This is a genomic window from Microbacterium jejuense, assembly GCF_019511665.1.
Taxonomy (GTDB): domain Bacteria; phylum Actinomycetota; class Actinomycetes; order Actinomycetales; family Microbacteriaceae; genus Microbacterium; species Microbacterium jejuense_A.
The window spans coordinates 171,922-228,778 of sequence record NZ_JAEUAW010000002.1; the positions used below are offsets into that span (position 1 = coordinate 171,922).

A 56,857-nucleotide genomic window follows, 5' to 3' on the forward strand; every position below is an offset into this window, starting at 1 on the left:
CGTCGGGGCGTCGGCGAGGATCTGCGAGATGCTCGACGTGCCGGCGGCGACGACCAGCATCACCACGCCGATCAGCATCACGAGACCGCCGAGCGTCGTCACCAGCAGCGCCTGAAGGGCCGCACGACGGCTGGCCGCGCGCTTGTTGTAGTACCCGATGAGCAGGTACGACAGGACGCTCGTGATCTCCCAGAACATCACGAGCACGACGAGGTCGTCGGTGAGCACGAGGCCGTACATCGCCCCGGCGAACGCCAGCAGCACGGCGGCGAACTGGCCGAGGCTCTCGCGCTTGCCCCGGAAGTACCAGCGGCAGTAGATCATCACGAGCGCGCCGACGCCGGTGACGATGAGGGTCATGAGCCACGACAGCGTGTCCATGCGCATCGACAGGTCGATGCCGAGCGACGGGATCCAGGCGTATGTCTCGAACGGAATGTCACCGGCGAGCACCGCCGGTGTCAGCACCGCCGCGTGCACGAACCCCGCGATCGGGAGGATCGCCGCGAGGTAGAAGGCCCGCGCCCCGACGAGCGACACAAACCACGGGAGCAAGAGCGGAATGACCGCGAACGCGCCGAGCACGAGGAGCATCCAAGGCCTCCTCGGGGTCGTCGGCCGGCGGGCGTCCGGGCAGGACGGCGGACCAGGGCGATCGGGGTGTCTTCGTCCATTCTACGGGCGACGAGCATTCGCGGCGGCGCATGCACGTGCGAGAGTGTCAGGGTGAGCGCCGGCGAGACCCCACGACGCCGCACGCCGCCGCGGTGGGTGCGCGAGCTGCTCGGCTGGGTCGTGGGGGCGGCGATCGCGATCGCGGTCGTGGCAGCCGTCGCGTCGTCGCCCCGGTCGGAGCTCGTGTTCCGCGACGGCGACTCGATGGTGACGACGCTCGTGGTGCATTCCCTCGCGATCGGTCAGCCGCAGGACTGGGCCATGTCGTCCGTGCTGTTCCTACCCGAGATCGCTGCCCTGTGGCTGCTGTCGCTGCTGGGTCTCGGGGTCGACGGCACTCTGGCCCTCGCCGGGGCCGTCAACGTCCTCGCGCTCTACGGCGCGCTGCGGGTCGCGGCAGGGTCGGCGGCGCGGGCGCGGGCGCCGATCTCGGGGGCGCTGCTGGCACTCGCGGCATTCGGACTGCTCGCGGCTTCGGAATGGTCGCCCTCGCGCGACGCGCTGGAGCTCGCGTCGCTGCTCGTCACCACGACGTACTACAGCGCGACCGTCGTCGCGGTCGTCGTGGCGGTGGGCCTCGCCCGGCGCGCGCTCGACCGCGCCGGCGCTTCACGTGGAACACGGCAGTGGGCGGTCGCATCGGTCGGGCTGGGGCTGGTGGCCGCGGCATCCGTCCTCACCAATCCGCTGTTCGCCGCGTGGGCGACCGTGCCACTGAGCATCGTGCTCGCCGTGGTGGGAGTTCGTCGCCGCCGGGCGTGGTGGCTCGCGGGTGCTCTGGTCGCGGGGTCCGTCGCCGGCTTCGTCGCGCGCCTGCCCCTCGCGCATCTCATCGCCAACACCGGCGCCGGCTATGTCGATCCCACGCAGTGGGCCGCGTCGCTGGAGTACTACGGCGCGCTGCTCGCCGAGCGCTGGGCGGCGCCCTGGGGTGCGGCATCCCTCCTCGCCGTCACGCTGCTGTGGGCGTGGAGTCTCGTCGCCACGGTGCTGCTCGCGCGCCGCGCAAAGGTCGGAGCCGCGGTCGTCGCCGCGTGCGGCTGGGTGCTGCCGCTGGTGGTGACGCTCGGCGCGATCGCGCTCGGCACGCACGCGGCGCGCTACCTGCAGCCCACGGTCTTCGCGCCGCTCCTCGGGCTCGTGGTGCTTCCGTCGCTGCTGCCGGCACGGATCCCGGCCGCGACCGCGAGCGCCGCGACCCTGGCGCTCGTCGTGGCCTTGGGGCTCGGCATCCCGCCCCTCATCGCGGCGTCGACCGCACCCGACCGAGATCTGGACTGCGTCGTGCAGTGGGCAGAGGGCTCCGGCCGCGTCGGCGGCGGGCAGTTCTGGACGGTCCGGCTGCCCAAGACGCATCTCTCCGACCCGCGCGGTCTGGTGCAGCTCGACCATCAGCTGCGCGGCTACGCGTGGCTCGTCAACCGCGACGACTTCGCGGTCGGCGGAGTGTCGTTCCTCGTGACCGACGCGCAATCGCCCGCGTTCGAGCTGCCCGCCGGAGTGACGATGACGGATGCCGCAACCATCGACTGCGGGCGGTACACGATCCACGACTTCGGCGACCGCACGCTGCCCATCGGGCCGCTGCGCTCCTGAGGCGCGCCGCGCGATCCCGTGCACGGGCGCGTTTCGTCTGCGGGCGCCAGAGCGCCCTCCGCTCAACGACCGGCACGCCACCGGCCGTTGAGCGAGCGACGAAGGAGCGAGACGGAACGCCACCACCGCACAGACGGCCCGGGCCACCCCGTCTCGTCTACTGGCGCCAGAGCGCCCTCCGCTCAACGACCGAAACGCCACCGGCCGTTGAGCGAGCGACGAAGGAGCGAGACGAAACGCCACCACCACACGGACGGCCCCGGCCACCCCGTCTCGTCTACTGGCGCCAGAGCGCCCTCCGCTCAACGACCGAACCACACCGGCCGTTGAGCGAGCGACGAAGGAGCGAGACGAAACGCCACGACCGCACGGACGGCCCCGGCCACGCCCTGTCTCGTCTGCGGGCGCCGGAGCGCCCTCCGCTCAACGACCGGAACCACACCGGCCGTTGAGCGAGCGACGAAGGAGCGAGACGAAACGCCACGACCGCACGGACGGCCCGGGCCACGCCGGTCTCGTCTGCGGGCGCCAGAGCGCCCTCCGCTCAACGAGCGGCGGAACCCGGCGCGGGGCCGGTGGTATTCCCCTCGCGGAATGTGCACGTGAAGCGGATGGATGCCGCGGGCCGGCCCTCCATCATCGCGGCGACGGCCGCGCCCGCGGCGCGGCCTTTGTCGGCCGCGGGCTGCACGGCGGTCGTGAGCTCGTAGGGCGCGAGGCCATCGACCACGATGCCGTCGAAGCCGGTGACGCTGACGTCCTCGGGCACGCGCAGCCCCGCCTCTTCGGCGGCGCGCACGACGCCCGCGGCGAGCAGGTCGCTCTGTGCGATGACGGCGGTCGGGCGGCGGTCGGGGTCGGCGAAGATCTCGCGCCCGGCCGCCAGGCCCTCGTCGATGAAGCTGCCGGCAGCGGCGTAGGCCGGGGCGTCGGGAAAGACATCGAGTGCGCCGGCCAGTCGATCCCGCGTCACGTCCACCGTGATCGCGGTGTCGTCGCCGATCCAGCCGCGCTCCCAGTCCACCCGCACGGGCAGCGTGACCACTGCGGCCCTGCGGTGGCCGAGCGCCCGCAGGTGGCTGGCGAGCTGGCGCTGCGCCTCACGGTTGTCGAGGTCGATGCGCGGCACGTCGCCACCGGCGTCGCCCTCGATCACCACCACCGGGATGCCGCGTGCCTTCACCGTCTCGAGCGATTCGCGCAGCATGCCGCTGCAGCCGATGAGCACCGCGGCGTCGAGGGGCGCCGTGGTGAGCGACGGGCCGGCCGCCTGCGCCGCGTCGCTGCCGGCGGGCTCGTGGTCGCGCAGCAGCAGCAGTCCCGCGCCGAGCGGGCCCACGGCGTCGGCCAGGCCGTCCATCATCAGCGTCTTCACGGGATCGAGGAACGCCTGACCGAGGTGCTCCTCGAAGACCACGCCCACGATGCCCGAGCGGCCGCGGCGGAGTGAGGCGGCGCGGGGGTCGGGGCCCGTGTAACCGAGCGCGGCGGCGGCGTCGAGCACCCGGCGGCGCGTCGCGTCCGACACCGGTGTCTTGCCGCTGAACACGACCGACGCGGTCGACGGCGAGACGCCGGCCTCGCGGGCGACGTCCGAGATCGTGGCACGGCGCGTGCCGGGGTCGTGACGGCTCATGTCGTCCTGATCGTAGCCCGTGCCCGGCATCCTTCCGAATCGATTCGGGAAACTCCGAATCGATTCGGTAGCCTGTGCGGATGGACACCGCGCTCACCCGTACCCAGCTCGTGCGCTGGCGTGCCGCGATCTTCACGATCTTCTTCGTCACCGGCCTCGGCTTCGCGTCATGGGCGTCGCGTCTTCCGGCCGTCAAGCAGGACCTCGGCATCAACGATCTGCAGCTGGGCGTGCTGCTGTTCGTCAGCGGCGCGGCGTCGATCGTCGGCCTGTCGCTGGCCAACGTCATCGTGGCGCGCTGGGGCGCCCGGCGCGGCATGTTCGCGACGATCATCACGTTCGCCGCCGGCGGCCTGGTCGCCGGGCTGGGCGTCCAGTTCCTGCAGTCCTACGCAGTCGTGTGCGTGGCGATGGTGCTGATGGGCGTCGGCATGAGCGCCACCGACGTAATGATGAACGTCGAGGCGGCCGCCGTGGAGCAGTCGTTCGAGAAGACGCTCATGCCGCTCTTCCACGCGTTCTTCAGCCTCGGCACCGTCGCCGGCGCCGGCATCGGCATCGCGATGGCGGCCTGGAACGTCGGCGTCGCCTGGCACCTGTGGGGTGCTGCCGCCCTTGTGCTCATCGCCGGGCTCTTCTCGCTGACGGCCGTGCCGACGCGCGAGATCGTGCACGACGACCCGACCACGAAGGTCTCGCGCCGCGACCGGTTCGCCGAGCTGCTGTCGGTGTGGCGCGACCCGCGCACCTACGCGATCGGCGCCATCATGCTCGGCATGGCGTTCGCCGAGGGCAGCGCGAACGACTGGCTGACGATCGCGATGGTCGACGGCCACGGCCAGACCGAGGCCGTCGGCGCGATCGCCCTCACGGTGTTCTCGGTGGCGATGACCGTCTTCCGCATCCTCGGCGGCCCGCTCGTCGATCGCATCGGCCGGGTCTGGACGCTGCGCGTCCTGTCGATCGCTGCGGGCGTCGGCCTGGTCATGTTCATCCTCGCCCCGAACCTGCCGGTGGCGTTCGTCGGCATCGCGCTGTGGGGCGCCGGCGCATCGCTCGGCTTCCCGCTCGGCATGTCGGCGGCCGCGGACGACCCGAAGAAGGCCGCGGCGTCGGTCTCGGCGGCGGCGACGATCGGCTACCTCGCGTTCCTGTGCGGCCCACCGGTGCTCGGCTGGATCAGCCACCAGATCGGCATCCTCGCGACGCTGTGGATCATCGTCGCCCTCATCGCGATGTCGGGCCTCGCCTCGGGCGCGGCCAAGCCGATCGCAGGGTCGAAGGTCGGCGCCGGCCACCACTGACCCGGACGCCCGGATCGACGGGATGCCGGGCCACCGGCATCGCGAGACCAGGGATTCAGACGGCGCGCGCCGCCGGGGTCAGAGCCGGTCGGCCACCGTCGCCGCGACCGTGAGCCACGCGTCGCGGGTCTCGGGCGCGAGCGCGTCGAAGTCGATGGGGCCGCCGTCGACCAGCGAGGGGTCGAACGGCGCCTTCACGACCGCCGACGTGACCTGCTCGAAGTGCTGAGCCAGTCGCGCCTCGAGGGCGCGGTCGGGCCGCGAGGAGGGAGCGGTGAGCACCGTGACGGCCTCGTCGATCTTGCGGCCGAAGCCCTTCTCGCGAAGGCCGTCGAGCAGCCACGCGGCGCTGGCGGCGGTGTCTTCGCGGACGGTCGACACGATGACGAGCTGGTCGGCGGCGGCGACGGCGGCGACCCAGTTCGAGGCGCGCATGTTGTTGCCGGTGTCGACGATCATGAGGCGGTAGTAGCGGCGCAGCAGCGCGTGCAGCCGGTCGAAAGCGGCCGAGTCGATCGTCGACGAGGCGGCGGCGTCCTCGTCGGACGCGAGGACGTCGAAGCGGGCGTCGACCTGCGTGCGCACGTAGTGGTCGAGGGCCGCGAGGCTCGAGCCGCGGAAGTTCGAGGACTCGTCGAGCTCTTCGAGCAGGTCGACGGCGGTGCGGTGGTGGGGCGCGTTCTGCGCGCGCCAGCCCAGCGTGCCGCGGGTCTCGTTGTTGTCCCACGCGAGGGTGGCACCGCCGCGCAGCGTGCCGAACGTCGCGGCCAGCAGCAGGGTGCTGGTCGTCTTGTGCGCACCGCCCTTCGGGTTCAGCACGACGATCGTGCGGGGCGCGTCGAGGCGGCGCTGGACCCGCTTCTCGCGGTCGAGCCGCGAGCGCTCGGCACGACCCGGCGCCGGCGAGATCAGCCCGCCGGTCGCACGCCGCACGGCCGCCTGCCAGCCCTCGGTCGCCCGCGGGCGCGCGCTGGCCGCGCGTGACTCGAGCAGGTCCTGCACGGTGGGCCGCGCCTCGGGAGCCGGCGCCGGGGGCGCCGTCTCCGGCGACACGGCGGCGGCTGCGGCAGAGACGGGCGTGGGTGCGGTGACGGATGCCGTCGACACGGGCGCGACGCCGGCGTCGTCGGTGGTGACGGCGGCGGCCTCGAGCTCTTCGGCGAACGTCCCGTCGGGGTGGACCACCAGGGGCCAGCGCGAGGAGCCCTCGACGAGGGTGGCGTGCGCGGGCTCTCCGGCGGATGCCGCGAGCTGGCGGATCTCTTCGACCACGCGGTCGCGCAGGGCGAGGGTGTCGGGGGCGACGACCTCCGCCACTTCGCTGCCGACGTGGACTTGGGCGACGGTGCTGGACAGGATGTGCACGGTCGCGTCGGGCAGACGTGAGTTCATCGGTTCTCTCCGGGCGATGGGGCATAGGAGCCGGGTACTGGGGCCCGCGGCAGAGAGCGGGCGGTGACGGGCACCGGACCCGTCAGGATCGCAGCGTCGACCGTCGTCGCGCATGCGACACGAGTTCACGCTAACCGACGAGCCTGCAGGCAAGCTGAGGCGCGGCCGACAGACGCCAGGCCGCCGGCAGCGCCGGGGCGCGGGCTAGGCTCTTCGGGTGCGTCTCGTCATCGCCCGCTGCTCCGTCGACTACACCGGGCGGCTCAACGCCCACCTGCCCCTCGCGACCCGCCTGCTGGTGCACAAGGGCGACGGCTCGCTGCTGGTGCACTCCGACGGGGGCTCGTACAAGCCGCTCAACTGGATGAGCCCGCCGTGCCGGCTCGACGTCGAGATCCCCGACGAGGAGTCCGCGTCGGCCGGCGTCGTCGAGCACTGGCGCGTGACCCACGCCAAGACCGGCGATGCGCTGCTCGTGCGCATCTACGAGGTGCTGCACGACTCGTCGCACGAGCTCGGTCTCGATCCCGGCCTGCAGAAGGACGGCGTCGAAGCCGACCTGCAGCGCCTGCTCGCGGAGCAGGTCGACGTGATCGGCGAGAACCTGACGCTCGTGCGCCGCGAGTTCCCGACCGCGATCGGCCCGGTCGACCTGCTGCTGCGCGACCCGGCGGGCGGCACGATCGCCGTCGAGGTCAAGCGCCGCGGCGACATCGACGGCGTCGAGCAGCTCACCCGCTACCTCGAGCTCCTCGGACGCGACCCGCACCTGGCCCCGGTGACCGGCGTGTTCGCCGCACAGGAGATCAAGCCGCAGGCGAAGGTGCTGGCCGCCGACCGCGGCATCCGCTGCGTCACGCTCGACTACGAGGGCATGAAGGGCATCGAGTCCGGGGCGCCGCGCCTGTTCTGACGTCCCTCACCCGACGATCTGGTACGCGCCGTCGGCCGGGTCGACGATGACGCGGAACGTCTCTCCGAGCGCGGCGATGCGGCTCTCGGTGCTGCGGTGGGTCATCTCGAACTCCGGCACGTCCGGCCCACTGACCCGCACCGTCACCTCGACGCCGGTCTCTTCGCCGATGGCGGCGGGCCGGGCGGCGATCACCTCCGCCGTCGCGGGCCGCCCGTTGCGCGCAAGACGGTGCACGCGCCGTTGCATGCGCGCGGTCGACACCATCGAGAGGACGCCGAAACCGCCCGAGATCACGAGGATCGCGATGCCGCCGATGAGGGTCGGAAGCTCGAAGGCACCCGCGAGCGCCACCACGACGATCAGCGCCGGCCCGAGCAGCAGCAGGACGACTCCCCCGACGTAGCTGCCGGCGCGGGCGACGGGTCCCTTCGGGATCACCTGCTGGAAGTTGCCGTCCTGGGCCATCCAGAGCTCATCGGGCTTCATTCCGCTCACGCTACTCCTGGGCGGGCTCCCGGCGCCCAACCTCTTGACGGCATGCACTCACAGGTGCATTATTGCACTTGTCAGTGCAATAATGGCGTTCGAGAGGAGCTCCCCATGGACGACGCGACGCAGCCCGGCCAGGGCGCTGTCCCCCAGGCCGACCTGAAGACGCTCGACAGGCTCGTCGGCACCTGGTCGGTGTCGGGCGAGGCCGAAGGAACCGTGAGGTACGAGTGGGCGGAGGGCGGGTTCTTCCTCTTCCAGCACGTCGACCTCGGCGGCAACCGGGGGCTGGAGATCATCGGGCACGAGCAGAAGTACGGCGAGCAGCCGAGCGTCGACATCCGGTCGCGCTACTACGGCTTCTCCGAGGGCGAGACGCTCGAGTACACGTACGAGATCGCGGGCGACACCCTCACCATATGGAGCGGCGGCCGGGGCTCGCCCGCGTACTACGAGGGCACGTTCAGCGCGGACGGCGACACCCTGACGGGGGCGTGGCACTACCCCGGCGGAGGCGGCTACTCCACCGTGTCCCGGCGAATCAGCGACTGATCCGCGACGACCTCTCTTGTGTCCTGTCCTGCTGACAGTACATACTGTCGCCAAGACGGTTCTTGAGAGGATGCCGCGCAATGACGCTCGACGACTTCCGGCGTGAGATCGCCGACCCCGCGATCGAATTCCGTCCCGAGCTGCGCTGGTGGCTCGCGGAGGGCCTGCACACCGACGCGACGCTGCGTCGCGAGATCGACGACGCGCACCGGCTGGGCTTCGGCGGGATGGAGTTCCTTGCGATGGACGAGGGGGCCATCGACCACGCGCGGTACGGCTGGGGTGCCGAGGAATGGGTCCACGACTCGCAGGTGGTCGTCGAAGAGACCACGCGCCGCGGCATGTCGGTGAGCTTCACGTCGGGCACCAACTGGTCCAACGCGAACCTTCCGACGATCGACCCCGACCAGCGTGCCGCAGCACAGGAGCTCGACGTCGTGCACGAGACGCTGGCCGCCGGGCAGTCGCGCTCCGGCGCCCTCCCCCGCATCGACCTCGACGCGCCCATCGCCGAGACGACGCTCCCGGGTCATCGCGGCACCGTCCGCGACCAGCACCTCGCGGCCGTCGTCGCCGCACGCGTCTCCGGCGAGGGGCTGCTGGATGCGGCATCCCTCACGGATCTCACCGCGCGCGTCGACGGCGAGACCCTCGAGTGGACCGCGCCCGCCGACCCCGAGGGCGGCGAGTGGCGCCTGTTCACCTACTGGGTGCACGGCACCGGGCAGACGGCATCCCCGTCGGCGAGCGTCAACTACACCGTCAACTACCTCGATCGCGACGGAGTGGACGCCGTCATCGCCTACTGGGACGAGGTCGTCCTCACCCCCGCGCTGCGGGAGCAGATCGCGCAGAACCCGCGCACGCAGATGTACATGGACTCGCTCGAGCTGTCGACGTACGGCGCGGGCGGCATGTTCTGGGGCTTCACCGTGGCCGACGAGTTCCGCGCACGCCGTGGCTACGACATCGTGCCGTGGCTGCCGTTCCTCACGCGCCAGGCGCCGTTCATGGCGGTCTCGACCGTCTACGACCACCAGCCGGCCGACGAGGGCGACGGCGTCACGGTCGACAAGGTGCGCTTCGACTACGTGCGCACGCTCACCGACCTCTACATCGAGAACATGCTGCGCCCGTTCGCCGCGTTCCTGCACGAGGTGGGCATGACCCTGCGCGCCGAGATCAGCTACGGCCTGCCGTTCGAGCTGACCCGTCCGGGTCCGGAGGTCGACGGCATCGAGACGGAGTCGCTCGAGTTCGGCGCTCAGATCGACGCGTACCGGCTGATGGCGGGCCCCGCGCACCTGTTCGGCAAGCAGTACTCGTCCGAGACCGGGGCGACCACGCGCAACCACATGCTCGACCACCGCTTCTACGACCAGATCATCGCGACGCAGCTCGCGGCCGGCATCACGAAGACCGTGCTGCACGGCTGGGCGAGTCCCGCCGGGGCCGAGGGCGTCACCGAGTGGCCCGGCCACGAGGGCATGTGGCCGATGTTCTCGGAGCGATTCGACACGCGCCAGCCGGGGTCGCAGTTCTACCCGCTGTGGACGGCGGCGATCGGCCGCCTGCAGTACGCCCTGCGCCGTGGGCGTCCGCGCATCGACGTCGGGATCCTGCGCACCGACCACTTCACCGACAACCTCATCGGCATGGCCCTGATCGGCCCCGACGGCGAGCGCATCCCCGACGAGGTCGCCTACGGCACGATGTGGATGCGCGACCGCCAGAACCACTGGTGGCAGGACCTCGGCATGCAGGACGCCGGGATCACCTACGAGTTCTTCGACGGCTCCCTGCTGCTGCGTGACGACGTGTCGTTCGACGGTGACGAGGTGCAGCCCTCCGGGCCCGGTTACCGCGCCCTCCTCGTGTACCAGAGCACGCTCGACGCCGATGTCGCCGCGCACCTGCTCGCGTGGGCCCGGCGCGGACTGCGGCTCGTGATCGTCGACGGCGCACGCGAGCTCGAGTCGCTGCTGGCCGGGCGGTTCCGCACGCACGAGGTGGCGGCATCCACCACTCCCGGTCTCGACGGCCGCGACGACGAGCTCGCCGCGATCATGACGGAACTGCGGGGAATGCCGGGCGTCCGCGTCGCAGCGCCGTCCGGCGTGGTCGCCGCCCTGGACGACCTCGGCGCCGGCGGTCGTGCACGGTTCGTCGACGACGACCCGCATGTGCTCACGCACCTGCGCGAGGACGCCGGGCTGGCCGTGCTCTACGCCTACCACTTCCTCTACGAGACCACCGAGCCCACGACCGTCCGGATCGCGCTCGACGGCACCGGGTCGGCCCACCGCCTCGACCCGTGGACGGGCGCCCTGCGCCCGCACCGCGGCGCGACGACAGCGGGCGACCGCACCGTCATCGAGCTGACGCTCGCCCCGGGCGAGGTCGCGGTGGTCGTGCTGGACCGTTCGGCGGCACCGCAGGACTCCGCCGCTTCGGCGCCGGTCGAGGTTGCGCGCGCCGAGGTGTGGCGCCTCGCGGTCGAGAGCTGGGACGCCGGCGAGCCCGAGGTGCTGACCGAGGATCGCGGCCTCGGCTACGAGACGCGCGAGGTGCGTCCGACCACCGCGGTCACCCGCATCGACGCCGGAGAGGTCACCCTGAAGCCCTGGTCGCTCCTCGACGCCGTCGGCCCCGACGTGTCGGGCGTCGGTGAATACAGGGCGAGCCTCACCGTCCCCGAGCTCGCGGCCGGAGCGCGCTACGTCCTCGACCTCGGCTCGACCGGCGGCGGCCTCGGCTCGGTGCGCATCGGCGACGGACCCGAGCGCGGCTTCGACACGGCGCATCCCGTGGTCGACGTGACCGCCGATCTGCGCGCGGGCGGCAACGACGTCGTCGTGCGCGTCTCGAGCTCGCTCAACAACCGCCTGCGCGCCCGCGGCTACTATGAGCGCGTCCCCGACATCGGGGCGCAGCTGACAGGCGAGGAGCGCATGCAGCACGCGATCGTGCGCGAGTACGGCCTCCTCGGCCCGGTCCGGCTGCTGCGCGAGGACTGAGCGCACCAGGACCGCCGACAGGAACGAGAGCACGATGGCCCGAGGCGACCTCGACACCGACGCCTCCGCCGACCTGAGCCCGGTGATCGCCCCTGACCCGCTCGACCTGCGGCTGTCGCTCGCGTCGATCGTGCACTGGGCCGACAGCACGGCGGTTCGGCGCGACGTCATGGCGAGGGTCGCGTTCCCGGTCGACGACATGGGGATGTTCCTCGTCGTCAACCAGCTGTCGTACAACGGCGCCATGCGGCCGGTCGAGCTGTCGCTCGCGCTGGGCATGACGGCCACCAACATGAGCAAGATCGTCGGCCGGCTGGTGCAGGCGGGGCTCGTCGTGCGGGTGCCGGCACCCGACGACGACCGTGGTGTGCTGGTGGCGCTGTCGGACGACGGACGGATCATCGGCGGGCGCATCATGGCGGTCGCCGAGGCGAACCTGCGCGTCGTGCTCGCCGACTGGTCGCCCGCCGAGGTCGATGAGCTCAGGCGCACGATGGCGCGGCTCGCCCGCGTGCACCGCTCCGTCTCGGAGCGGCGGGCCGGCGCGCCGTAGGCTGGAAGGCATGCCGAGCCGATCGCCGTGGACATGCATCCTGTGGGACGTCGACGGCACGATCGTCGACGCGTCAGAGGGGATCCTCCGCCGCCTCACGATCGCGCTCGAGCACTTCGGCAAGCGTCCTCCGACGCGTGCCGAGCTGGTCCACTGGATCGGCCCGCCCATGTTCGAGTCGTTCCAGGTGAACGTCGGCATGACGCCCGAGCAGGCGGCCGAGGCCGTCACCTTCTACCGGGGCCTCAACAAGTCCGAAGGGTATTCCGCGGGCGCCAGGCTCTTCCCGGGCATCGGCGAGTTGATCCGGGATGCCGCGGCCGCCGGCATCCCGCAGGCCACCGCCAGTTCGAAGCCCGAGGTGCAGGTCGTGGCGCTCATGGATCACTTCGACCTGTCGACCTCGTTCATCTCCATCGTCGGCGCGACGCCCGACGAGAGGACCCTCAGCAGCAAGTCCGATGTCGTGGCCGAGGCTCTCCGCCGTCTGCAGGCGGCCGGCGTCGACACGGGCCGCCCGGTGCTCGTCGGCGACCGGCACCACGACGTCGAGGGGGCCGCCGAGCACGGCGTGCCCGTGATCTTCGTGCGCTGGGGATTCAGCTGGCCCCACGAGTCCGAGGGCGCTCAGGCGGTCGTCGACGACGTGGACCAGCTGCGCGCACTGCTGCTGTTCGGCGATGCCGCCGACCCGCACGAGGGCGCGGATGACTGAGCCCCTTGCCGCCTTCCTCGGCTGGCTGGTGCCGGCCGTGGTCGTGTTCGGTGTGGCGGCGATCGCCGTCGCCGCGCTCGTGTGGGGCGTGCGCCGGGCGCGTCGCTCCCCCCGCGCCCGCGCCGCGGCCGAACGGGCGCGCGTCCACGCCGGCACGACGCTCGTGCGCCTGGACGACGAGGTCGGCGAGCTCGACCTCGAGGTCGGGCTGTCGGGCGCGCTGTACGGCGGGGACGCCCCCGCGTCGCTGCGCCGCGCACGACTGACCGCCCAGCACGTGCGCGACGACGCCTTCGAGGAGTACCGAGCGATCAGCGCCCCCGGAGTGGCACCCGCAGAGATCAGCCGCATCGCCGCCCGCATCGACCGCCGCGCCGGCGAAGCCCTGAGCCTGGTCGCGAGCGCGCGCGCCGAGCACGGCGCCTGGGTGCGCGCGAACGTGTCGGCCGCCGGGCAGATCGAGGCCGCGCGGCGCCGGCTCGCCGAGCTGCGCGCGACGATGGGCGATCCGGCCGCGCTGGTGGCCGAGCTGTCGTCGCGATTCGCCGAGGAGGAATGGCGGGATGCCTCGAACGCGGCGCACGCGGCGGTGGCGGAGGTCGCCGAGGCCGGGCGCCTGCTCGACGCCGCCGGCGCGCGCGCCGCGGATCCCTCGCTGAGCGCCCTCCCCGACCTCGCGGCGGCCGAGCGCGCGCTGCGCCGCGCCGAGAACGACGCGCGCAACCTCGAAGAGACGCACCGGCTCGTGCTGCAGGCCGCGCAGGCGGTGCCCGATGAGATCGCCGCGGCACGCGCCGCGCTGGCGTCGGCGTCCCACACGAGGCAGAACCTCGAACCCGCCGATGCCGAGCGGCTCGGCGCCGAGCTGCACGCCGTCGAGGCGGAGCTCACGCGCGTCGAGACGGATGCCGCCCGCCGGCCCACCCGCACCGTCGACGCCATCGCCCGCCTGCGCGGCCGCCTCGACCTCGCGCTCGGCGACGCCCGCACCGCGCAGCAGCGCCTGCGCGGTGCCCGCACCGCCCTGCCCGGCACCCTCGCGGCCGCGCGCGGCGCGATCGCCCAGGCCGAGGCATCCATCGCACACTCGCGCGCGGGAGCCGACGCGCGTTCGAGGCTGCTCTCGGCGCAGCACGAGCTGGCCCAGGCACGTCAGGCCGCCGACCCCGTCGCGGCGATCGACGCCGCCCGCCGCGCGCTGCGCGACGCCGAGGACGCGAAGGCCCTCGCCGACTACGCCCGCCTGACGCCGGGCCGCTGACGCGGATTCCGCTGCGCCCCGGGCGTTTCGTCTGCGCGCGCCAGAGCGCGCTCCGCTCAACGACCGGCCCCGGGTGCGCCCCCGCTCGTTGAGCGAGCGACGAAGGAGCGAGACGAAACGCCCACCGTGCACGGTCGGCCTCGGCCGGCGGCATCCCCCACCCCCACACGCGGTCGTTGAGCGAGCGACGAAGGAGCGAGACGAAACGCCCACCGTGCACGATCGGCCTCGGCCGGCGGCATCCCCCACCCCCACACCCGGTCGTTGAGCGAGCGACGAAGGAGCGAGACGAAACGCCCGCCGCGCACGGTCGGCCTCGGCCGGCGGCATCCCCCTCGCTAACCTGAGCACGTGACCGAGACCGAGACCGAGACCCGCGCGCCGAACCGCGTCTTCGCGGTCGTCGCGAAGATCCCCGGCACGCTCGCGATGATCGGCGTCATCCTCGTGGTCGGAGTCGTCTGGCAGGGACTGTGGCGGCCCTTCGAGAACTCGTCCCTCTTCGAGGCGGTGGCCTACGGGCTGCCCGCCTTCGAAGCGGGGCGGTGGTGGACGCCCGTCACGGGCACGTTCTTCGTGAACCAGCCGTGGGTGTACGCCTTCACCCTCACGAGCTTCGTGGGCATGGCCTACCTCGAGTGGCGCCGCGGCACGCGCGTCGCTCTGGCCTACTACTGGGTCGGGCAGCTCTTCGCGATCTGCGCGACGGCTCTGCTCGTGTGGCTTCTCGCCCTGCTGCCGTGGGCCTGGGCCACGACGGAGGCCGCCGCCCTCGATGTCGGGGCGTCAGGCGGCACCTTCGCCTGCATCGCCGCCGCGATCGGACTGTTCCGCAGCCCGTGGCGTGTGCGGGCGTGGCTCGTGCTGCTCGGGTACGTGTTCGTCACGATGCTGTTCTGGGGTGCGCTGGCCGACCTCGAGCACCTCCTCGGCGTGCTGCTCATCCTCTTCGTCGACCGCTCGCTGCGCATCCAGCGCACCACCATCCGCGAGCAGCGGCTCATCGCCTTCGTGGCCGTGCTCGTCCTGGGGGCCGTCGAGATCGTCACCCTGGTCGTGCCGACCGACGGCCCGTTCGGCCCGACCGAGCCCGCGTCGGGCGGATTCTGGGACGTCGCCCTCGACGCGGTCGTCATCCTCCTCGTGGCCAACGGGCTGCGGCGCGGCAGGCGGTGGTCGTGGATCGTCGCGATCGTGCTGGCGGTGCTCAACATGCTCACGGCCGCACTGGTGGTCGTGCTCATCGTCGTGACGAGCGAACGGCAGCTGGAGTCCGCGATCGACGGCGAGACCGAGCTGTCGCTCGCGAGCGGCGTGCTGTGGCTGCTGATGTTCGTCTACCTGATCTGGGTGCGCGGCGCGTTCCGCGCGCGGCGCCGCTCACGGATCGGGCGCCAGCCGTCGCCCGGAGTCGACGACGTGATCGCCATGCTGCGCGCGGACGGCGGCGGCACGCTCTCGTGGATGACGACGTGGGAGGGCAACGCGTACGCGCGCACCGCCGACGGCATCGTGGCGTACCAGCGCCGCGCCGGGGTCGCCCTGGCCCTCGCCGATCCGCTCGGACCCGAGGCCTCGCGTGCCGCGTCGGTCGCCGAGTTCATCCACGACGCCGAGCGTGCCGGGCTTGTCCCCTGCTTCTTCAGCGCGAACGAGGCCACGCGGGCCGCCGTGCCGTCGACGTGGCGCAGCCTGGTGGTCGCCGACGACACCATCGTCGACCTCGAGGGGCTGGAGTTCACCGGCAAGCGATGGAACTCGGTGCGCTCGTCGCTCAACCGCGCCGGGCGCGAAGAGATGACGTTCCGCATGACGCGGCTGAAGGACGAGCCGTGGGGCGTGCAGGCGCAGCTGCGTGCCATCTCAGAGATGTGGGTCGGCGAGAAGGACCTGCCCGAGATGGGCTTCACGCTCGGCACGCTCGTCGAGGCCGAGAGTCCCGAGGTGCGGCTGGCCCTCGCGATCGCGCCGAACGGCGACATCGACGGGTTCCTGTCGTGGCTGCCCGTCTTCGGCGGCCACGGCCGCATCCGCGGCTGGACGCTCGACCTCATGCGCCGGCGCGACGGCGGATTCGGACCCGTGATGGAGTTCCTCATCGGCTCGTCGGCGAAGCTCTTCTCCGACGAGGGCGCCGAGATCATGTCGCTCTCGGGCGCGCCGCTCGCGCACGACTACCCGCCGGACGCGGGCATGATCGCGGCGCTCAGCGATCGGCTGGCCGACGCGCTCGAGCCGGTGTACGGCTTCCGCTCGCTGCACCGCTTCAAAGAGAAGTTCCATCCGCGCTACGAGACCCTGTACCTGCTGTATCGCGACGAGGCCGACCTCACGCGCATCGGCGGGGCGCTCACGCGCGCGTTCCTCCCTGACGCGACCCTGCGTCAGTTCGCCGGCGCCGGCCTCGAACTCGTGCGCGGCGATGGCAGCGACGGCCGCTGACGACGTGCCGCTGCGACCCGGGCCGTACGCGCGCTGAAGCCGCGGCATCCGCCCTCATGAGAGGGGGATGCCGCGGCCCACTGATCGCCGAGGCGATCAGTCCGCTCGACTCAGAGCGGGCGGATGTTCTCCGCCTGAAGACCCTTGGGGCCCTGGGCGATCTCGAACTCGACTCGCTGGTTCTCCTCGAGCGAGCGGTAGCCGCTCGACTCGATGGCGCTGTAGTGCGCGAAGACGTCTGCGCCGCCTTCATCGGGAGCGATGAAGCCGAATCCCTTCTCGGAGTTGAACCACTTGACGGTGCCCTGCGTTGCCATTACTTGCCGTTCTTCGTTGATCTCGTCGCGATTGCGGCGATTCACTCCAACGTAGTGAAGTCGCGGGCGCACGGCGAGACCCTCGTCGGATGGTGACACAAACGTTGCACGCGACGATGAGGGTTCGGGTACGCCCATCGTACGCCCGGGCTGAGCAGTGCTCGAAGCCCGGGCGTCGACGGATCCCCCCGGATAGGCCACGCCGAAGCGTGGACATGCACATCGTACCGATATATCAGCGCCAGGGCGAGGGGCGGATTCCGCGGAATCCCGCGGCGAAAACGGGTCTATGCAGATGAATCCTCCGGCGTACACTGGTGCCACCCATGACTGCTCCCTTCGTTCCGCTCGTCCCGCGCGGCGCCTTCCTCGGAGACGAGGTCTACACGCGCCTGGGTGAGGCGATCCTCGACGGCCGGCTCGCCCCCGGCGAGCGGCTGCGCGACCAGGAGCTCGCGGAGTGGCTGGGCGTGTCGCGGACGCCCGTGCGCGAGGCGCTTCAGCGGCTCGAGCGCATCGGGCTGGTCGAGGTGTCGCCGCACCGGTACACGCGGGTGTCGCAGCCCAATCGGCAGACCGACACCGCCGAGCTCGTCGCCTTCAACATGGGGCTTGCGGTGCGCATGGCCGCCGCGCGCGCCGAGGACGACGAGCTGCAGCTGGCCCTGGAGCGCCTCGATGAGGTCATCGCCGCCTCCCGCGCCGACGACGCCGTCGCCCTCGCCGACGCGAGTCACGCCTTCTTCGCCGTGATCACCAGAGCCGCCGGCAACTTCGCGCTCCTGCAGTTCGTGCGCGAGTACGAGTTCGCGATCCGCCGCGACATGGTCGGCTGGCAGCCCTTCCTGGAGTGCCCGGTCGGCCGCACCGCCGCCTACGAGCAGTTCCGCGAGGCCTTCGTGGCGCGCGACGGCGACCGCGCCGAGGCGCTGCTGCGCGGCATCCACGGACTCCCCTGATCCGCCACGTCGGCGGCCGCTCTTTTCGACGTCGGATGCCGCGGCTAGCGTGATCCGCGTGCACCACATCGACCTGCGACCGATCGACGACGACGACCTCGACGCGATCTTCGAGATGATGCGCGACCGCGAGTCGATCGAGATGGCCGCGTTCACCGCCTCGGACCCCGACGACCGCGAGGCGTTCGACGCGTGGATCGCGCGCCAGCGCGAGAGCGACGACGTGCTCAGCCTGGTCGTCACCGAGGACGGCGGATTCGCCGGCACCGCCGCCGCCTTCACGGTCGACGGCGACCGCGAGGTGAGCTTCTGGATCGCCCGGCACGCGCAGGGCCGGGGCGTCGCGACCGCCGCGCTGCGCCTGCTGATCTCGCACGAGCCGGTGCGCCCGCTCTACGCCCGCGCGGCCGCGCACAACGCCGGATCGATCGCGGTGCTGCGCAAGGTCGGCTTCACCGAGGTGTCGCGCAACGTCGACTTCGCGCCCGGGCTCGGGCGTGAGGTGGAAGAGATCGTGTTCACGCTTCCGCCGGCGCTCGACGGCGCCTGACCGTCAGACCAGGAGCCCGGCGCTTCCCATCAGCCGCGTCGGGACGAGGTGGATCGCCACCCGCTGCGGGTTCTCGCGCGGCTGCCGGTATCTCTCGGCGTAGAGTGCGACCGCGCGCGCGACGTCTGCGAGGTCGTCGTGGACCGAGGCTGTGCCCTGGAAGGCGATCCACCGCGCGCCTTCCACCGCACTGACCGTGGCGGTCCCGTTTCGCAGGACGTTGTGCACCTTCTGCGAGGAGCGGGACGTGATGATCCGGACGATGCCGTCGTGAAACGTGAAGCCGACCGGCACGGCATGGATGGCGCCCTGCCTCGAGATCGTGGAGAGGGTGCCGAGATGGCGCTCCCGGACGAATTCGACACCGGCCGCCGTCAACTCCCGCACGGTCCCACGCTATCGACTGTCTGCACGGCGCGTGCCCGGCCCCCGGCATCCATTCATCGCCTCTGCGCTGCCCAAATCGTCATCCGCGCCCGGAACTTTCAGCAGCGGATGCGGGTTTCGACAGCGCGAAGGATGTGCGCCCCGCAGGACCAGCAGCGGATGCCGGTTTCGACAGCGCGAGTGCTTGCTCCGGGTGCCGCGCGTGCTCACATCGCGGGGAGGGATGCCGCCGACCGCGCTGCCTCCACGGTCCGAGCCGCGCGGCTCTGCGCCGCAAACGCCGAAGGCCCCGGAGATCCGGGGCCTTCGTTCTGTGCGCGAGGGGGGAGTTGAACCCCCACGCCCTTTCGGGCACTGGCACCTGAAGCCAGCGCGTCTGCCTATTCCGCCACTCGCGCGAGCCGCGGATCCGAGGACCCGCGAAACTCAACTTCCCGAGGATATCACGCCGATCCCGTGACACCGAACTCGCCTCATCCGCCAGACGATCCATGACGGGTACAGCCTGTGCAATTAGCATGTAGCAACCGGCACCCCCCTCAAGAGGAGCTCCGTGGGACTACTTGACAGCTTCGAGAAAGGTCTCGAACGCGCTGTGAACAGCGCGTTCGCGAAGACCTTCCGCAGCGGCATCCAGCCTGTCGAGATCGCGTCCGCCCTGCGCAGCGAACTCGACAAGAAGGCCGCTGTGGTCAGCCGCGACCGCATCCTCGCCCCCAACACGTTCACGGTGCGCCTGTCGGCCGCCGACGACGAGCGGATGTCGGCACTCGGCGACGCCCTCACGCATGAGCTGGACACGCTCGTCCACAAGCACGCCAAGGCGCAGGGCTACTCGTTCGCGGGGCCCGTCACGATCGACCTCCGCCGCGACGACCAGCTCGGCACCGGCACGCTGCGCGTCGAGTCGACGACCGCCCAGGGCGGCCGCGTCGCCTGGCGCGGCGTCGTCGACGTCGAGGGACGCCGCATCCCGCTCACCAAGTCCCGGACTGTCATCGGGCGCGGCAGCGACGCCGACATCACGGTGGCCGACTCGGGCACGAGCCGCAAGCACGTCGAGATTCTGTGGGACGGCGAGCGCGCGATGGTGCGCGACATGAACTCCACGAACGGCACGATGCTCGACGGCCGCAAGATCACCGAGGCGGCGCTGCCGCCCGACTCGACGGTGCGCATCGGACGCACCGACATCGTGTTCCGCGTCGTCGCGCAGGCCGCCGCACCGCGGCCGCCGGCATCCGTCGACGACTCCACGCGGCGATTCGACCTCAGCGAAGGCGGTCCGCTGGCATGAGCGAGCTCACCCTCCTGCTGCTGCGCATCGGCTTCCTCGTGCTGATGTGGGCCTTCGTGTTCGCGGTGGTCTACTCGCTGCGGGCCGACCTGTTCGGCGTGAAGGTACGGAGGATGCCGGATGCCGCCGCTGCCGGCGCCGCAGCGCCCGCGGCCGGGGCGCCCGCGTCGGCGGTCACGGCTCCCGTGGCCGCCCCGGCCTCGCCCGCACCGCACGTGGACGGGGGTCCTGCCACCACCTCGACGGTGTCGCGCATCGTCATCACGAGCGGCCCCAAGGCCGGGCTCGAGCTGCCGCTGGGCAACGAGCCGCTGACGATCGGGCGCTCGAGCGAGTCGGGCCTCGTCGTCCGCGACGACTACACGTCGAGTCACCACGCGCGCCTCGTGCTGTGGGGCGAGCAGTGGATGATCCAGGATCTCGACTCCACGAACGGCACGTGGCACGACGGCGCCCGCGTGGCCTCGCCCGTTCCGATCAAGGTGGGCGCCCCGATCAAGGTGGGCGCGACGACCTTCGAGCTGCGGAAGTAGCGGGCGGACCCCGCGCACATGGTCTTCCAGGGCTCGAGCACTGCGATCTCGCATACCGGCAAGGTCCGCTCCAACAACCAGGACTCCGGGTACGCCGGCTCCAACCTGTTCGTCGTCGCCGACGGCATGGGGGGGCACGCGGGCGGCGATGTCGCGTCGAGCCTCGCGATCAGCCGCCTGGAACCGCTCGACAAGCCCTACGACACGACGGCCGCAGCCGAGAAGGCGCTGCGCGACGCGATCTCGGAAGCGGCGGTCGACCTGATCGACACGGTGCACGTTCGGCCCGAGCTGGCCGGCATGGGCACGACCGTCAGCGCGCTCATCATGGTCGACGACTACGCGGTCATCGCGCACATCGGCGACTCGCGCATCTACCTGTACCGCGACGACACGCTCACCCAGATCACCACCGACCACACGTTCGTGCAGCGGCTCGTGGACTCGGGCCGCATCACGCCCGAAGAGGCCCGCTACCACCCGCGGCGGTCGGTGCTCATGCGCGTGCTCGGCGACATGGACCCCGATCCTGAACTCGACACGTTCATCATGCCCACGCAGCCGGGCGACCGCTGGCTGCTGTGCTCGGACGGCCTGTCGGGCGTCGTCGACGACGCCCACACCGCCAAGGCGCTCGGCATGGGGCTGGCACCGGGCCGCACCGCCGACATCCTGCTGAAGCAGGCGCTCGACGGCGGCGCGCCCGACAACGTCACGATGGTGATCGTCGACGTGGGCGGGCAGCACCCGGTGTTCTCGGGGACCGCGACGATCGTCGGCTCGGCCTCCAATCCCGCGGGCGTCGAGGTGCCGGCGGCCGCGCCGCGCCGCGCCAGCTGGCTGCATCCCAACCGCCAGGCGGCGAACGAGCCCACGCACTTCGAGCCGGCGCCCGAGTTCCTCGAAGAGCTCATCGAAGAGGATCGCCGCCGCTCCCGCCGCCGCCGCATCGGCTGGATCGCCGGCGTGGCACTCGTGCTCGTGCTCATCGCGGGCGCCGTGTGGATCGGCTACCAGTGGACCCAGACGCGGTTCTTCGTCGGCGCCGACGAGGACACCGTCGTCATCTACCAGGGCGTGCAGCAGAACCTGGGACCCATCTCGCTGTCGACCAAGTACGAAGACACCGAGATCCCGCTCGATTCGCTGTCGGACTTCGCCCGTGCGACGGTGGTGGGGACGATCTCGGCCAGCTCTCTCGAAGATGCGCGCCGTATCGTCGCCGACATCAGTGATCTGGCGGGAGGAAGCGGATGAGTGCGCCTGTGACGACGCCCTCCGACGCGGTGTCGGCCGACACGGCCGTGATCCGCGCGCTGCGGCGCATCCGCGTGCCGCAGACGCACCGCAACCGCGAACTGGCGCTGCTGATCTTCGCGTTCGTGATCAACGGCTCGGCGGTGGCCCTCGTGCAGCTCGGCGCGCTGGGCGCGATCGACTGGACGTTCCTGGTCTACTGCGGCGGCCTCACGGCGCTCGTGATCGCGCTGCACATCCTGCTGCGCCTGAGGGCGAGGGATGCCGACCCCTTCGTCGTGCCGATCGCCACGCTGCTGACCGGCATCGGCCTCGCGATGATCTACCGCATCGACATCGCGCGCGAGCGCCACGGCTGGGACGCGTTCTCGACGCGGCAGCTGGCATGGGCGGCGATCGCGCTGGTCGCCGCGATCCTCGTGGTGATGTTCCTGCGCAACTACCGCGTGCTGTTCCGCTACACGTACATCTTCGGCCTGGTCGGCATCGTGCTGCTGATCCTCCCGGTGATCCCCGGGCTCGGCACGGACGCGAACGCCGACGTGTGGGTGTCGCTCGGCTTCTTCTCGTTCCAGCCGGGCGAGCTGGCCAAGATCGCGCTCGGCATCTTCTTCGCCGGGTACCTCGTGCGCACGCGCGAGAGCCTCACGTCGACGGGCACGCGCTTCCTGGGCCTGACCTGGCCCCGCGCGCGCGAGCTCGGCCCGCTGCTCGTGATCTGGCTCGTCTCGCTCGGCATCATCGTGATGCAGCGCGACCTCGGCACGGGCCTCCTCATCTTCGGCATGTTCGTGGCGATGCTCTATGTGGCGACCGGCAAGACGAGCTGGGTGCTCATCGGCGTCGTGCTGGCCGCGGGCGGCGCGTGGGTGGCATCCCGATTCCTTCCGTATGTGGGCAACCGCTTCACGATCTGGCTGGATGCCTTCAACCCCGACCTGATGGACGGTGCCAGCTTTCAGCTGGTCAACGGCATCTTCGGCATGGCGAATGGCGGGCTCCTCGGCACGGGGCTCGGCCAAGGGCGGCCGTACCTGACGCCCGTGTCGGAGAGCGACTACATCCTGCCCGCGCTGGGTGAGGAGCTCGGTCTCATCGGCGTGTTCGCGATCCTGTGCCTGTACATGGTGTTCACCAGCCGCGGCATCCGCATCGGCCTGGCCGGACAGGACGACTTCGGCAAGCTGCTGGCGACGGGGCTCTCGTTCACGATCGCGCTGCAGGTGTTCATCATGGTGGGCGGTGTCACGCGCCTCATTCCGCTGACCGGCCTGACCACGCCGTTCCTCGCGGCGGGCGGTTCGTCGCTCGTCGCGAACTGGATCATCGTCGCGCTGCTGCTGCGCATCTCTGATGCCGTCCGCAGCCGGCCCCGGGTGGTGATCGGATGACCAAGGAGCTGCGCAGGCTCAGCATCCTGATGCTGGCCATGTTCCTCGCGCTGTTCGGCTCGGCCAGCTGGATCCAGGTGGTGCAGAGCGACGAGCTCGCGGCGAATCCGTCGAACCGGCGGTCGCTGTACGACTCGTTCGAGGTGCAGCGCGGATCGATCATCGCGAGCGGCGCGGCCATCGCGACCTCGGTGCCTTCGGGCGACGTGTACAGCTGGCAGCGCGTGTACACCGACGCCGACATGTGGGCGCCCGTGACGGGGTACATCAACCCGGCCCTCGGACCGAACGCCGGCACCGGCATCGAGCAGTCGATGAACCAGGAGCTCAGCGGCACCGCCGGATCGCAGTTCCTCTCGCGCGTCGAGCGCATCTTCACCGGCCAGCCGCCGCGCGGCTCCAACGTGGTGCTGTCGCTCGACGCCGACGTGCAGCGCGCGGCGTACGAGGCACTCGGCGACCTGCAGGGCGGCATCATCGCGATCGAGCCGTCGACGGGCCGCGTGCTGGCTCTGGTGACGAGCCCGAGCTACGACACGAACGTGCTGGCCTCGCACGACACCGACGCCGTCAACCAGGCGTACGACCAGCTCGTGGCCGACCCCGGCAAGCCGCTGTCGGACCGCGCCATCGCGGGCGACCTCAACCCGCCGGGTTCGACGTTCAAGCTCGTCGTCGCCTCGGCGGCGCTGGCATCGGGCGACTACACGCCGCAGTCGACGCTGCCCAACCCGGCGCAGTACCAGCTGCCCGGGTCGAGCAGCATCGTGCACAACGCCAGCGGCGGCGCGTGCGGCCCCGGCGACACCGTGACGCTGGCCGATGCGCTGCGCCTGAGCTGCAACATCCCGTTCGCCGAGCTCGCGGTCGAGCTCGGCGACACCGCGATCCGCGAAGAGGCCGAGAAGTACGGGTTCAACCAGTCCTTCGACATCCCGCTGACCTCGACGGCCTCCGGCTACCCGCGCACGATCCAGGACGACGCGCAGACGGCGCTCAGCGGATTCGGCCAGGGACAGGTCACGGCCACCCCGCTGCAGATGGCGATGGTCTCCGCCGGCATCGCGAACGGAGGCGTCGTCATGAACCCCCGGATGGTGGACCGCGTGATCGGTCCCGACCTGTCGGTGCAGAAGACCTACGACGACACCGAGTTCGGGCGGGCTCTCGACACCGCGCTGGCCGACGAGCTGGTCGCCATGATGGTCGCGAATGTCAGTGACGGTGCGGCGTCGGGTGCAAGAATAGACGGCGTCGACGTGGCCGGAAAGACGGGAACGGCGGAGAACACGGGCAACGAGCCGTACACGCTCTGGTTCACCGGGTTCGCTCCCGCGAACAACCCCGAGGTCGCCGTCGCCGTGGTCGTCGAAGACGGCGGCGGGCAAGGACAGTCGGGCAGCGGCAACACGATCGCCGCTCCCATCGCGAAGAAGGTCATGGAGGCGGTGCTGGGCAGATGAGACCGACGCAGGGCGTGACCTTCGGCGGCCGTTACGAACTCGACTCGCGCATAGCGATCGGCGGCATGGGCGAGGTCTGGGAGGCGACCGACCACGTCATCGGCCGCACCGTCGCCATCAAGATCCTCAAAGACGAGTACATGGGCGATCCGGGCTTCCTGGAGCGCTTCCGCGCCGAGGCCCGCCACGCGGCGCTGGTCAACCACGAGGGCATCGCCAGCGTGTTCGACTACGGCGAAGAGAACGGCAGCGCGTTCCTGGTGATGGAGCTGGTGCCCGGCGAGGCGCTGTCGACCATCCTCGAGCGCGACGGCTCGCTGTCGACCGACAAGACCCTCGATGTCGTGGCCCAGACCTCCGCGGCACTGCAGGCCGCGCATGCCGCGGGCCTCGTGCACCGCGACATCAAGCCGGGCAACCTGCTGATCACGCCCGACGGCCGCGTCAAGATCACCGACTTCGGCATCGCGCGCATCGCCGACCAGGTGCCTCTCACCGCGACCGGCCAGGTCATGGGCACCGTGCAGTACCTGTCGCCCGAGCAGGCGTCCGGCCACCCGGCATCGCCGGCGACCGACATCTACTCGCTCGGCATCGTGGCGTACGAGTGCCTGGCGGGCAAGCGTCCGTTCACGGGCGAGTCGCAGGTCGCGATCGCGATGGCGCAGATCAACGAGCAGCCGCCGCCGCTCCCGGCGACGGTCGCAGCCCCCGTGCAGAACCTCGTGATGGCGATGATCGCCAAGAAGCCCGAGGAGCGCCCGGCCTCCGCTGCCGCCGTCGCGCGCGCGGCCACGGCCCTGCGTCGCGGCGACATCGCTGCGGCCGCCGCGGCCGTGCCCGCCATCGCGGGCGGCGTCGTCGCCGGCGAGGCCGCCACGCAGCTGCTCGGCGCGAGCGACACGTCCGCCGCGACCAAGCTGATGCCGGCGCCGGGCGAAGAGGCGGTCGTCGAAGAGGGCGAGAAGAAGAAGCGCAGCCCGTGGACGTGGCCGCTCATCGCACTGATCGCCCTGCTGCTGCTCGTGCTGATCGGCACGATCTGGGCGATCGTCGCGAACCAGGGCGAGCCCGAGCCCGAGAAGTCGACGCCGTCGCACTCGGCGACGCCCTCGAACACGCCGACGCCGACCGCCACCACCGGCAACATCGTCGCAGCCGACTACATCGGTCAGGACTGCGACACCGCGTCCGCCGCACTCGATGCGCTGGGATTCGGCGCGCGCTGCACCGAGGGCAACGCGGCACCCGACTCGGCCAGCCAGGGCAAGGTCTACGCCGTCGCGCCGACCGGCAACGTGCCGCTCGCCACGGTGATCGAGCTGACGATCTACGCCGGACAGGTGCAGCTGGGCGCGCCTGGAGCGCCCACGCTCTCTTCGCCGATCGAGGAGGACGGCACGGTCACCGTGCAGTGGCCCGGCTACAGCTGCCCCTCCGGAACGGGAAGCGTCAGCGCGTACAACCTCACCGCGACGCAGGGCGTGTTCCCGAACACCGGCCAGTCGACGGCCGCCTTCGGCCCGAACGAGCGCAGCGGCCAGGTGCAGGTGACCGGCGCCGCCGGCGCCTCGCTGATCGTGAGCTACACCGTCACGTGCACGGGCAACGGCAACGGCGAGGAGCGCACGAGCCCCTCCGCCGAGGCGAGCGGAGTGATCACCGCGGCCCCGGCGCCGAACCCGTCGCCGTCCGTCACGGCGGGCGCCCTTCCCAAGCCATGAGCCGAGGCCGAGCGGGTCACACGACAGGTGACCCGCTCGGCCTCGGCTAATCTGGCTGAAGTTCCAGGCAGGAGTGACCGTGACAGCTGAGCCGCATGTGCTTTCGGGGCGATACCGCATCGACGAGCCCATCGGCCGTGGCGGCATGGCGAGCGTCTACAAGGGCTACGACCTGACTCTCGGCCGCGACGTCGCGATCAAGATCCTCGACCGCGAGCTCGCCGACGACAACGCGTTCCGCACGCGGTTCCGCCTCGAGGCGCAGGCAGCGTCGCGCATGGCCCACCCGACGATCGTGCGCGTGTACGACGCGGGGGAGGACTCGCTCACGAGTCCCGACGGCCGCGTGCGCCCCGTGCCGTTCATCGTCATGGAGCTCGTGAAGGGACGGCTGCTCAAGGACGTCATCGCCGCCGGCCCGGTGCCCGTGGCGGATGCCGTGCGCTATGTCGACGGCATCCTCGAGGCTCTCGAGTACTCGCATCGCGCCGGCGTCGTGCACCGCGACATCAAGCCGGGCAACGTCATGGTGACGGATGCCGGCCAGGTCAAGGTGATGGACTTCGGCATCGCCCGCGCGGTCTCGGACAGCTCGTCCACCGTCGCCGAGACGACGCAGATCCTCGGCACCGCCGCCTACTTCTCGCCCGAGCAGGCGAAGGGCGAGCCCGTCGACGCACGTGCCGACCTGTACTCGACCGGTGTGGTGCTGTACGAGCTGCTGACCGGCCGCCAGCCGTTCCGCGGGGATTCGCCCGTCGCCGTGGCGTATCAGCACGTGAGCGAGGCGCCCGTCCCGCCGTCCGAGGTGAACGACACGGTGCCGCGCGCGCTCGACGCCGTCGCGCTGCGCGCCCTCGCGAAGGATCCCTTCCAGCGGTACCAGGACGCCGCGAGCTTCCGGGAGGCGCTGGACGCCACCGTCGACGGACGGCAGCCGAGCAAGCGACAGGTGGGCGCCCTCACCAGCGAGCTGTACGGGCCCAACCCGCGGCAGGCCGCCGAGACCGCGCGGTCGCTGCGCCAGCTCAGCACCGACACCACGATGAAGCGCACGCAGGCCGGTCCGCCGGTGGCGTGGATCTGGGCGGGCGTCGCCGTCCTCGCCGTGCTGCTGATCTCGCTGCTGTTCTGGGTGCTGACGATCCAGCCGGGCGAGACGCCCACCGTGCGCAGCGTGCCGGACGTCGTCGGCTTCACGTACGACAGCGCCAACGAGGCCCTGGCCGACGAGGATCTGCGTGCCATCCGCGTCGACGAAGAGAGCTCCGAGGTCGCCGAGGGCAACGTGATCCGCACCGACCCCGAAGCGGGCACGTCGGTCGAGCGCGACCAGCAGGTGAAGGTCTACGTCTCGACCGGGCAGGCGATGACGAGCGTCCCGACGCTCGTCGGACTCGGGCAGGACGCCGCCACGCAGGCGATCACCGATGCGGGACTGGTGCTCGGCACCATCACGCCCCAGAACGACAAGGACCTCGCCGCGGGGACGGTCATCTCGGCCGACCCGAAGGACGGGACGAACGTCGCCGCCGGGTCGACCGTCAACCTCGTGGTCGCCTCGGGTCGCGTGACCATCAAGGACGTCCGCGGCTACACCGCCGACGCGGCCACGCGCGAGCTCGAGGATGCCGGTCTCACGGTCACGACGCAGGAGGATCCGGGCTGCAAGGCCACCGATCCGCCCACCGTGTCGGCGCAGTCGCTGCCGCCGGGTGACGTGCCGGTGCACTCCGAGATCTCGCTCACGGTCTGCACGGGCGCCTGAGTTCTGCCCGGCCCGGGGCTCAGCGACGCGGGCTGAGCTGCGCCCCTCGGGCGGCGGCATCCACGAACCCCACGGATGCCAGCCAGTTGCCCAGCAGCCGGTGACCGCCCTCGGTGAGGACGCTCTCGGGGTGGAACTGCACGCCGACGACCGGCGCGGTGCGGTGCGCGACGCCCATGATCACGCCGCTCGCGGTGCGGCTCGTGACGACCAGCTCGCGGGGGAGCGACTCGGGCACGATCGCCAGCGAGTGGTAGCGCGTCGCGGTGAACGGGTCGGGCAGGCCGTCGTACAGCGGCGAGCCGTCGTGGTGCACGGCCGAGGTCACGCCGTGCATGAGCTCGGGGGCATGATCGACGGTCGCACCGAACGCCTCGCCGATCGCCTGGTGGCCGAGACACACGCCGAGCAGCGGGATGCCGGCGGCCGCGGCGGCGCGGACCACCGGGATCGACGCGCCGGCGTCGGCGGGGGCTCCCGGACCCGGAGACACGAGCACCCCGCGCCGGCCGGCGATGGCGTCGTGCGGATCGTCGATCGCGTCGGCCTCGACGAGGTCGGTGCCGGCGCCGAGCTCGTGCAGGTACCCGATGAGGGTGTGGACGAAGCTGTCGTGGTTGTCGATGACGAGGAGGGGCGCGGCATCGCCCGCTGCGCCCGTCATGCGCCGGGGACGGCGCCCGGGAGCGGCAGCCCCACCGTGACCTCCTGCGGCACGATGAACTGGCTCACCCAGGGGAACACGTAGAACATCAGCCCGTACAGCGCGGCGGCCATGAGCACGATGAGGATCAGCACCTTGACCCACCATGGGCCGGGCAGGCCGCGCCACAGAGCCGCGTACATCACGTCACCGCCTGGAGGGATGCCGGTTCCCCGGCCGATCTCGGCGTGAACGACTCGAACACGCCATAGGCCACGATGCGCTCGGTCATCGCGTACATAGGGCTGCAGCTGGTCATGGTGATGTAGGCGGTGCCGGCGGGGACGTCCTTCACCTGCGGCACGGGCAGCAGCACCTCGACGGCGCTCGGCTTCACGTACTCCAGCGTGCGGAAGCGGTAGGTGTACCAGCCCGCCTCGGTCTCGACGACGATCGCGTCACCCACGTGCAGGTCGGCGATACGGTTGAACGGCTTGCCCCACGTGGTGCGATGCGCCGCGAGGGCGAAGTTGCCGGGCTGGCCGGGCATCATCGTGCCGGGATAGTGGCCGATGCCGATCGGGTCGAGGGTGCGGGCGCGGGTGACGCCGCCGGCCATCGGCACCGCATAGTCCGTGCCGAAGCGGGGGATGTGCATGACCGCGAACCTCTCGCCGTCGCGGGGCTCGGCCATCACAGGCGGATCGGCGGTCACCGGGGCAGCGGGCTCGTCGGTGGCGGACGGGGCCGGAGCGGCCTCGGGGTTCTGCTGCTGGTACTCCTGCTGCCACTGCTCCGAGAGCTCGGCGCCGGTGGCGTTGCGCTCGGCGCCGTAGATCATGTCGCCCACCCACAGCTGCCACACGACATACAGCAGGACGATCACGCCGGCGGTGATGAGGAGCTCGCCGATGACGCCCGCGACCGATGTGCGCCGCCGCGGGCGGGCTCTGGTCCGGGCGGCGCCCCGGGACACGGCGACCGCTTCATCCACAGGGGGATTCTCGCACAGCATGGTTGTGGTCCGGCTGGCAGTTAGACTCTTCTGCATGGCACGACCCGGCAAAGACGACGACTCGCTCGTCGAGCGCGCAGAAGGCGAATCCGCACCGAACCCGGTGTGGTTCAAGCCGATCATGATCGGCCTCATGCTCGTCGGACTGATCTGGATCCTCGTCTTCTACCTGAGCGGTATGGCGTTCCCGATTCCCGACATCGGAGCGTGGAACCTGGTGATCGGCTTCGGCATCGCCTTCGTCGGCTTCCTGATGACGACGCGCTGGCGATAGAACCCACGAGAAGAGCCCCGGTCACGGTCGACCGGGGCTTTTTCGTGACCGGATGCCGCAAGACGAGGCATCCGGCAGTTGTTAACAGATCTGTTAACAGCTGTGAATTACACCCGTGTGATTCTCCCCAGGCTGTGGATGAACCTGTGGATAACTCCTGGGGATAATCACGCGGCGAGCACGAGCGCGGGGAAGAGGACCGGCACGAACAGCAGTGCGACGAGCACCGCGCCGACCGCGGCGAGCAGTCCTGTCTGCAGTCCGCGCTGCCGCACGGCACGCGTGCGCGTGAAGATGAACGCCACCACGAGTCCGGTCACGAGGCCGCCCACGTGCGCCTGCCACGACACGTTCATGCCGGGCACGAAGCCGATGACGAGGTTGATGCCGATCACGATGGCGATGCCGGCGATGTTCGCGCCGAGATGACGCCCGATCACCAGGAGCGCCCCGAACAGGCCGAAGATCGCGCCCGATGCGCCGACGACCGGGGTGCCGAACGAGAGCAGCGTCACCGCGACCGAGCCGCCGAGCGCGCACAGCACGTACAGGGTGAGGAACCGGATGCGGCCGAGGAGCGGCTCGAGCGTGCGCCCGATCATGAAGAGCGCCAGCATGTTGAGGGCCAGATGCCAGAAGCTCGAGTGGACGAGCGCCCCGGTCAGCAGCCGCCACGGCTCGAACATGCCGGTGAGGCCGGGGTACAGCGTCGGTGCGTAAAACAGCAGACTGTTCTCGACGGTCCGGCCGAAGCCGGGGATGAGCTGCAGCAGATAGACGAACGCGGTGACGCCGATGATCGCGTACGTGACGACGGGTCGGCCGTCCGAGACGGATGCCGCCCGCGGGCGCGACCACCGACGCTCCGCCTTCCGCTGCGCAGGGGACTGCGCCTTCTGCTGATCGCGCAGGCACTCCGGGCAGATGACGCCGACCGCGGCCTGCGTCTGGCACTCCGGGCAGATCGTGCGCAGGCATCGCTGACAGAGGACGAAGCTCTGACGGTCAGGGTGCCGGTAGCAGAAGTTCTCGCTGTTTCGGCGGAAGTCGTCGGTGGTCACGCGGGCCGCGCTCAGACCGGGGTGACGTCGATCGACTCGATGACCACGGGCTCGACCGGCCGGTCGCCGGCGGCCGTCGGCACGCTCGAGATCGTGTCGACGACGGCCTTCGACGCGTCGTCGGCGACCTCGCCGAAGATCGTGTGCTTGCCCTGCAGCCACTCCGGGCCGCGGCCGCCCTGGCCGGGGACCGTGATGAAGAACTGCGAGCCGTTGGTGCCCTCGACCTGGCCTGTGATGGCGTTGCGGCGCAGGCCGGCGTTGGCCATCGCGAGCTTGTACGGCTCGGTGAAGGTGAGCTCGCCCGAGATCTCGTCGTTGAAGTTGTAGCCGGGACCGCCGACGCCCTGACCGAGCGGGTCGCCGCCCTGGATCATGAAGCCCGAGATGATGCGGTGGAAGATGACGTCCTTGTACAGCGGGCCCTCGCCGGGCTTGCCGGTGGCGGGGTGCGTCCACGCCTGCGAGCCGTCCGAGAGGCCGATGAAGTTCTGCACCGTGCGCGGCGCCTGGTCGCCGAACAGGTTGACGACGATGTCGCCGTAGTTGGTGTGGATCGTTGCGACTGCGGTGTGAAGCGGCATTTTTCCATTGTCTCAGAGTTCCCTGCAACCCCTCCCGTCTCAGCGGTGGTCTGGCAAGATGGGGAGACCGACATCCCCAACAACGGGAGGGCATCGTGAGCCTCAGCCGCAAGCGCAAGAAGGAACTCCAGAAGCTGCAGAAGCAGGCCGGCAACCTGTGGGAGGCGCAGCAGGTGCTGGTCGGCGAGGCCGCCACGGTGGCCCGCGAGGCCAGCCGTCAACTGGGAAACTACGGTCGTGAGCGGGTCGCTCCGCAGGTGCAGGCCGGCTACGACAAGTACGCCGCCCCGTACGTCGACAAGGGCAAGCAGGTCTTCAACGGCACCGTGATCCCCGCGGCAGGCGCCGTGGTCGGCTCGGCGCTGTCGGTGTGGGATGCCGCGAACGAGCAGCGCTCGCGTCTGGCGAGCGGACGCGGCTTCGAGCTGCCCGACTCCAAGAAGTACGGCAAGAAGGCCGACAAATACGCCCGCGAGGCCACCAAGTACATGTCCGCGCGCCTGGATCGCGCCGCGCCGCAGAAGCGGGGGATGGGCGCCGGCGGCGTCATCGCGATCATCCTGGGCGTGGCAGCCGCGGCCGGCGTCCTGTACGCCGCCTGGCAGACGCTCCGCGCCGACGACGAGCTCTGGGTCGCCGACGACCCGCTGCGCGCCCCGGATGCCTGAGCCGGAGGGCATCGCACGCGTCCGGAAGGCGGCATCCGATCGCGGTCTTGAGATCGAGATCAAGGAGCGGCCTGCCGCGAACAGCCTCAACGAGGCTGCCGAGATCCTCGGGATCGCTCCGTCGGGCATCGTGAAGACCCTCGTGGTCAAGCGGTCGGACGACACGTACCTGTTCGCGCTCATCCCGGGCGACCGGGCGATCTCGTGGCCGAAGCTGCGCGCCGTCGTCGGCGTGAACAAGCTGCAGCTGCCCGATCAGGAGCGCGCGCTGGCCGCGACGGGCTACGAGCGCGGCACGATCGTGCCTGTCGGCAGCACGACGGACTGGCCGATCTACGCGGATGCCGACATCGTGGGCCGGAGGGTCGCGATGGGCGCCGGCGCCCACGGGTACAGCATGTTCGTCCAGGCCGACGACCTCATCGCCGCCTATGGCGCGACGGTCGCCGACATCTCGCAGCCGCTGGGCTGACGGGCGACGCTCACGGCGCAGGGATCTGAACCCCGGCGAGCTCGAGCGCGATATCGACGAGTTTGACCCGCTGCAGGGCCGGCACCTCACGCAGCGGGAACCACTCGGCGCGATCGGTCGAGCCGTCGGTCTCGTTGCGCAGGCGACCGCCGGTGACGTGCGCGCGGTAGACGATCCGCAGGGTGTGCAGCGGCTCAGTGACCCCGGGGGTCAACCGGCGTCCCGCCGGGATGACGCGGGAGTGGATGCCGAGCAGCTCGCCGACCGTCACGCGATAGCCGGTCTCTTCCCGGACCTCGCGGCGCGCCGCGCGCTCGGGGTCCTCGCCGGGTTCGAGGCCGCCGCCGGGCATCGTCCACGCGGCGCGACGCCCCTCGTTCCAGTGCGCCAGCAGCACGCGGTCGTCCTCGTCCAGGATGACCGCGTACGCCGCGACGCGCAGGTCCATGCTTCACCCTAATGCGCGATCCGCCGGGGTGAGAACGCGGCCGCGGCCGGAATACCGGGCCGATGACCGCGGTTCGTGACCGTATGGATCGGACCGGGCAGACGCAGGAGCGCACGCGCACGGTCGCGGAGGACGCGCTCGAGCGGGTGCTCACGGCGCTGGAGGTCCGCATCCGCCGGCAGCGCCGGATGCGACTGGCCGACGGCGAGTTCCTGGTCCTCGACCCCGGTGCGGTCACGTACGCCTACGTGCTGTCGGGAGAGGTGCGCACGCGCCTCACCGCGGCGGCGCCTCCGACAGTCGCCGCGGGTGACATCCTGCTCACGAGCGGACGCGCTCACGGAACCCTGACCGCGGACGGACGGGTGACCGTGCTGCTGGCCGAGCTCGATCTCGTCGGCGACGCCGCGCACCTGTCGCCGCTGCTTCCTGACGCCGCCGTCGTGTACGGGTTCGCCGACCAGGAGCCCGCGGTGGCGGCCATGCTGCCGTACATGGGAGTCGACGCCGAGGGCGAGCTCATCACCCGCAGCGGCGACCTCGCCGTGTGCCGCATGATGGCGGCGACGGTGCTGACCTCGGCCATCCGGGCGTGGGCGGCCGGCGGCTGCGCGCCCGACGGCTGGCCCGCAGCCGCCGGCGACCCGTTCCTCGACCGGGTGGTCGCGGCGATCCACGCCGACCCGGGCCGCGAATGGACGGTCGACGCGCTGGCCGCGCTCGGAGCGATGTCGCGCTCGGTGTTCGCCGAGCGCTTCCGTGCGCGGTTCGGCCGGTCGCCGGCCGGGTACGTGACGTCGGTGCGCATGCGGGCCGCGCAGGAGCTGCTCTCGCGGGGCCTGGGCGTGAGCACCGTGTCGCGTGAGCTGGGCTACGCGTCCGACGAGGGTTTCAGCCGCGCGTTCCGCCGCAGCGTCGGCACGACGCCCTCGGCCTGGCGGTCGAGCCACCAGTCCGTGTCGGCGTGATGCGAGTGGATGCCGGCGGCCGCGGCCGCCGGCATCCACTCGACTACGCTCGAGCGCCGGCTCGGTTCGACAGCCCGAACAGCACAGCGCCGAGCACCAGGATCGCCGCGCCGGCGACGTAGACCGTCACGATCCCGAGGCCGTCGACCAGCAGTCCGCCGACAGCGGCGGCCAGCATGATCGCCGCCTGGAAGCCGACGACGACGATGCTGCCGCCCGCCTCGAGGCGGTCGGGCATGCGGTGGCCGACCCACGTGTTGACGATGAGCAGCCACGAGGCGAAGAAGAAGCCCCACGCGAACGCGGCGACGCCGACGAGCACGGGCGTGCCCGAGGCGACGATGACCGCCAGCGTCGTGAAGGCCATGACAAGCGGTGAGACGACCGCGAACAGGCGGTAGGTGCGGTCGATGATCATGCCGATGAGGATGTTGCCCACGAACCCGCCGATGCCGAAGACGGCCAGCAGCACGATGACCGTCCCCGCGTCGACCGGCTGTCCGGCATCCTGCACGCGGTCCAGGGCGATGCGGATGTACGTGAAGGCGAGGAAGTGGCCGAGCACCACGAGCACGTGGCCGGCGACGCCGAGTCCGATGCCGGGCAGCTTCAGCGTGCCGATGAGGGTCGACAGCGACGCGGACGCCTCGGCCGGCACCGAGGGGAGCAGAATGCGCAGCAGCACCGCGAGCACCGCGGTCGCAGCGGCCGCGAACACGAAGACGGCACGCCAGTCCATGACCTCGCTGAGCATGACGCCGATCGGCACCCCGGCCACAGTGGCCAGCGACGTTCCCGCGGACGTGAACATGACGGCCCGCCCCAGGCGCTCGGGTCCGGCGATGCGCGCGGCGACCGTGATCGACATCGCCCAGAATCCCGAGAGCGCCGCACCCAGCAGCACCCGCCCGATGAGCAGCAGCGGCAGATTGGGGGCCACGGCGACGATCGCATTCGACACCGTCGCGCCGACCGCCATCCACACCAGCAGCGAGCGGCGGTCCAGGCGCGGCAGCACCAGCCCGATGGTCGGCGCGACGATGAGGCCCGCCAGCGCGGTGACCGCGACCATCTGCCCGGCCTGGCCCGGCGTCACGCCGACGTCGGCCGCGATCTCGGTGAGCACACCCCCGGGCAGGAACTCCGCCGTCACGAGCAGGAAGCTCATGGCCATCATCGCGATCAGTGCGCCGTAACGCAGGCGCGGCAACGCCGGAGAGGTCACAGGAATCGTGGCAGTGGTCGTCATGATTCCAGCCTCACGCGCGGACGGTCTGTGCACCCGACCGTGCGTCCGCGGCATCCGATCGATCGTCCGGACGCACCGGGAAAGAAGAATGCGACCCCCGGACGGGAGTCGCATGTCTGTGGAGCCTAGGAGATTCGAACTCCTGACATCCTGCTTGCAAAGCAGGCGCTCTACCAACTGAGCTAAGGCCCCGGGGCTTACGGTGGGGCTACCAGGACTTGAACCTGGGACCTCTTCATTATCAGTGAAGCGCTCTAACCGCCTGAGCTATAGCCCCGTCTGCTGCGGCGCTTGCGCCCCGCAACCTCCAAGACTTTACCCGACGATCGCCGATTTCACGAATCGGGCTGCTTGACTGTGGGAGTGACTGCACAGCCTCATCCCGACGAGCCGCACGGCGTCGGCCTCGGGCAGCGCCTGAACTGGCTGCGGGCGGGTGTGCTCGGCGCGAACGACGGCATCGTGTCGGTGGCCGCGCTCGTCGTCGGCGTCGCCGGCGCCACCACCGACCTCGGCGCGCTGTTCACCGCGGGCATCGCAGGACTCGTCGGCGGCGCGATCTCGATGGCGCTCGGCGAGTACGTCTCGGTGAGCAGCCAGCGGGACTCCGAGCGGGCGCTCATCGCCAAGGAGCGCGCCGAGCTGCACGACATGCCCGACCAGGAGCTCGAGGAGCTCACACAGCTGTACCGCGACCGGGGCCTCACCGAGGCGACCGCGCGCCAGGTCGCCGTCGAGCTCACCGCACACGACGCACTGGCCGCGCACCTCGAGGTCGAGCTGCACATCGACCAGGACGACCTCGTCAACCCGTGGCACGCCGCACTGTCGTCGGCCATCGCCTTCACACTCGGCGCACTGCTGCCGCTGCTGGCCATCCTGCTGCCGCCGCCGGAATGGCGGGTGCCGGTCACCTTCGTCGCCGTCCTCGTCGCCCTCGCCGCGACCGGCACCGTGTCGGCCCAGCTCGGCGGTGCTCCGCGCGTGCGTGCGGCATCCCGCCTCGTCCTCGGCGGCGCGCTCGCGCTCGTCGCCACCTGGCTCATCGGCACGCTGCTCGGCACCACCGTCGTCTGACCGCAACGCGAAGCGCCGGCATCCACTTCTCTCGAAGGATGCCGGCGCCCGGTGCGTGCGTCAGTTCGAGGTGAAGCCGACCAGCAGTCCGCCGGTCACCTTGACCGCGAGGTTGTAGATGCCCGCGACGACGGCGCCGAGCACCGTCACCACCACGAGGTTGAGGATCGCGACCACGGCCGAGAACGCGAGCACCTGCGGGAAGTTGATGAACTGCGACAGCAGCACGCTGCCGTCCGAGAAGCTCGAGAAGAACTTGTCGGCCTCGCCGATGAGTCCCGTGGCGGTGATCACGAGGTACACCATCACGAAGGCGACCACCGTCACCACGGCGATGGCGATCGCCGCGAGGAACGACAGCTTCACCGCGGACCAGAAGTCGATGTACACCAGCCGCAGGCGGACCTGCTTGGCGCTCGTCTTGTGACTCGACTTCTTGGCGAGCTTGTCGGCTACTGTGCTCATGCGTCAGTGCTCTCTTCGGGGATCTCGGGCGAGGACTCGGCGCCGCCGGGGGTCTCGGTCGCCGGTGCAGCGTCGGTGTCGACGTCGCCGTTCTCGGCGTCTGCGTCCTCGGGTTCTTCAGCCAGGCCACGCTCGCCGTTTCGGGCGATCGCGAGGATGCGATCATCGCCGCCGGCCCGGGCGAACACGACACCCATGGTGTCTCGACCCTTGGCAGGCACCTCGGCCACGGCAGAGCGTACCACTTTGCCGCTGGCAAGAACCACCAAGACCTCGTCGTCCTCCGAGACGATCAGACCGCCCGCGAGGTCGCCCCGATCGTCGCTCAGCTTGGCCACCTTGATGCCCAGTCCGCCGCGGTTCTGCACGCGGTACTGGTCCACCGCCGTGCGCTTGGCGTACCCGCCTTCGGTGACCACGAACACGAACTCGTCGTCCTTGGCGACCGAGGCCGACAGCAGGCTGTCGCCCTCGCGGAAGTCCATGCCCTTCACGCCCGACGTCGAGCGGCCCATCGGCCGCAGCGCGCTGTCGGTCGCCGAGAAGCGCAGCGACATGCCGTGGCGGCTGATGAGGAGGATGTCGTCGCCCTCGTCGACCAGCAGGGCGCTGACGACCTCGTCGTCCGAGGCGATCTCGGCGTCGTCGTCACCCTCGTCCGCGCCGTTGCCGCGGAGCTTGATCGCGATGATGCCGCCCTGGCGGTTCGTGTCGTACTCGGTGAGGCGCGTCTTCTTGACCAGGCCGCTGCGGGTCGCGAGCACCAGGTACGTGGCGACGCTGTAGTCGCGGATGTCGAGGATCTGCGCGATCTCTTCATCCGGCTGCAGCGCGAGCAGGTTGGCGACGTGCTGACCCTTCGCGTCGCGCCCGGCCTCCGGCACCTCGTACGCCTTCGAGCGGTAGACGCGGCCCTTGTTCGTGAAGAACAGCAGCCAGTGGTGCGTCGTCGTCACGAAGAAGTGCTCGACCACGTCGTCGGCGCGCAGCTGCGCGCCCTTGACGCCCTTGCCGCCGCGGTGCTGCTGGCGGTAGTTGTCGCTGCGCGTGCGCTTGATGTAGCCGTCGCGCGTGACCGAGATCACCATCTCTTCTTCGGGGATGAGGTCCTCGATCGACATGTCGCCGTCGAACCCGTGCAGGATGTGCGTGCGACGCTCGTCGCCGAACTTGTCGACGATCGCGGTCAGCTCGTCGCGCACGATGTCGCGCTGGCGCGACGGCGTGGCGAGGATGTCGTTGAGGTCCGCGATCTTGGCCTCGAGCTCGGTGGCCTCGTCGATGATCTTCTGGCGCTCGAGCGCGGCCAGGCGACGCAGCTGCAGCTGCAGGATCGCGTCGGCCTGCACGTCGTCGATGTCGAGGAGCTTCTGCAGTCCCTCGTTCGCCTCCTGCGCGGTCGGCGAGCGGCGGATGAGCGCGATGACCTCGTCGAGCGCGTCGAGCGCCTTGAGGTAGCCGCGCAGGATGTGCATGCGCTTCTCGGCCTCGCGCAGCCGGTACGCGGTGCGACGGACGATGACCTCGATCTGGTGGTCGACCCACAGCGAGACGAACCCGTCCAGCGACAGGGTGCGCGGCACGCCGTCGACGATCGCGAGCATGTTCGCGCCGAAGTTCTCCTGCAGCTGCGTGTGCTTGTACAGGTTGTTCAGCACGACCTTCGCCACGGCATCCCGCTTCAGCACGACCACGATGCGCTGACCGGTGCGGTCGCTCGTCTCGTCGCGGATGTCGGCGATGCCGGTGATCTTGCCGTCACGGGCGAGGTCGCCGATCTTGACCGCGAGGTTGTCGGGGTTGACCTGGTACGGCAGCTCGGTGATCACCAGGCACGTGCGGCCCTGGATCTCTTCGATCGCCACGACGGCTCGCATCGTGATCGAGCCGCGGCCGGTGCGGTACGCCTCGCGGATGCCCTTGGTGCCGAGGATCTGCGCACCGGTCGGGAAGTCCGGTCCGGGGATGCGCTCCATGAGCGCCTCGAGCAGCTCTTCGCGGTTGGCGTCGGGGTGCTCCAGCGCCCACAGGGCACCGTCGGCCACCTCGCCCAGGTTGTGCGGCGGGATGTTCGTCGCCATGCCGACGGCGATGCCGACCGAGCCGTTCACCAGCAGGTTCGGGAACCGCGCCGGCAGGACCGTGGGCTCCTGCGTCTGGCCGTCGTAGTTGTCGGTGAAGTCGACGGTGTCTTCTTCGATGTCGCGCACCATCTCGAGCGCGAGTGGGGCCATCTTGGTCTCGGTGTACCGCGGGGCGGCGGCGCCCATGTTGCCGGGCGAGCCGAAGTTGCCCTGGCCGAGGGCCAGCGGGTAGCGCAGCGACCACGGCTGCACGAGGCGCACGAGAGCGTCATAGATCGCCGAGTCGCCGTGCGGGTGGTACTGACCCATCACCTCGCCGACGACGCGCGCGCACTTCGAGAAAGACTTGTCGGGGCGGAACCCGCCGTCGTACATGCCGTAGATCACGCGGCGGTGCACCGGCTTCAGACCGTCGCGCACATCCGGCAGCGCGCGGCCGATGATGACGGCCATCGCGTAGTCGAGGTAGCTGCGCTGCATCTCCAGCTGCAGGTCGACCTGGTCGATGCGGCCGTGCTCGTGCTCGGCGGTCGGGTCGGGGCGTTCTTCGTCAGCCATGTGTTCTTCGATTCTTCGTTACGTTTCGAGATCGTGGGCGGGGTTCCGAGATCGGCTTGCGACGTTTCGACTCGCTCCGCTCGCTCAACGACCGGGGGTCGCTCGCTTCGCTGGCCTGTTCTATATGTCGAGGAAGCGGACGTCCTTGGCGTTGCGCTGGATGAACGTGCGGCGGGACTCGACGTCCTCGCCCATGAGCACCGAGAAGATCTCGTCCGCGGCGGCCGCGTCGTCGATGGTCACCTGGCGGAGGGTCCGCGTGGTGTGGTCCATCGTGGTCTCCCACAGCTCCTTGGCGTTCATCTCGCCCAGACCCTTGTACCGCTGGATGCCGGAGTCCTTGGGGATCCGCTTGCCGTTGGCCAGGCCGTGCTCCAGCAGCGCGTCGCGCTCCTTGTCGGAGTACACGTACTCGTGCGCGGCGTTGGTCCACTTGAGCCGGTACAGCGGCGGCATCGCCAGGTACACGTACCCGGCTTCGATGAGCCCGCGCATGTAGCGGAACAGCATCGTCAGCAGCAGCGTCGTGATGTGCTGGCCGTCGACGTCGGCATCGGCCATCAGCACGATCTTGTGGTACCGGGCCTTGTCGATGTCGAAGTCCTCGCCGATGCCCGTGCCGAAGGCCTGGATCATCGCCTGCACCTCGCGGTTGCCCAGCGCCTTGTCGAGGCGCGCGCGCTCGACGTTGAGGATCTTGCCGCGCAGGGCCAGGATCGCCTGGGTGTGCGGGTCGCGACCCTGCACGGCCGAGCCGCCGGCCGAGTCTCCCTCGACGAGGAAGATCTCGCTGATCGACGGGTCCTTGCTCGTGCAGTCCTTGAGCTTGTCGGGCATCGCGGCCGACTCGAAGACGCTCTTGCGGCGCGCGGTCTCGCGCGCCTTGCGGGCCGCCATGCGCGCGGTCGCCGCGTCGATCGCCTTCGTGATGACGCGCTTGGCCTGCACCGGGTTGCGGTCGAGCCAGTCGGCGAGCTGGTCGCCGACGACCTTCTGCACGAACGCCTTCGCCTCGGTGTTGCCGAGCTTCGTCTTGGTCTGGCCCTCGAACTGCGGCTCCGAGAGCTTGACCGAGATCACGGCGGTGAGGCCCTCGCGGATGTCGTCGCCCGTGAGGTTGTCGTCCTTCTCCTTGAGGAGGTTCTTGTCGCGCGCGTACGTGTTGATGCGCGTGGTGAGCGCGGCGCGGAAGCCCTCTTCGTGCGTGCCGCCCTCGTGCGTGTTGATGGTGTTCGCGAAGGTGAACACGTTCTCGGTGTAGCTCGTGGTCCACTGCATCGCGAGCTCGAGCGAGATGTGGCGCACGGTGTCTTCAGATTCGATCTCGATGATCTCCTCGTTGACGACGTCGGCGTGACGCACCTTGTTGAGGTACTCGACGTAGTCCACCAGACCGCGCTCGTAGTAGAAGTCGTCGAACGGCTGGCGCTCTTCGGACCCGCCCTCGTCGGTGTCGGTGACGTACGTCGAGCTCGGCCGCTCGTCCGAGAGGGTGATGCGCAGGCCCTTGTTGAGGAAGGCGGTCTGCTGGAAGCGCGTGCGCAGCGTGTCGTAGTCGAAGTGGACGGTCTCGAAGATCGTGTCGTCGGGCCAGAAGGTGACGATGGTGCCGGTCTCTTCGGTCTCTTCATCCTTCGACACCGGCGCCAGCGGGTGGCCCCCGTCGCGGTAGGACTGACGCCACACGTGGCCCTGACGCATGACCTGCACGTCCAGACGCGTCGACAGCGCGTTGACGACCGACGAGCCGACGCCGTGCAGGCCGCCCGAGACCGCGTAGCCGCCGCCGCCGAACTTGCCGCCGGCGTGCAGCACGGTGAGCACGACCTCGAGGGTCGACTTGCCTTCGGTGCGGTGGATATCGACCGGGATGCCGCGGCCGTTGTCGTACACGCTCAGACCGCCGTCCGGCAGGATCGTGACGTTGATGGTGTCGCAGTAGCCCGCGAGCGCCTCGTCCACGGCGTTGTCGACGATCTCGTACACGAGGTGGTGCAGGCCGCGCTCACCGGTGGAGCCGATGTACATGCCGGGGCGCTTGCGGACGGCCTCGAGGCCCTCGAGCACCTGGATGGCGTCGGCCCCGTAGTCGCTGGGAGAACCTGTGGGAGCCGTCTCGGGCGTTTCGGGTTCCTCGGACACGTTGTCGGGGCTGTCTGACGTCATCTTCTCGATGGCTCCAAATCCTTCGAAGGGGCCCTGACAGTCTATCGGGTAACGACCCGATCACGGCCCCATACGCCCCTGTGACGCCCTGAAATCGTCGTGGACAGCTCCCGAGGTGACCTAACCGTAGGTATCGCGCGGACCGCGCCCTGGAATGGTTCTGGGACCCCATTTCCAGGAGGGGACGTCCGGCCCGATGAAACGCACGGCGTCGACGCCGGCTTCGGGGAAGCGGCGGATGATCTCAGAGAGGATGTGCGCACGCATCAGCTGCAGCTGCTTCGCCCACGCCGTGGAGTCGGCCTGCACCGTCAGCGTGCCCTCCGAGAAGGCGACCGGGCGCGTGTGGCGGGCGGTGTCGGCGCCGGCCACCTCGTCCCACGCCCGGACCACGTCCTCGCGCGCCAGCTGCGAGTTCCAGCCGGCTTCGCGCGTGAGGTCGGCGAGGACGTCGGCCACGCCCTTCGGGTCGCGCCCGGGCGCGAACGGGATGTTGTCGTCGTCCTCGGTGCGCCGCCGCCGCTTGCGGTACGACCGCGCCGAGGGCTCGAGGCCGCGCAGCCGCAGGTAGGTCGCGATGGTCTCGGGGATGACTGCGCCGCCGCCGGAAGAGGGGGATGCCGCACCGCGAGGCTGCTCGCCGCCCGAGGCGCCCGTGGGCTCAGTCATCGCCGGCCTCGGCGTCGTCCAGGATGCGGCCGGCTTCGACGCGCACCATGCGCGCACGGAGCGCCTCGGGCACGTCGCCCTCGACAGCGGCGGTGACGACGACCTGCTCGTAGCCGCCGGCCAGCTGCGCCAGCCGGGAACGGCGGTCGGCGTCGAGCTCGGCGAACACGTCGTCGAGGATCAGGACGGGATCTCCGAGCCTCGAGTCGGCGCGCAGCAGTTCGGCCGAAGCGAGCCGCAGCGACAGCGCGACCGACCAGGACTCGCCGTGCGAGGCGTACCCCTTCACCGGCAGCTTCCGGATCCGCAGCAGCAGGTCGTCGCGATGCGGGCCCACGAGCGTCAGGCCGCGCTCGAGCTCGGACGCGCGCTTGGCCGCGAGCGCCTGGCGGAACAGCTCCGCGATACGCGGGGCTGCGGCATCCTTCGTCTCGAGGGAGGCGGCATCGACCGACGACGACGAGCCGGCGTCGGCGTCCTCGCCGCTGTCAGCACCCGCGACCGACAGCGCCCACTCGATCTCTGGGTCGTGATCGGCTCCGGCGATCGCCGTGTAGGCGGAGGCGAGGGGGGCGGCGAGGTCGTTCGCGAGCGCGAGGCGCGCGGCGATGAGCTGCGTGCCGAGGGTGACGAGCTTGTCATCCCAGACGTCGAGCGTCGACAGCGCGTCGCCGCGGATGCCACGCGCCCTGGCGGACTTGAGCAGAGCCGTGCGCTGCTTGAGGACGCGGTCGTAGTCGGCGATCACGCCGGCCATGCGCGGCGCGCGCTGCACGAGCAGCTGGTCGGCGAACCGGCGCCGGGCGGAGGGATCGCCGCGCACGATCTGCAGATCCTCGGGAGCGAACAGCACGACCTGCGCGTAACGGGGCAGCTCGGCGGGTTTGACGGGAGCGCCGTTGACGCGCGCCTTGTTCGACCCCTGCCGGTTGACCTGCGCCTCGAGCTGCACGCGGCGCTCACCGTGCGCGAGGCGGGCGCGGATGATCGCGGCGTCCGCGCCGTCCCGCACCATGGGCGCGTCGTTCGACACGCGATGCGAGCCCAGCGTGGCGAAGAACCCGATCGCCTCGGCGAGGTTCGTCTTGCCCTGGCCGTTGCGGCCGACGAAGACGTTCGGACCGGGACCGAGCTCGACGTCGGCCGCCGCATAGTTGCGGAAGTCGACCAGGCTCAGGTGCTCCACGATCACCGGACAAGCCTAATGATCGGCACCGACGCCCGCCCTGCCGGCGACTGCGGCGACGGCAGGATCAGCGCAGCAGCAGGTTCGGCTGCAGCAGGTAGCGGAACGAGTCCGTGCCCGCCTTGTCGACCGACGTCTGCGGCGTGATGAGCACAGGACTCAGCTTGTTCGCGTTCTCGCTCGAGGTGAACGTGATGCGCACGAACTCGCTCTTGACCGCGCCGAGCGACTCGAGCAGGTACTGCGGGTTGAGGCCGAGCGTCACGTCGTCGCCGCCGATGAGCGTGGCGTCGACGGACTCGGTCGCGCGCGCCTGCTCGGTGCCGGAGGCATCCATCGAGACGCTGTCGCTCGTGAACGTGAACCGCAGCGGCGCCGACCGGTCGAGCACGAGCGAGACGCGGCGGACGGCCTCGGCGAGCTCGGCCGTGTTGACGACGGCGTGGTGCTCGGTCTGCGCGGGGAACAGCCGGCGCACCGGCGGGAAGTTGCCCTTGATGAGCAGCGACGTCACGGTCTTGTTGCCCGCGGTGAAGGCGATGATCTCGCGGTCGCCCGACCCCGAGAACGCGATGGAGATGTCGCCGCCGTGCGCGAAGGTCTTTCCGACCTCGGTGAGGGTGCGGGCGGGCACGAGCGCCGTCGTCGCCTCGTCGGTGGCGGCTGCGCCGCCGTCCCACGGGATCTCGCGCAGCGCGACGCGGTAGCGGTCGGTGGCGACGAGGCTCAGGCTCGTGCCCGAGACCTCGAGCTGCACGCCGGTGAGGACGGGGGTGACGTCGTCGCGGGAAGCCGCGAACGCGACCTGCGCGATCGCCGTGGCGAAGTCCTCCGCGGGCACGAGCCCGGAGTCGCCGGTGACCTCGGGGATGGCCGGATACTCCTGCACGGGCATGGACGCGAGCGTGAATCGCGCGGAGCCGCAGGTCAGCAGGATGCCGCCGTCGTCATCGACCTCGATCTGGATCGGCGCGTTGGGCAGGCGACTGGCGATGTCGGAGAGCAGCCGGCCGTGGACGAGGATCGTGCCCGGATCGTCGACGGTCGCTTCGATCGTGGTGCGCGCCGAGGCCTCGTAGTCAAAGGCGGCGAGTGACAGGCCCTGATCGGATGCCTCGACCAGCACGCCGGCCAGGATCGGCTGGGGGTTGCGCTGGGGCAGGAGCTTGACGACGAACGATACGGCTTCGCTGAACACATCGCGGTTGACGTGGAACTTCACGAATGCTCCCTCTGCAGCGGGCCCGCAGGCTACGGGGTCGGGGTTCTCATGCTAGTGGCAGGTCTGAGGATTGCCAGTCCGTCATCCTCTCGGAGGCTTGTCCACCGCAAAGGTGATCGGACGGGATTCATCACAGAGATTTCTTGTCATGGTGTTAACGGCTGTGGAATCTGTGGACAACTCGCTCGAGCGCAGTCGGGACATGGAAACCACACGGTTGTGACTTGTGGATCGGCTGCGGACGGACTGCGGGATCCGGGATGCCGGTGGCCGCGGCATCCACGATTCATCCACAGGCTGTCCCCGCCCACTCACAGGTGTTTCCGCAGAGTCGACGAGTTATCCACAGGTTTTCCACACTGTGCAGAACGGGAATTTTGGCCCTGTCCGCCGCGCGTGTCAAGAACCCGTTCCGGCATATTCGCCGGAACGGGTTCGAGGGTGCGGAGAGCGCGCGAAAAGGGCGTCAGCGGCCGTTGCGGCCGAGCTGCGCGGTGATCTCGGTCACCTGGTTGTAGATTGAGCGGCGCTCCTTCATGAGCTCGCTGATCTTCTTGTACGCGTACATGACGGTGGTGTGATCGCGGTTGCCGAACAGCTGCCCGATCTTCGGCAGCGACAGGCTCGTGCGCTCGCGGCACAGGTACATCGCGATCTGCCGCGCCTGGGCGACCTGCTGCGAGCGGCTCGAACCGTAGAGGTCGTCGACGGTGAGCTTGAAGTACTGTGCCGTCGACGTGATGATGTCGGTCGGCGAGACGACGTTGGCGTCGTCCTGGTCGACGATGTCGCGCAGCACCGTCTGGGCGAGCGACATGTCGAGGGTCGAGCGGTTGAGGCTCGCGAACGCCGAGACGCGGATGAGCGCGCCCTCGAGCTCGCGGATGTTCGACGAGACGACGGTCGCGATGTACTCGAGCACCTCGTCGGGGATGTGCAGCCGCTCGGACTGCGCCTTCTTGCGCAGGATCGCGATGCGCGTCTCGAGGTCGGGCGCCTGCACGTCGGTGATGAGGCCCCATTCGAACCGGCTGCGCATGCGGTCCTCGAAGCCGGTGAGGTGCTTCGGCGGGACGTCGCTCGTGATCACGACCTGCTTGTCGTGGTCGTGCAGCTGATTGAAGGTGTGGAAGAACGCCTCCTGCGTCTCGGCGCGGCCCTGCAGGAACTGGATGTCGTCGATCAGGAGGATGTCGACGTCGCGGTAGCGGGCCTGGAACGCCGAACCGCGGTTGTTGGCGATCGAGTTGATGAAGTCGTTCGTGAACTCCTCGCTCGAGACGTAGCGCACGCGGATGCCGGCATACAGGCTGAGCGCATAGTCGCCGATGGCGTGCAGGAGGTGCGTCTTTCCGAGTCCCGAGTCGCCGTAGATGAACAGCGGGTTGTACGCCTTGGCCGGCGCCTCGGCGACCGCGACCGCCGCGGCATGGGCGAACCGGTTGGACTGGCCGATGACGAAGTTGTCGAACGTGTACTTCGGGTTGAGCCGGGTGTCGCTGCGCGACGCGGATGCCGTGTCGACGGGCTCCTCGAGCGGTGGGCGTCCGACCGGCGAGCCCAGCGGCGCGGTCGCCCCGCCGGGAGCGGCGGCTCCTGGGGCGGCGTTCACCGGGATCGGGATCGGTGCGGTCAGGTGCGCGTCCGCGAGCTCCGGGTTGACCACGACGCGGAACGTGGATGCCACGTTGTCGAGACCCTGCTCCACGCGGGCCAGCGCCTCGAGGATGGGCGCACGCATGCGCTTGGTGAACTGGGCCGCGGTGAGGTCGTTCGGCACGTCCAGGTAGAGGGTGCCGCCCATGACGCCCTGCGGCACTGCCAGGTTCAGGAACCCGTGAAGCTGAGGGGTGATGCGCTCATCCCGCGCGAGTTCGTCCAGAACGGCCGCCCAGACCGGAACATCTGGAATCTCGTGCGGTGACATGGCCCCCCCGGGTTGTTGATGACTCCACCGGATGACGCGGAAACGTCGGCCCGAGCCTGTGGATAACTGCCCGAGCAACGCTAGTCAGCGAGCGGCGCCGGAGCAAACCCCACTGTGGATGACCGCGGCGTGTCCTTACCGTCGGCAGAAGACCTCGAGGGCCATAATGGCGGGTTCACCCGGCTCGGTTTGAGTTCTCGGGCGTCTCGACGTAGCCTTAATCGGTTGACTTATGCCCACTGGACCCAAAGTCCCCGGGCAGTCCTCCTGTACACGCGTCCCCGGTCGAGCGTCCCGGTGGCACCCTGATCGGAAGTAATCCTCATGAGCAAGCGCACCTTCCAGCCCAACAACCGTCGCCGCGCCAAGAAGCACGGCTTCCGCGCCCGCATGCGCACGCGCGCCGGCCGCGCCATCCTCTCGGCTCGTCGCGCCAAGGGGCGCACCGAGCTCTCGGCCTGAGCCGAGCGGTGCTCGCGAGGGCGAACCGACTCACCCGCGGCGCGGATTACAAGGCCGTCGTCCGTCGGGGCCGTCGGTGTGCCGGAGCGCACACCGTCACCTACGTCAGCCGCGTCGAGACCGATGGTCCGGCGCGGTTCGGCTTCATCGTGAGCCGGCAGGTGGGCGGCGCTGTCGTGCGCAACTCCGTGCGCCGGCGCCTCAAGGCCCTCTGCTACGAATCCCTCGAGGGCGTCACGCCCGGCAACGACATCGTGATCCGCGCCCTGCCGACGGCGGCCTCGGCCTCGTTCTCCGAACTGCGCGCCGACGTCGAGAAGTGCCTCGCCCGGAGGACGGCATGAGCGTGCTCCCGGCCTATGCGCTCGGTGATGCCGAGTTCGCGGCATCCGACGTCGTCCGCAGCGTGCCGCTGCTCCCCCGCAACGCGCTGCTCGCGCTGCTGCACGGCTACCGCGCCACGATCTCGCACACCTACGGCGACGTCTGCAAGTACTACCCGTCGTGCTCGGCTTACGCCGTCGGCGCGGTGCAGCAGCACGGTGCCGTGGTCGGGTCCGCCCTCACCGTCGCGCGGATCGCGCGGTGCCACCCCTGGGCCGCCGGCGGCGTCGACGACGTCCCGCCCCGCAAGAACTTCCGGCACGCACTGACCCGTCACGGGTTCGTCGTGCCTGCCCCCACAGGAAAGGACTGATCCACCGCATGGATCTCTTCACGGCGCTGGCCGCCACCCCGACGCCCAGCCCCTCGCCCGCGGCGGGTGGCGGGTTCGACCTGCTCGGCACCATCCTGTGGCCCCTCAAGTGGCTCGTCGAGCTCGTGCTCGTCGCGTGGCACTGGCTGTTCTCTGCGATCGGCCTGCCGCCGGCCGACGGACTGACGTGGGTGCTCTCGATCATCGGTCTGGTGATCGTCGTCCGCTCGGCGATGATCCCTCTCTTCGTGCGCCAGATCAAGAGCCAGCGCAAGATGATGGAAATTGCTCCTGAACTGCGGAAAGTCCAGGAGAAGTACAAAGGCAAGCGTGATCAGCTGTCTCGCGAGGCGATGAGCCGCGAGACGATGGCGCTGTACAAGAAGCACGGCACGACGCCGGTGTCGAGCTGTCTTCCGCTGCTGGTGCAGATGCCGGTGTTCTTCGCGCTGTACAGTGTGCTCAACGACGTCGCCAAGCACGCCGTCGCCGGCATCGGCGGCGTGGGCCTGCTCAACGCCGAGCTCACGCAGGAGTTCTACAACGCCAAGCTGTTCGGCGTCGCGTCGCTGCACGAGACGCTCATCCAGGCGTTCCAGACCGGCAACACCCCGGCGATCATCATCCTCATCACGCTCGTCGTGCTCATGATCGCGTCGCAGTTCTTCACCCAGCTGCAGATCATCTCGAAGAACCTCTCCCCCGAGGCGAAGACCGGCCAGGCGTACCAGATGCAGCGCATCATGCTGTTCATCCTGCCGCTCGGCTTCATCTTCTCGGGTGTGTTCTTCCCCCTCGGCGTCGTCATCTACTGGTTCATCTCGAACCTGTGGACGATGGGCCAGCAGTTCCTCGTCATCCGCGAGATGCCCACCCCCGGCTCCGAGGCGGCCAAGGAGCGCGAGGAGCGTCTGGCGCGAAAGGGCAAGGCGATCGACGCCTCTGGCAAGGTCGTGCCGATGGAGAAGTACCTCGCTGAGCAGCAGCGCCTGTACGAAGAGGCCGAGCGCGCCAAGGCCGCCGCTCCCAAGCGTCAGCAGCCGGTGAGCAAGCAGCGCGCGAAGAAGCAGGCCCAGAAGGGTCAGCCCGGCGGCTCGGCGGGCGGCTCCGGTACCGCCGGCCAGACCGGCGGCTCGGGCAACGCCTCCTGATCCGCTGCGTCGGCTACTCCCCCGATCCGAAGACGAGGAAACGTGATGACCACCTCCCCCGAGCTCGCCTCCGCTGAGCAGCGCCACGACCGCACACCCGCGACGGTCGAGGAACTCGAGCAGGAAGGCGACGTCGCCGCAGACTTCCTCGAGGGGCTGCTCGACATCGCCGACATCGACGGCGACCTCGACCTCGACGTCCGCGCGGGTCGCGCCTACGTCTCGGTCGAGGCGCCGGCCGGCGGATCGGTCGACCTCATCGCCGCACCCGACACGGTGCAGGCCCTCCAGGAGCTCACGCGCATCGCCGTGCAGAACCGCACCGGCCGCTTCTCGCGGCTGATCCTCGACATCGGCGGATCGCGCGACGCGCGCCAGCACCAGCTCGAGGCGCTCGTCGACCGCGCGATCGCGCGCATCGAGGAGGGCGCGTCGCAGGCGTCGCTCCCGGCGATGTCGAGCTACGAGCGCAAGGTCGTGCACGACATCGTCGCCGTCCGCGGCTTCGTGTCGGAGTCGTACGGCGAGGGCGCCGATCGCCACACCGTCATCCGTCGCGGCTGACCACGCGTTCCCCGGGCAACATCGATGATCGAGATCGAACAGGAGCCGCCCGCGGCCGCGGAGATCTTCGGCGACCGTCTTGAGCTGGCCCGCCGGTTCACCGCCGCTCTCGGAGAGCACGGAGAAGAGCGCGGGCTCATCGGCCCCCTTGAGCCGCCGCGCCTGTGGTCACGGCACATCCTCAACAGCGCCGTCATTGCGCCGCTGTTCTCGGGACGCGTTGGCGATGTCGGCTCCGGGGCCGGGCTGCCCGGTCTGGTGCTGGCCATCGCGCGACCGGATGTGGAGTGGGTGCTCATCGAGCCCATGGAGCGCCGTGTGGCGTGGCTGTCGGAGCAGGCGGCCGAGCTGGGACTGGACAACGTCGAGGTGCTGCGTGCCCGCGCCGAGGATTGGAAGCGCGGACCTTCGCTCGACGCCGTCACCGCTCGCGCGGTGAGTGCGCTGCGCACACTCGTGCCGATCACCGCTCCCCTGGTGCGCGACGGCGGTGAGCTGATCCTCCTCAAGGGCACGAGCGCCGGCAACGAGATCGAGGCGGCCGAGAAACAGCTGCGCAAGTTCAAGGTCACGAACGCGCGGGTCGAGGTCGTCGGCGAAGGCCTGCTGGACGAGCCGTCGCGGGTGATCCGCGCCACCGTCCGCTGACACGGGGTTCGTTCGGCGCCTGCTGCATCGCGACGGTCGGCGTGTGGGGATGCCGTTGTGTCGGCTGATGGGCCGTTCACTGTGTCCGAGCAGCTGGTGTGCGTGCCAGGCGCCGTGTCGACGAGCCGGTGGCCGGTGCTTGCTCGCGTCCCACGGCGCGAGGGCGGTGTGTGATCTTGCGGTCGCACGAAGTCCGAGCCTTGCAAGGGGCGGTCACGGTCGCCGCACGTTTGTTTCACGTGAAACGGGACGCGAAGCTGTGTCAGGCATGAGGGTGACCGAGAGCACTTCCGGGCTTGCCGCCGCTGCGCTCGGAGGGCCCACGTCGCGCTGGTTCAGACACTCGACGAGTCGCGCAGGCTGGCCCGTCACGGGATTCTGCATGAGCCGGTCGTGGGGCGTGGCTTAGGCAGGTCCGCGGTTCGGCGCTCGGCAGCGTCTTGCGGGCCCCCGAGATCCATTTCTGCGTGCGGCGACAAGCTCCACACACGTGGGGGTCGTGTCGTCGGCAACTCACGCGCGTTGGTGACTGGAGCTCTTGGACGTGGCGCGCTTCCCATGTGACGACTCAACCTCTGCTAGCTGGCATCGGTCGGGTCCGGGGCGGCTGTCGTGCGGCCCGTTCTTCGCTCTGACGACGAGACGCGCGCGCCCTGAGTGCTGCTCGAGCTGACCGTCAACTGGTTGATCGTGTTGACCGCCTTGTTGTCCTTCGGTGGATGTCCGTTGATCTGTCCCATCAGCTAGGTAGGTTTCACGTGAAACGGCGTCGTCTCCGCAGGCCTGGCTGGGGCCGAGTCATCTCCCGCTCCGCCTCGCGTTGGACGCCGTGACCCAGATTGCGGCAGCTCGGCGCGCGATCGTGGGAGATGTCGACCGCGCGTGGGCGCGGGTGCTGGCGTCGCAACCCCAACCCCAACAGCATGCGCGCGTACGATTGCAGGACGCACAGGGCGTTTCCCCAGGGCCCGATTGTGCTGATAGCCGCTCGGTTGCTTGTTTCGGGGTCACCCGTGGGCCGTCCCCATGACCGGCCGCTCCTTGATGCAGGGGCGCGACAGTGCTGCCCGGCTACCGGGACGCCGACGACCGAAGCGGCACTGCGTGCGGAGGTCCAGTTCTGGCCGGCAGTGGGCGGGCCGGTCAAGCGGGCCAGTGAGGCGGTCCACCGATGCGGTGCTGCGTGCAGCCGGCTCCGCAGGCGTTGTCGCGTCGAGTGCAAGCATGGGACGCCCCGGTTTGGAGGCAGTGCACGCCATCGATGTTTCACGTGAAACACCGCGGCGGTGCCGCCTCTCCGCTGTACTGCGCGGTGTGAATCCGCACCTAGTGGTCGACGTCGCAATCGCGGTGGTTGTTGTGAACGCACGTTCACGCAGCCCGTGAAAGCGGTAACCGTCCGGACGATGTCCTCAAGCGGCACCGCACGTGCGCTGGCTGCTCTCTGTGCCGGCGCGCAGGATCACCGGAACTCTGCCGACAGGGAGAGTTCCCTCTTCTCGCTGCGCTCGTCGGCTTCCGTGCGATGACATCGTCGGGAACACACTGCCGTCAGGGCTCCCGGCTGCGACAACAACGACAGCACCGGTCCCGCGTCGCCCCCGCACCTCCCCCGTCCATGTGGTCGGCGGTCTGCGTCGGACACCGCTACCGACGACAGCCGATCGCGCCGCGTGTTTGCGCGCGACCGATGTCATGGGTCGCGGCGGGCTGCGTATCGGGTCGGTTTGGCTCTTCGAACGAGAAGTCCGTGCCGGTCGAGAGGTGGGATCGTCCTGGCGTGCGCTGTCGGCTACGTCTGCGCCGTGGGATGTGCGGCACCCCACGAAGGGCGGCGTCACTCGAGGCGGGGCCCGCATCGGCTGGACCGCGCGACTGAAAGCCGGCGGTTCGCGCGATGCTGTGAACGTTGGTTGCGGCGAGACGCCCGCCGCCAGTTGCGACCGACTGCTGCGAACGTTTGAAGGTAGCGCGACCGTACCGCCCGGAGGTGCGGTGGCCGGCGTTGGTGCCGCCGTGCATGGTGCAGAGAACGCCCACGAGGCTCGTTGACTTCGGCCCCGCGGTGAGGCGGGCCACCCGGTGCGGCAATGTCATGGCCAACGGTGAACTGGCCGTGTCCGGCGGTCGGTCAGCGCTGTATAGCTCGTCACTCGCGGAGCCTGATGTTTCACGTGAAACGGGCATCGGCATGTCGGTGGGCGGGGGCGTTGGGCACCTGTCCAGCCCATCGGGCGGAAACCTCAGGTGACACCGCGAGTGCTTGAGTCTGCGTGCCGGCTGTGCTGATCGGCCGACATTGGTGTGATGCGTCACCAACGCCGCCGCGACCGGTTGAGGTTTTGCATCCCGACCGTCAGTCGGAGGCGCACGCTCCGCACGCCGGTTTGAGCCGCGGGTCCGTGGCGCCCAAGGAACCGCGGACGCATGTTTCACGTGAAACGTGCGGCCGAGCGGCATCGCGAATCGGGAGTGTGTGATCGAGGCGGTCTGCGGTCTACACCAGCTTCCACTGCCAGTGCGTGCTCGTGCGTACGAGCGGTCGGCGGCGACACCTCGCGGTACGCAACCGATCGACGACTCGACATGCGCCGGCGGCGCGAGTGTCGGTTCAGGCGCGACCTGCCACAGGACCTGTGGACGCAGATCGCCGCCATGTCATCCAGCGGCTCAACTTCGTCCGAAGGGAGTTCGGCCTGGGGCTCTCCTGGCGGCCAGGTGCCCCCGATGCGGTGTCCAAAGCCCACGTTGCACGACGCTGGGCCGACCCATCAGATGGGCGTCGGCGCAGGCAAGGTCTGGCGCCGCGGGGAGTTTCAAGTGAAACATGCGGTCGCCGTCGCCTTTAGCGTGAGCGTGCTAAGTCGTCTCCCTTGAGTCGACGGTGCACCCGCGCCGTTGTCGCCCTCGTCGCCTGACCGTTGACGACGACGCCTACGTCGATCGGCTGGGGGTAGTACGCGTGGGCAGGCGCGTGGAGCGGCAGGTTCCCGTGGCGTCGAAGGTTTCACGTGAAACGTGCCCCGTCTCTCCCGCGTGGATCGGCAGCTCGCATATGCCTGTCGCGTACCGACAGTGCCCATGTTGGCCGGTCTCGCTGCGCGCACTGAGTCTGTTCGAACGCGCGATGGAGAGGCGCGAGTCCATCGACGGTGAGCGCGACTGTCTATCCGCAAGCCAGCCTCTGGACGAAACCCAGCCCTCGCGCCAGGCTCGGGAGGTCCTGAGACAAGGCGAATCCGTGCCTGCGCGGACCACCGCCGAACCGGCGCTTCGCTCACTCGTCGTGCCGACGTATCTGGGGTGTTGTGGCTCAACTCGGTGACATCTCCACTGGCGACGCGACGAGGGCTGGTACCCGCGATCGAGACCCTTTGAGTGCCGTGCACACCGATGTCCACTGCTCACTCCAGCACCGCGTGACGCCGCCCAGAGACCCTGGCTCAGCTCGCTGACGACAACGCGATTTCACCGCGAACACCCCTGCGTTTCACGTGAAACAACACGTATCCGCGTCGATGAGGCGTCTACCGATAGCCTCGCGTACCGGCAGATCCCCGCATGAGTCCCAACCCTGTGACAGGTGGGCTGCCCGGACCGTGTACGACCGCGAGCAAACAGCGGCGACGCGCTTATGGTGCCTCGTAGGTTGGTCGGCCGAGTGCGTAGCCGTGAGTCTGCCGCCGGCGCGAGAGCGGGTTGCGTCCAAGCGTTGGCCGGAAGCGAGCGACTCGCGTAGGACAGATCGAACTATCCAACTCTTCGGATCGCGGTGTCTGGAGCGCCAGTCGCGTTCGCAGAAGCAGCGTCGCGCTGCGCAGCCCGCTGGGCGATCAATCCCCGACGTCATGCGCGTCGCGACTTCTCCGTGATGCAACGGGCACCCGTGCACGGAGGCGCTGAGGGCGCACCGATCCCGGCGAGACCGGCGGCGCGACTTGCCAGACTGTCGCAAGCCAGGATCCGCAGCGTCGATCGGAGGCGGTGACACGTCGCGATGTCCTTGGTCAGCCATGCTGACGACTTTCCTGGCGCAGGCACCCACTCCCCTGAGATCCGTCGTTCCCACACGGAGACGCTGCCCACCCCCATGAAGCGCGCGGTACTCGAGAGAGGCGCCACCCCATCATGGGGGACGGAATGACGGCGCGGCTATGCGTCCAGCCCACCGCGGGGCGTCGCGCGGGTCGAGGCCGCGCCCCAGAGCGGGCTTGCTCTGCGATAGGGCGCCCAGCCCAACCGTTGGGCGACGTACCGCACGGGGCAACGGGCGCGATTGGCGAGCGGCCGGGCGCCGGTGACGTTCCCGATATAGGCCCTCTCCTACCGCTCTTCGAGAGCGAGAGTGCATCGCTCGTCGCATAGGGCTAGCTGACTGCCTACTCCGGGTACGGTTCAGGAGACCCGTCGCCACGTCCTCCCAACCGCGGGTCCGGCTCGACCGAGCGGGGCGCAGTGCCGATTCGTCCCTGCACCGCCGCTGTCGCATCATGGCCGCCATCACTCGCGGCCACAGCACGCGGTGGGAACGGTGCGGGCATTGCCGCCGCTTGTATCGCACAGCACGGGCGCCCACGCCGCGTTTCACGTGAAACATCGTCCGGCCGCCGCCGAATCCAGTCACGCCTTCGCGTCTCGCTGGCGAGCTGCTTAGGTTGCTGACACTGAGGAGCCGACGCCGCCAGGTTGTACCCTCCCACCACATGCGGCCGGATCCACGCTGCGAGGAATGGCCCGCCGTGCGACACTCGCTGTCGGGTCCCCTGGGGCTTGCTCGCAAGCACAGCGCGGCGTTCGTGCGAGCATCCTGCGTCTGCGAGAGAGCTCCCTCACGTCGGCATGAAGAGCCAGACTACTGGCGCCGACGATGACAGCGGTTCTCGGCGTAGCCCGTTGTCGAGGGGCAGGTGAAACCATGCCGAGCGATCACAGCGCGAGAGCTCCCAAGCCTGCTGTGCTGTTGGCCGCCGATGGCGTGTCACGGGTCACGTGCTGAATGACGCCAGTGGTCCTCGCCAGCCGTTGATCTTCGCCGCGAGCGCGGCGCGTGAGCCCTCTGGCCCGAGCACCTTCCCTAGGTCTTCTGCCCGCGGGACGGCGGGCGATGTTTCACGTGAAACACCGCGCGAGACGAGTTGAAGAGGCGGGCGAAGGCGCCCAGGGCGCGCAATGGCTGTCGTCGTCTTCTCGTCCCGACGGCCAGTCACCCGACGCGAAGGGCGTTGAGGAAGGCGAGTGCTGAAAACGCGGGCCGTCTGCGTCGGGGACCGGGTTGATCCGAACAGCAGCAGTGAGCACAGCGGAGCGGCCGGTCTGCCCCGCCGGCGGTGTTGGCGATGAGCGCAGAACGCAGGAGCGGTGAGCCAGGGAAGATAAGGCATGCCCCCACCACTCCCGTTGGCGACGGATGCATGGTGAGTCGCTCTTGCGCGCGCAGGAGCTCGGCACACAATCGGGCCGGCGGAGCTCTTGAGTGGTGCGGGGCCAACGACACTTCGTTGTGTGGGGTGTCAGGTGTCCGACCGCCACTTCCCCAGCGTGCCCCCATCACACATCGACCTCACGGTCGATCGCAGCCTCATCTTGCGGAACCTGGCTGCCGCTGATCCACTGCACCGCCCGCAGGGCAGACGTCGCGATCCCGCAGCTCGCGGGCGACGGTCTACACAAGGGGTGTTTCACGTGAAACGCGATCTGGCGCCTTTTGTCTGGAGACCGAACTCCCGTGTCCCCTTCCGAGAAGACGCTGCAGGCTCCGCGCGAGCGACGCCGCTGACTCCTACATGAGGGAACGCTCATACAGGCCCCACTGGGTAGGTGGCGCGGCTCGCTCCGAGACCGGGCTCGCCGTGCCGTCTTCCGCGTGATTACGCGTCAGAAGCCGCGTCGCCCGCCCGATGCGGGCACGACCCGCGTCCGCTCGAAGCGGGTGCGATCGCTTCGGATCTGAGCGGCGGGTTGGCGGCCCGGACGGCCCTCTCCGAGGTTGACTAGGACCGTGGATGCTCCACGCGGAATGGTAAGGGACGCATGAACAAGTGGCTCCGGCGGCTGGGGATGGGGGGAAGGCGGGATAAGGTGGAAGGCGATGTTGAGCGGCTCGCGCAAGGGGGAGAGTTTCACGTGAAACAACCCGACGAGACCGACGCTCAGGCATCCGTCTCGTCCGACGAGCCGCCCGCCGTCTCGACGCCAGAAGTCCCTGAGTCAGGCGTAGAGCCCACCTCGGCATTCGGACAAGAGTCCCCCGTGGATGCCGTCACGCCGGGAGATCTCGATGGCATCGAGTCCCCGTCCGCGGCCGAGACCACCCAGCCCGACGCGGATGCATCCGGGGTCGCACAGGATCCGACGGAAGTCGCAGACGACGACTCGGCATCGGACCCGACGCCTGCTTCCGCGGCG

Annotated in this window: 49 protein-coding genes and 3 tRNA genes (1 of these 52 cut by a window edge); 29 read left to right on the plus strand and 23 right to left on the minus strand. The window is 70.0% G+C overall.

Going from position 1 to position 56,857, the window contains the following annotated elements; translation table 11 throughout:
- On the minus strand, positions 1-594 hold the beginning of the coding sequence (locus JNB62_RS02740) for a Na+/H+ antiporter subunit A (RefSeq protein WP_220299349.1). The gene continues 2,340 nt to the left of window position 1, outside the view; the window shows 594 of its 2,934 coding nt (coding positions 1-594); the start codon lies at positions 592-594; its stop codon lies beyond the left edge, outside the window.
- 132 nt (positions 595-726) lie between these two features.
- Here JNB62_RS02740 and JNB62_RS02745 point away from each other — a divergent pair, with 132 nt between their 5' ends.
- Complete coding sequence (locus JNB62_RS02745) at positions 727-2,271, plus strand: hypothetical protein (RefSeq protein ID WP_308291703.1); 1,545 nt, start codon at positions 727-729, stop codon at positions 2,269-2,271.
- Between the two features lie 544 nt (positions 2,272-2,815).
- Here the strand turns inward: JNB62_RS02745 and JNB62_RS02750 are convergent.
- The gene (locus tag JNB62_RS02750) at positions 2,816-3,907 is read right to left on the minus strand and encodes a LacI family DNA-binding transcriptional regulator (RefSeq protein WP_223230890.1); all 1,092 of its coding nucleotides are present in this window, start codon (positions 3,905-3,907) and stop codon (positions 2,816-2,818) included.
- Positions 3,908-3,987: 80 nt separating this feature from the next.
- Between JNB62_RS02750 and JNB62_RS02755 the strand changes: the two genes are divergently transcribed.
- Positions 3,988-5,211 (plus strand): MFS transporter, encoded by a 1,224-nt coding sequence (locus tag JNB62_RS02755; protein ID WP_220299351.1) that lies wholly within the window; start codon positions 3,988-3,990, stop codon positions 5,209-5,211.
- Between the two features lie 78 nt (positions 5,212-5,289).
- On the opposite strand, the gene JNB62_RS02760 is transcribed toward JNB62_RS02755, so the two are convergent.
- Complete coding sequence (locus tag JNB62_RS02760) at positions 5,290-6,603, minus strand: MinD/ParA family ATP-binding protein (protein WP_220299352.1); 1,314 nt, start codon at positions 6,601-6,603, stop codon at positions 5,290-5,292.
- Positions 6,604-6,820: 217 nt separating this feature from the next.
- Here JNB62_RS02760 and nucS point away from each other — a divergent pair, with 217 nt between their 5' ends.
- Positions 6,821-7,516 (plus strand): endonuclease NucS, encoded by a 696-nt coding sequence (gene nucS / locus JNB62_RS02765; RefSeq protein WP_220299353.1) that lies wholly within the window; start codon positions 6,821-6,823, stop codon positions 7,514-7,516.
- A gap of 6 nt (positions 7,517-7,522) precedes the next feature.
- On the opposite strand, the gene JNB62_RS02770 is transcribed toward nucS, so the two are convergent.
- Positions 7,523-8,005, minus strand: a complete 483-nt coding sequence (locus tag JNB62_RS02770) for a hypothetical protein (protein ID WP_220299354.1) — start codon at positions 8,003-8,005, stop codon at positions 7,523-7,525.
- A gap of 114 nt (positions 8,006-8,119) precedes the next feature.
- Between JNB62_RS02770 and JNB62_RS02775 the strand changes: the two genes are divergently transcribed.
- The 6 genes from JNB62_RS02775 to JNB62_RS02800 all read left to right on the plus strand — a co-directional run bounded on the left by JNB62_RS02775 (position 8,120) and on the right by JNB62_RS02800 (position 16,548).
- A complete protein-coding gene (locus JNB62_RS02775) occupies positions 8,120-8,560 on the plus strand; it encodes a hypothetical protein (protein ID WP_220299355.1) in 441 nt (146 codons plus the stop codon).
- A gap of 80 nt (positions 8,561-8,640) precedes the next feature.
- Positions 8,641-11,577 carry a glycosyl hydrolase gene (locus JNB62_RS02780; protein ID WP_220299356.1) on the plus strand — a complete coding sequence of 979 codons (2,937 nt, stop codon included), beginning with the start codon at positions 8,641-8,643 and terminating at the stop codon, positions 11,575-11,577.
- 34 nt (positions 11,578-11,611) lie between these two features.
- Positions 11,612-12,130, plus strand: a complete 519-nt coding sequence (locus JNB62_RS02785; RefSeq protein ID WP_220299357.1) for a MarR family winged helix-turn-helix transcriptional regulator — start codon at positions 11,612-11,614, stop codon at positions 12,128-12,130.
- Between the two features lie 10 nt (positions 12,131-12,140).
- Positions 12,141-12,845: an HAD hydrolase-like protein gene (locus tag JNB62_RS02790; protein ID WP_220299358.1), complete on the plus strand. Its 705-nt coding sequence runs from the start codon at positions 12,141-12,143 to the stop codon at positions 12,843-12,845.
- Positions 12,838-14,106: a hypothetical protein gene (locus JNB62_RS02795; protein ID WP_220299359.1), complete on the plus strand. Its 1,269-nt coding sequence runs from the start codon at positions 12,838-12,840 to the stop codon at positions 14,104-14,106. Before JNB62_RS02790 ends, JNB62_RS02795 begins: the two co-directional genes overlap by 8 nt.
- A gap of 429 nt (positions 14,107-14,535) precedes the next feature.
- Positions 14,536-16,548, plus strand: a complete 2,013-nt coding sequence (locus JNB62_RS02800; RefSeq protein ID WP_220299540.1) for a bifunctional lysylphosphatidylglycerol flippase/synthetase MprF — start codon at positions 14,536-14,538, stop codon at positions 16,546-16,548.
- A 110-nt stretch (positions 16,549-16,658) separates the two neighbouring features.
- Here the strand turns inward: JNB62_RS02800 and JNB62_RS02805 are convergent, their stop codons facing one another.
- Positions 16,659-16,865 carry a cold-shock protein gene (locus JNB62_RS02805; RefSeq protein ID WP_018173742.1) on the minus strand — a complete coding sequence of 69 codons (207 nt, stop codon included), beginning with the start codon at positions 16,863-16,865 and terminating at the stop codon, positions 16,659-16,661.
- A gap of 326 nt (positions 16,866-17,191) precedes the next feature.
- Here JNB62_RS02805 and JNB62_RS02810 point away from each other — a divergent pair, with 326 nt between their 5' ends.
- Both JNB62_RS02810 and JNB62_RS02815 read left to right on the plus strand, forming a co-directional pair.
- Entirely contained in the window at positions 17,192-17,824 is a 633-nt protein-coding gene (locus JNB62_RS02810) for a GntR family transcriptional regulator (RefSeq protein WP_220299360.1), read from the plus strand.
- A 58-nt stretch (positions 17,825-17,882) separates the two neighbouring features.
- Positions 17,883-18,374 (plus strand): GNAT family N-acetyltransferase, encoded by a 492-nt coding sequence (locus tag JNB62_RS02815; protein ID WP_220299361.1) that lies wholly within the window; start codon positions 17,883-17,885, stop codon positions 18,372-18,374.
- Positions 18,375-18,377: 3 nt separating this feature from the next.
- Here the strand turns inward: JNB62_RS02815 and JNB62_RS02820 are convergent, their stop codons facing one another.
- Together JNB62_RS02820 and JNB62_RS02825 are read right to left on the minus strand one after the other, a co-directional pair.
- Complete coding sequence (locus tag JNB62_RS02820; RefSeq protein ID WP_220299362.1) at positions 18,378-18,761, minus strand: pyridoxamine 5'-phosphate oxidase family protein; 384 nt, start codon at positions 18,759-18,761, stop codon at positions 18,378-18,380.
- A 314-nt stretch (positions 18,762-19,075) separates the two neighbouring features.
- Positions 19,076-19,159, minus strand: a tRNA-Leu gene (locus JNB62_RS02825).
- Positions 19,160-19,314: 155 nt separating this feature from the next.
- On the opposite strand from JNB62_RS02825, the gene JNB62_RS02830 reads away from it, so the two are divergent.
- The 7 genes from JNB62_RS02830 to pknB all read left to right on the plus strand — a co-directional run bounded on the left by JNB62_RS02830 (position 19,315) and on the right by pknB (position 28,194).
- Positions 19,315-20,058, plus strand: a complete 744-nt coding sequence (locus tag JNB62_RS02830; protein WP_220299363.1) for an FhaA domain-containing protein — start codon at positions 19,315-19,317, stop codon at positions 20,056-20,058.
- Entirely contained in the window at positions 20,055-20,591 is a 537-nt protein-coding gene (locus JNB62_RS02835; protein WP_220299364.1) for an FHA domain-containing protein FhaB/FipA, read from the plus strand. Before JNB62_RS02830 ends, JNB62_RS02835 begins: the two co-directional genes overlap by 4 nt.
- Positions 20,592-20,609: 18 nt before the next feature.
- Positions 20,610-21,848 (plus strand): PP2C family protein-serine/threonine phosphatase, encoded by a 1,239-nt coding sequence (locus tag JNB62_RS02840; protein ID WP_220299365.1) that lies wholly within the window; start codon positions 20,610-20,612, stop codon positions 21,846-21,848.
- Positions 21,845-23,239, plus strand: coding sequence for an FtsW/RodA/SpoVE family cell cycle protein (locus JNB62_RS02845; protein ID WP_220299366.1), 1,395 nt, complete (start codon positions 21,845-21,847; stop codon positions 23,237-23,239). The genes JNB62_RS02840 and JNB62_RS02845 overlap by 4 nt, the downstream gene beginning before the upstream one ends.
- Positions 23,236-24,702 carry a peptidoglycan D,D-transpeptidase FtsI family protein gene (locus JNB62_RS02850; RefSeq protein WP_220299367.1) on the plus strand — a complete coding sequence of 489 codons (1,467 nt, stop codon included), beginning with the start codon at positions 23,236-23,238 and terminating at the stop codon, positions 24,700-24,702. The genes JNB62_RS02845 and JNB62_RS02850 overlap by 4 nt, the downstream gene beginning before the upstream one ends.
- On the plus strand, positions 24,699-26,426 hold the full coding sequence (locus tag JNB62_RS02855) for a serine/threonine-protein kinase (protein WP_220299368.1): 1,728 nt from the start codon (positions 24,699-24,701) through the stop codon (positions 26,424-26,426). Before JNB62_RS02850 ends, JNB62_RS02855 begins: the two co-directional genes overlap by 4 nt.
- Positions 26,427-26,505: 79 nt before the next feature.
- Positions 26,506-28,194 carry a Stk1 family PASTA domain-containing Ser/Thr kinase gene (gene pknB, locus JNB62_RS02860; protein WP_308291704.1) on the plus strand — a complete coding sequence of 563 codons (1,689 nt, stop codon included), beginning with the start codon at positions 26,506-26,508 and terminating at the stop codon, positions 28,192-28,194.
- A gap of 19 nt (positions 28,195-28,213) precedes the next feature.
- Here the strand turns inward: pknB and JNB62_RS02865 are convergent, their stop codons facing one another.
- Genes JNB62_RS02865 through JNB62_RS02875 form a run of 3 tightly spaced genes read right to left on the minus strand, consistent with a single transcriptional unit; the run spans position 28,214 to position 29,831 of the window.
- Positions 28,214-28,858 carry an anthranilate synthase component II gene (locus tag JNB62_RS02865; protein WP_220299369.1) on the minus strand — a complete coding sequence of 215 codons (645 nt, stop codon included), beginning with the start codon at positions 28,856-28,858 and terminating at the stop codon, positions 28,214-28,216.
- On the minus strand, positions 28,855-29,040 hold the full coding sequence (locus JNB62_RS02870; RefSeq protein ID WP_220299542.1) for a hypothetical protein: 186 nt from the start codon (positions 29,038-29,040) through the stop codon (positions 28,855-28,857). The genes JNB62_RS02865 and JNB62_RS02870 overlap by 4 nt, the downstream gene beginning before the upstream one ends.
- Entirely contained in the window at positions 29,040-29,831 is a 792-nt protein-coding gene (locus tag JNB62_RS02875; protein WP_308291705.1) for a class E sortase, read from the minus strand. The genes JNB62_RS02870 and JNB62_RS02875 overlap by 1 nt, the downstream gene beginning before the upstream one ends.
- 55 nt (positions 29,832-29,886) lie before the next feature.
- On the opposite strand from JNB62_RS02875, the gene JNB62_RS02880 reads away from it, so the two are divergent.
- A complete protein-coding gene (locus JNB62_RS02880) occupies positions 29,887-30,126 on the plus strand; it encodes a cell division protein CrgA (RefSeq protein ID WP_141896730.1) in 240 nt (79 codons plus the stop codon).
- 167 nt (positions 30,127-30,293) lie between these two features.
- Here the strand turns inward: JNB62_RS02880 and JNB62_RS02885 are convergent, their stop codons facing one another.
- Together JNB62_RS02885 and JNB62_RS02890 are read right to left on the minus strand one after the other, a co-directional pair.
- Positions 30,294-31,187 carry a rhomboid family intramembrane serine protease gene (locus JNB62_RS02885; RefSeq protein WP_220299371.1) on the minus strand — a complete coding sequence of 298 codons (894 nt, stop codon included), beginning with the start codon at positions 31,185-31,187 and terminating at the stop codon, positions 30,294-30,296.
- A gap of 11 nt (positions 31,188-31,198) precedes the next feature.
- Positions 31,199-31,771 carry a peptidylprolyl isomerase gene (locus JNB62_RS02890; protein ID WP_220299372.1) on the minus strand — a complete coding sequence of 191 codons (573 nt, stop codon included), beginning with the start codon at positions 31,769-31,771 and terminating at the stop codon, positions 31,199-31,201.
- Between the two features lie 95 nt (positions 31,772-31,866).
- On the opposite strand from JNB62_RS02890, the gene JNB62_RS02895 reads away from it, so the two are divergent.
- Together JNB62_RS02895 and JNB62_RS02900 are read left to right on the plus strand one after the other, a co-directional pair.
- A complete protein-coding gene (locus JNB62_RS02895) occupies positions 31,867-32,439 on the plus strand; it encodes a DNA helicase (protein ID WP_220299373.1) in 573 nt (190 codons plus the stop codon).
- A complete protein-coding gene (locus JNB62_RS02900) occupies positions 32,432-32,911 on the plus strand; it encodes an aminoacyl-tRNA deacylase (RefSeq protein WP_220299374.1) in 480 nt (159 codons plus the stop codon). The genes JNB62_RS02895 and JNB62_RS02900 overlap by 8 nt, the downstream gene beginning before the upstream one ends.
- A 10-nt stretch (positions 32,912-32,921) precedes the next feature.
- Here the strand turns inward: JNB62_RS02900 and JNB62_RS02905 are convergent, their stop codons facing one another.
- A complete protein-coding gene (locus tag JNB62_RS02905) occupies positions 32,922-33,359 on the minus strand; it encodes an NUDIX hydrolase (RefSeq protein WP_220299375.1) in 438 nt (145 codons plus the stop codon).
- Positions 33,360-33,421: 62 nt separating this feature from the next.
- Here JNB62_RS02905 and JNB62_RS02910 point away from each other — a divergent pair, with 62 nt between their 5' ends.
- Entirely contained in the window at positions 33,422-34,327 is a 906-nt protein-coding gene (locus JNB62_RS02910; protein WP_223230891.1) for a helix-turn-helix domain-containing protein, read from the plus strand.
- Positions 34,328-34,370: 43 nt separating this feature from the next.
- Here the strand turns inward: JNB62_RS02910 and JNB62_RS02915 are convergent, their stop codons facing one another.
- The 3 genes from JNB62_RS02915 to JNB62_RS02925 all read right to left on the minus strand — a co-directional run bounded on the left by JNB62_RS02915 (position 34,371) and on the right by JNB62_RS02925 (position 35,853).
- Positions 34,371-35,576: an MFS transporter gene (locus JNB62_RS02915; RefSeq protein ID WP_220299376.1), complete on the minus strand. Its 1,206-nt coding sequence runs from the start codon at positions 35,574-35,576 to the stop codon at positions 34,371-34,373.
- Positions 35,577-35,695: 119 nt separating this feature from the next.
- Positions 35,696-35,768 (minus strand) — tRNA-Ala (locus JNB62_RS02920).
- Between the two features lie 11 nt (positions 35,769-35,779).
- Positions 35,780-35,853 (minus strand) — tRNA-Ile (locus JNB62_RS02925).
- Between the two features lie 86 nt (positions 35,854-35,939).
- On the opposite strand from JNB62_RS02925, the gene JNB62_RS02930 reads away from it, so the two are divergent.
- Positions 35,940-36,653, plus strand: a complete 714-nt coding sequence (locus JNB62_RS02930; protein ID WP_220299377.1) for a VIT1/CCC1 transporter family protein — start codon at positions 35,940-35,942, stop codon at positions 36,651-36,653.
- A 60-nt stretch (positions 36,654-36,713) separates the two neighbouring features.
- On the opposite strand, the gene JNB62_RS02935 is transcribed toward JNB62_RS02930, so the two are convergent.
- The 7 genes from JNB62_RS02935 to dnaA all read right to left on the minus strand — a co-directional run bounded on the left by JNB62_RS02935 (position 36,714) and on the right by dnaA (position 46,930).
- Entirely contained in the window at positions 36,714-37,118 is a 405-nt protein-coding gene (locus JNB62_RS02935; RefSeq protein WP_220299378.1) for a DUF3566 domain-containing protein, read from the minus strand.
- Entirely contained in the window at positions 37,115-39,760 is a 2,646-nt protein-coding gene (gene gyrA / locus JNB62_RS02940) for a DNA gyrase subunit A (RefSeq protein WP_220299379.1), read from the minus strand. The genes JNB62_RS02935 and gyrA overlap by 4 nt, the downstream gene beginning before the upstream one ends.
- A 120-nt stretch (positions 39,761-39,880) precedes the next feature.
- The gene (gene gyrB / locus JNB62_RS02945; RefSeq protein ID WP_220299380.1) at positions 39,881-41,926 is read right to left on the minus strand and encodes a DNA topoisomerase (ATP-hydrolyzing) subunit B; all 2,046 of its coding nucleotides are present in this window, start codon (positions 41,924-41,926) and stop codon (positions 39,881-39,883) included.
- A 120-nt stretch (positions 41,927-42,046) separates the two neighbouring features.
- On the minus strand, positions 42,047-42,595 hold the full coding sequence (locus JNB62_RS02950; protein WP_220299381.1) for a DUF721 domain-containing protein: 549 nt from the start codon (positions 42,593-42,595) through the stop codon (positions 42,047-42,049).
- Positions 42,588-43,787 carry a DNA replication/repair protein RecF gene (gene recF, locus JNB62_RS02955; protein WP_220299382.1) on the minus strand — a complete coding sequence of 400 codons (1,200 nt, stop codon included), beginning with the start codon at positions 43,785-43,787 and terminating at the stop codon, positions 42,588-42,590. Before recF ends, JNB62_RS02950 begins: the two co-directional genes overlap by 8 nt.
- 61 nt (positions 43,788-43,848) lie before the next feature.
- Positions 43,849-45,003 carry a DNA polymerase III subunit beta gene (gene dnaN, locus JNB62_RS02960; protein ID WP_220299383.1) on the minus strand — a complete coding sequence of 385 codons (1,155 nt, stop codon included), beginning with the start codon at positions 45,001-45,003 and terminating at the stop codon, positions 43,849-43,851.
- 466 nt (positions 45,004-45,469) lie between these two features.
- Complete coding sequence (gene dnaA, locus JNB62_RS02965) at positions 45,470-46,930, minus strand: chromosomal replication initiator protein DnaA (protein ID WP_220299384.1); 1,461 nt, start codon at positions 46,928-46,930, stop codon at positions 45,470-45,472.
- 324 nt (positions 46,931-47,254) lie between these two features.
- Here dnaA and rpmH point away from each other — a divergent pair, with 324 nt between their 5' ends.
- The 6 genes from rpmH to rsmG are packed head-to-tail and all read left to right on the plus strand — an operon-like array spanning position 47,255 to position 50,452.
- Positions 47,255-47,392 carry a 50S ribosomal protein L34 gene (rpmH, locus tag JNB62_RS02970; RefSeq protein WP_022879826.1) on the plus strand — a complete coding sequence of 46 codons (138 nt, stop codon included), beginning with the start codon at positions 47,255-47,257 and terminating at the stop codon, positions 47,390-47,392.
- A gap of 8 nt (positions 47,393-47,400) precedes the next feature.
- Positions 47,401-47,736 carry a ribonuclease P protein component gene (rnpA, locus tag JNB62_RS02975; RefSeq protein ID WP_220299385.1) on the plus strand — a complete coding sequence of 112 codons (336 nt, stop codon included), beginning with the start codon at positions 47,401-47,403 and terminating at the stop codon, positions 47,734-47,736.
- The gene (gene yidD, locus JNB62_RS02980) at positions 47,733-48,089 is read left to right on the plus strand and encodes a membrane protein insertion efficiency factor YidD (RefSeq protein WP_220299386.1); all 357 of its coding nucleotides are present in this window, start codon (positions 47,733-47,735) and stop codon (positions 48,087-48,089) included. The genes rnpA and yidD overlap by 4 nt, the downstream gene beginning before the upstream one ends.
- Positions 48,090-48,097: 8 nt before the next feature.
- Positions 48,098-49,240 (plus strand): membrane protein insertase YidC, encoded by a 1,143-nt coding sequence (yidC, locus tag JNB62_RS02985; RefSeq protein ID WP_220299387.1) that lies wholly within the window; start codon positions 48,098-48,100, stop codon positions 49,238-49,240.
- Positions 49,241-49,285: 45 nt separating this feature from the next.
- Positions 49,286-49,804: a Jag family protein gene (locus JNB62_RS02990; RefSeq protein WP_220299388.1), complete on the plus strand. Its 519-nt coding sequence runs from the start codon at positions 49,286-49,288 to the stop codon at positions 49,802-49,804.
- Positions 49,805-49,828: 24 nt separating this feature from the next.
- Positions 49,829-50,452, plus strand: coding sequence for a 16S rRNA (guanine(527)-N(7))-methyltransferase RsmG (rsmG, locus tag JNB62_RS02995; RefSeq protein WP_220299389.1), 624 nt, complete (start codon positions 49,829-49,831; stop codon positions 50,450-50,452).
- Positions 50,453-56,857 lie beyond the last annotated feature (6,405 nt).

What these genes read in the sequence shown, in the direction of transcription:
- gyrA (WP_220299379.1), bottom strand. Translation starts at nt 39,760, where the DNA reads ATGGCTGACGAAGAACGCCCCGACCCGACCGCCGAGCACGAGCACGGC.
- rsmG (WP_220299389.1), top strand. Translation starts at nt 49,829, where the DNA reads ATGATCGAGATCGAACAGGAGCCGCCCGCGGCCGCGGAGATCTTCGGC.
- JNB62_RS02790 (WP_220299358.1), top strand. Translation starts at nt 12,141, where the DNA reads ATGCCGAGCCGATCGCCGTGGACATGCATCCTGTGGGACGTCGACGGC.
- JNB62_RS02915 (WP_220299376.1), bottom strand. Translation starts at nt 35,576, where the DNA reads ATGACGACCACTGCCACGATTCCTGTGACCTCTCCGGCGTTGCCGCGC.
- JNB62_RS02780 (WP_220299356.1), top strand. Translation starts at nt 8,641, where the DNA reads ATGACGCTCGACGACTTCCGGCGTGAGATCGCCGACCCCGCGATCGAA.
- JNB62_RS02935 (WP_220299378.1), bottom strand. Translation starts at nt 37,118, where the DNA reads ATGAGCACAGTAGCCGACAAGCTCGCCAAGAAGTCGAGTCACAAGACG.
- JNB62_RS02750 (WP_223230890.1), bottom strand. Translation starts at nt 3,907, where the DNA reads ATGAGCCGTCACGACCCCGGCACGCGCCGTGCCACGATCTCGGACGTC.
- JNB62_RS02810 (WP_220299360.1), top strand. Translation starts at nt 17,192, where the DNA reads ATGACTGCTCCCTTCGTTCCGCTCGTCCCGCGCGGCGCCTTCCTCGGA.
- JNB62_RS02845 (WP_220299366.1), top strand. Translation starts at nt 21,845, where the DNA reads ATGAGTGCGCCTGTGACGACGCCCTCCGACGCGGTGTCGGCCGACACG.
- JNB62_RS02835 (WP_220299364.1), top strand. Translation starts at nt 20,055, where the DNA reads ATGAGCGAGCTCACCCTCCTGCTGCTGCGCATCGGCTTCCTCGTGCTG.
- JNB62_RS02990 (WP_220299388.1), top strand. Translation starts at nt 49,286, where the DNA reads ATGACCACCTCCCCCGAGCTCGCCTCCGCTGAGCAGCGCCACGACCGC.
- JNB62_RS02880 (WP_141896730.1), top strand. Translation starts at nt 29,887, where the DNA reads ATGGCACGACCCGGCAAAGACGACGACTCGCTCGTCGAGCGCGCAGAA.
- JNB62_RS02850 (WP_220299367.1), top strand. Translation starts at nt 23,236, where the DNA reads ATGACCAAGGAGCTGCGCAGGCTCAGCATCCTGATGCTGGCCATGTTC.
- JNB62_RS02800 (WP_220299540.1), top strand. Translation starts at nt 14,536, where the DNA reads ATGATCGGCGTCATCCTCGTGGTCGGAGTCGTCTGGCAGGGACTGTGG.
- gyrB (WP_220299380.1), bottom strand. Translation starts at nt 41,926, where the DNA reads ATGACGTCAGACAGCCCCGACAACGTGTCCGAGGAACCCGAAACGCCC.
- JNB62_RS02865 (WP_220299369.1), bottom strand. Translation starts at nt 28,858, where the DNA reads ATGACGGGCGCAGCGGGCGATGCCGCGCCCCTCCTCGTCATCGACAAC.
- JNB62_RS02870 (WP_220299542.1), bottom strand. Translation starts at nt 29,040, where the DNA reads ATGTACGCGGCTCTGTGGCGCGGCCTGCCCGGCCCATGGTGGGTCAAG.
- JNB62_RS02760 (WP_220299352.1), bottom strand. Translation starts at nt 6,603, where the DNA reads ATGAACTCACGTCTGCCCGACGCGACCGTGCACATCCTGTCCAGCACC.
- yidC (WP_220299387.1), top strand. Translation starts at nt 48,098, where the DNA reads ATGGATCTCTTCACGGCGCTGGCCGCCACCCCGACGCCCAGCCCCTCG.
- yidD (WP_220299386.1), top strand. Translation starts at nt 47,733, where the DNA reads ATGAGCGTGCTCCCGGCCTATGCGCTCGGTGATGCCGAGTTCGCGGCA.
- JNB62_RS02795 (WP_220299359.1), top strand. Translation starts at nt 12,838, where the DNA reads ATGACTGAGCCCCTTGCCGCCTTCCTCGGCTGGCTGGTGCCGGCCGTG.
- JNB62_RS02905 (WP_220299375.1), bottom strand. Translation starts at nt 33,359, where the DNA reads ATGGACCTGCGCGTCGCGGCGTACGCGGTCATCCTGGACGAGGACGAC.
- JNB62_RS02890 (WP_220299372.1), bottom strand. Translation starts at nt 31,771, where the DNA reads ATGCCGCTTCACACCGCAGTCGCAACGATCCACACCAACTACGGCGAC.
- JNB62_RS02805 (WP_018173742.1), bottom strand. Translation starts at nt 16,865, where the DNA reads ATGGCAACGCAGGGCACCGTCAAGTGGTTCAACTCCGAGAAGGGATTC.
- JNB62_RS02855 (WP_220299368.1), top strand. Translation starts at nt 24,699, where the DNA reads ATGAGACCGACGCAGGGCGTGACCTTCGGCGGCCGTTACGAACTCGAC.
- JNB62_RS02910 (WP_223230891.1), top strand. Translation starts at nt 33,422, where the DNA reads ATGACCGCGGTTCGTGACCGTATGGATCGGACCGGGCAGACGCAGGAG.
- dnaA (WP_220299384.1), bottom strand. Translation starts at nt 46,930, where the DNA reads ATGTCACCGCACGAGATTCCAGATGTTCCGGTCTGGGCGGCCGTTCTG.
- JNB62_RS02770 (WP_220299354.1), bottom strand. Translation starts at nt 8,005, where the DNA reads ATGAAGCCCGATGAGCTCTGGATGGCCCAGGACGGCAACTTCCAGCAG.
- JNB62_RS02775 (WP_220299355.1), top strand. Translation starts at nt 8,120, where the DNA reads ATGGACGACGCGACGCAGCCCGGCCAGGGCGCTGTCCCCCAGGCCGAC.
- JNB62_RS02950 (WP_220299381.1), bottom strand. Translation starts at nt 42,595, where the DNA reads ATGACTGAGCCCACGGGCGCCTCGGGCGGCGAGCAGCCTCGCGGTGCG.
- JNB62_RS02840 (WP_220299365.1), top strand. Translation starts at nt 20,610, where the DNA reads ATGGTCTTCCAGGGCTCGAGCACTGCGATCTCGCATACCGGCAAGGTC.
- JNB62_RS02755 (WP_220299351.1), top strand. Translation starts at nt 3,988, where the DNA reads ATGGACACCGCGCTCACCCGTACCCAGCTCGTGCGCTGGCGTGCCGCG.
- rpmH (WP_022879826.1), top strand. Translation starts at nt 47,255, where the DNA reads ATGAGCAAGCGCACCTTCCAGCCCAACAACCGTCGCCGCGCCAAGAAG.
- JNB62_RS02785 (WP_220299357.1), top strand. Translation starts at nt 11,612, where the DNA reads ATGGCCCGAGGCGACCTCGACACCGACGCCTCCGCCGACCTGAGCCCG.
- JNB62_RS02900 (WP_220299374.1), top strand. Translation starts at nt 32,432, where the DNA reads ATGCCTGAGCCGGAGGGCATCGCACGCGTCCGGAAGGCGGCATCCGAT.